General features: G+C 41.9%; 49 protein-coding genes (2 of these 49 running past the window's edge). 21 read left to right on the top strand and 28 right to left on the bottom strand.

What is annotated here, in order from left to right; translation table 11 throughout:
• Positions 1–95, bottom strand: the 5' portion of a protein-coding gene (locus ACN222_RS18760; RefSeq protein WP_010997890.1) for an amidohydrolase. Its footprint begins 1306 nt before the window's first position; 95 of the gene's 1401 nt are visible here — the first part of the coding sequence; it begins with the start codon at positions 93–95; its stop codon lies off the left edge, out of view.
• A gap of 83 nt (positions 96–178) precedes the next feature.
• On the opposite strand from ACN222_RS18760, the gene ACN222_RS18755 reads away from it, so the two are divergent.
• From ACN222_RS18755 to ACN222_RS18730, 6 genes are all read left to right on the top strand, one after another.
• Positions 179–973 (top strand): cysteine hydrolase family protein, encoded by a 795-nt coding sequence (locus tag ACN222_RS18755; RefSeq protein ID WP_010997889.1) that lies wholly within the window; start codon positions 179–181, stop codon positions 971–973.
• A complete protein-coding gene (locus tag ACN222_RS18750) occupies positions 974–1429 on the top strand; it encodes a cupin domain-containing protein (RefSeq protein WP_010997888.1) in 456 nt (151 codons plus the stop codon).
• A 188-nt stretch (positions 1430–1617) separates the two neighbouring features.
• Positions 1618–3006 carry a cytochrome P450 gene (locus tag ACN222_RS18745; RefSeq protein WP_010997887.1) on the top strand — a complete coding sequence of 463 codons (1389 nt, stop codon included), beginning with the start codon at positions 1618–1620 and terminating at the stop codon, positions 3004–3006.
• Positions 3007–3526: 520 nt separating this feature from the next.
• Positions 3527–4285, top strand: a complete 759-nt coding sequence (locus ACN222_RS18740; RefSeq protein ID WP_010997886.1) for a DUF2993 domain-containing protein — start codon at positions 3527–3529, stop codon at positions 4283–4285.
• A 108-nt stretch (positions 4286–4393) separates the two neighbouring features.
• Positions 4394–6091: a beta-carotene ketolase CrtO gene (crtO, locus tag ACN222_RS18735; RefSeq protein WP_010997885.1), complete on the top strand. Its 1698-nt coding sequence runs from the start codon at positions 4394–4396 to the stop codon at positions 6089–6091.
• Between the two features lie 123 nt (positions 6092–6214).
• Positions 6215–6577, top strand: coding sequence for an ArsR/SmtB family transcription factor (locus tag ACN222_RS18730; RefSeq protein ID WP_010997884.1), 363 nt, complete (start codon positions 6215–6217; stop codon positions 6575–6577).
• Between the two features lie 75 nt (positions 6578–6652).
• Here the strand turns inward: ACN222_RS18730 and psbA (ACN222_RS18725) are convergent, their stop codons facing one another.
• Positions 6653–7735, bottom strand: a complete 1083-nt coding sequence (psbA, locus tag ACN222_RS18725) for a photosystem II q(b) protein (protein WP_010997883.1) — start codon at positions 7733–7735, stop codon at positions 6653–6655.
• 197 nt (positions 7736–7932) lie between these two features.
• On the opposite strand from psbA (ACN222_RS18725), the gene ACN222_RS18720 reads away from it, so the two are divergent.
• A complete protein-coding gene (locus tag ACN222_RS18720; protein ID WP_010997882.1) occupies positions 7933–9066 on the top strand; it encodes an NAD(P)H-dependent flavin oxidoreductase in 1134 nt (377 codons plus the stop codon).
• A 116-nt stretch (positions 9067–9182) separates the two neighbouring features.
• A complete protein-coding gene (gene hetL / locus ACN222_RS18715; protein WP_010997881.1) occupies positions 9183–9896 on the top strand; it encodes a heterocyst differentiation pentapeptide repeat protein HetL in 714 nt (237 codons plus the stop codon).
• Between the two features lie 133 nt (positions 9897–10029).
• Here hetL and obgE read toward each other — a convergent pair whose 3' ends face one another.
• The 3 genes from obgE to ACN222_RS18700 all read right to left on the bottom strand — a co-directional run bounded on the left by obgE (position 10030) and on the right by ACN222_RS18700 (position 12731).
• Positions 10030–11058, bottom strand: coding sequence for a GTPase ObgE (gene obgE / locus ACN222_RS18710; protein WP_010997880.1), 1029 nt, complete (start codon positions 11056–11058; stop codon positions 10030–10032).
• A gap of 313 nt (positions 11059–11371) precedes the next feature.
• On the bottom strand, positions 11372–12046 hold the full coding sequence (locus tag ACN222_RS18705) for a Mo-dependent nitrogenase C-terminal domain-containing protein (RefSeq protein ID WP_010997879.1): 675 nt from the start codon (positions 12044–12046) through the stop codon (positions 11372–11374).
• 100 nt (positions 12047–12146) lie between these two features.
• Positions 12147–12731 (bottom strand): Uma2 family endonuclease, encoded by a 585-nt coding sequence (locus ACN222_RS18700; protein WP_010997878.1) that lies wholly within the window; start codon positions 12729–12731, stop codon positions 12147–12149.
• Positions 12732–12947: 216 nt separating this feature from the next.
• Here ACN222_RS18700 and ACN222_RS18695 point away from each other — a divergent pair, with 216 nt between their 5' ends.
• The 3 genes from ACN222_RS18695 to ACN222_RS18685 all read left to right on the top strand — a co-directional run bounded on the left by ACN222_RS18695 (position 12948) and on the right by ACN222_RS18685 (position 16690).
• Entirely contained in the window at positions 12948–14276 is a 1329-nt protein-coding gene (locus ACN222_RS18695) for a hypothetical protein (protein ID WP_010997877.1), read from the top strand.
• A 52-nt stretch (positions 14277–14328) separates the two neighbouring features.
• Positions 14329–15411, top strand: a complete 1083-nt coding sequence (locus ACN222_RS18690; protein ID WP_010997876.1) for a class I fructose-bisphosphate aldolase — start codon at positions 14329–14331, stop codon at positions 15409–15411.
• Positions 15412–15727: 316 nt separating this feature from the next.
• Positions 15728–16690, top strand: a complete 963-nt coding sequence (locus ACN222_RS18685; RefSeq protein ID WP_010994426.1) for an IS110 family transposase — start codon at positions 15728–15730, stop codon at positions 16688–16690.
• Between the two features lie 89 nt (positions 16691–16779).
• Here the strand turns inward: ACN222_RS18685 and ACN222_RS18680 are convergent, their stop codons facing one another.
• Positions 16780–17007, bottom strand: a complete 228-nt coding sequence (locus ACN222_RS18680) for a hypothetical protein (RefSeq protein ID WP_193371830.1) — start codon at positions 17005–17007, stop codon at positions 16780–16782.
• A gap of 314 nt (positions 17008–17321) precedes the next feature.
• Between ACN222_RS18680 and ACN222_RS18675 the strand changes: the two genes are divergently transcribed.
• Entirely contained in the window at positions 17322–17639 is a 318-nt protein-coding gene (locus ACN222_RS18675) for a hypothetical protein (RefSeq protein WP_010997875.1), read from the top strand.
• Between the two features lie 87 nt (positions 17640–17726).
• On the opposite strand, the gene ACN222_RS18670 is transcribed toward ACN222_RS18675, so the two are convergent.
• The 4 genes from ACN222_RS18670 to ACN222_RS18655 all read right to left on the bottom strand — a co-directional run bounded on the left by ACN222_RS18670 (position 17727) and on the right by ACN222_RS18655 (position 24283).
• Positions 17727–19442: a serine/threonine-protein kinase gene (locus ACN222_RS18670; RefSeq protein ID WP_126987143.1), complete on the bottom strand. Its 1716-nt coding sequence runs from the start codon at positions 19440–19442 to the stop codon at positions 17727–17729.
• Positions 19443–19731: 289 nt separating this feature from the next.
• The gene (locus ACN222_RS18665; protein WP_010997873.1) at positions 19732–22308 is read right to left on the bottom strand and encodes a polynucleotide kinase-phosphatase; all 2577 of its coding nucleotides are present in this window, start codon (positions 22306–22308) and stop codon (positions 19732–19734) included.
• Positions 22309–22370: 62 nt separating this feature from the next.
• A complete protein-coding gene (locus ACN222_RS18660) occupies positions 22371–23753 on the bottom strand; it encodes a 3' terminal RNA ribose 2'-O-methyltransferase Hen1 (RefSeq protein WP_010997872.1) in 1383 nt (460 codons plus the stop codon).
• Between the two features lie 113 nt (positions 23754–23866).
• A complete protein-coding gene (locus tag ACN222_RS18655) occupies positions 23867–24283 on the bottom strand; it encodes a nuclear transport factor 2 family protein (RefSeq protein ID WP_010997871.1) in 417 nt (138 codons plus the stop codon).
• A gap of 75 nt (positions 24284–24358) precedes the next feature.
• On the opposite strand from ACN222_RS18655, the gene ACN222_RS18650 reads away from it, so the two are divergent.
• Positions 24359–24919, top strand: a complete 561-nt coding sequence (locus ACN222_RS18650; RefSeq protein ID WP_044521910.1) for a TetR/AcrR family transcriptional regulator — start codon at positions 24359–24361, stop codon at positions 24917–24919.
• 164 nt (positions 24920–25083) lie between these two features.
• On the opposite strand, the gene psbA (ACN222_RS18645) is transcribed toward ACN222_RS18650, so the two are convergent.
• Positions 25084–26166 (bottom strand): photosystem II q(b) protein, encoded by a 1083-nt coding sequence (gene psbA / locus ACN222_RS18645; RefSeq protein WP_010997721.1) that lies wholly within the window; start codon positions 26164–26166, stop codon positions 25084–25086.
• 295 nt (positions 26167–26461) lie between these two features.
• On the opposite strand from psbA (ACN222_RS18645), the gene ACN222_RS18640 reads away from it, so the two are divergent.
• Positions 26462–26641 (top strand): chlorophyll a/b-binding protein, encoded by a 180-nt coding sequence (locus tag ACN222_RS18640; protein WP_010997869.1) that lies wholly within the window; start codon positions 26462–26464, stop codon positions 26639–26641.
• 248 nt (positions 26642–26889) lie between these two features.
• Here ACN222_RS18640 and ACN222_RS18635 read toward each other — a convergent pair whose 3' ends face one another.
• The 3 genes from ACN222_RS18635 to ACN222_RS18625 form a co-directional block, all read right to left on the bottom strand.
• Positions 26890–27861, bottom strand: a complete 972-nt coding sequence (locus ACN222_RS18635) for a DUF362 domain-containing protein (RefSeq protein WP_010997868.1) — start codon at positions 27859–27861, stop codon at positions 26890–26892.
• A 140-nt stretch (positions 27862–28001) separates the two neighbouring features.
• Positions 28002–29417: an aspartate ammonia-lyase gene (locus ACN222_RS18630; RefSeq protein WP_010997867.1), complete on the bottom strand. Its 1416-nt coding sequence runs from the start codon at positions 29415–29417 to the stop codon at positions 28002–28004.
• Between the two features lie 71 nt (positions 29418–29488).
• Positions 29489–32224 (bottom strand): cation-translocating P-type ATPase, encoded by a 2736-nt coding sequence (locus ACN222_RS18625; protein WP_010997866.1) that lies wholly within the window; start codon positions 32222–32224, stop codon positions 29489–29491.
• Between the two features lie 191 nt (positions 32225–32415).
• On the opposite strand from ACN222_RS18625, the gene ACN222_RS18620 reads away from it, so the two are divergent.
• A complete protein-coding gene (locus ACN222_RS18620) occupies positions 32416–33627 on the top strand; it encodes a bifunctional cobalt-precorrin-7 (C(5))-methyltransferase/cobalt-precorrin-6B (C(15))-methyltransferase (RefSeq protein WP_010997865.1) in 1212 nt (403 codons plus the stop codon).
• A 240-nt stretch (positions 33628–33867) separates the two neighbouring features.
• Complete coding sequence (locus ACN222_RS18615; RefSeq protein WP_010997864.1) at positions 33868–34062, top strand: heavy-metal-associated domain-containing protein; 195 nt, start codon at positions 33868–33870, stop codon at positions 34060–34062.
• A 106-nt stretch (positions 34063–34168) separates the two neighbouring features.
• Here the strand turns inward: ACN222_RS18615 and ACN222_RS18610 are convergent, their stop codons facing one another.
• Complete coding sequence (locus ACN222_RS18610; protein WP_010997863.1) at positions 34169–34558, bottom strand: hypothetical protein; 390 nt, start codon at positions 34556–34558, stop codon at positions 34169–34171.
• A gap of 284 nt (positions 34559–34842) precedes the next feature.
• On the opposite strand from ACN222_RS18610, the gene ACN222_RS18605 reads away from it, so the two are divergent.
• Positions 34843–35505 (top strand): hypothetical protein, encoded by a 663-nt coding sequence (locus ACN222_RS18605; RefSeq protein WP_010997862.1) that lies wholly within the window; start codon positions 34843–34845, stop codon positions 35503–35505.
• A 40-nt stretch (positions 35506–35545) separates the two neighbouring features.
• On the opposite strand, the gene ACN222_RS18600 is transcribed toward ACN222_RS18605, so the two are convergent.
• Complete coding sequence (locus ACN222_RS18600) at positions 35546–36232, bottom strand: Uma2 family endonuclease (protein WP_044521903.1); 687 nt, start codon at positions 36230–36232, stop codon at positions 35546–35548.
• A 112-nt stretch (positions 36233–36344) separates the two neighbouring features.
• On the opposite strand from ACN222_RS18600, the gene argS reads away from it, so the two are divergent.
• Positions 36345–38111, top strand: a complete 1767-nt coding sequence (gene argS / locus ACN222_RS18595; protein WP_010997860.1) for an arginine--tRNA ligase — start codon at positions 36345–36347, stop codon at positions 38109–38111.
• A 254-nt stretch (positions 38112–38365) separates the two neighbouring features.
• Here the strand turns inward: argS and uvrA are convergent, their stop codons facing one another.
• The 3 genes from uvrA to ACN222_RS18580 all read right to left on the bottom strand — a co-directional run bounded on the left by uvrA (position 38366) and on the right by ACN222_RS18580 (position 42733).
• Positions 38366–41251 (bottom strand): excinuclease ABC subunit UvrA, encoded by a 2886-nt coding sequence (uvrA, locus tag ACN222_RS18590; RefSeq protein WP_010997859.1) that lies wholly within the window; start codon positions 41249–41251, stop codon positions 38366–38368.
• Positions 41252–41483: 232 nt separating this feature from the next.
• Positions 41484–41783, bottom strand: coding sequence for a hypothetical protein (locus ACN222_RS18585; protein WP_010997858.1), 300 nt, complete (start codon positions 41781–41783; stop codon positions 41484–41486).
• 137 nt (positions 41784–41920) lie between these two features.
• Complete coding sequence (locus tag ACN222_RS18580) at positions 41921–42733, bottom strand: HAD family hydrolase (RefSeq protein WP_010997857.1); 813 nt, start codon at positions 42731–42733, stop codon at positions 41921–41923.
• Positions 42734–42838: 105 nt separating this feature from the next.
• On the opposite strand from ACN222_RS18580, the gene ACN222_RS18575 reads away from it, so the two are divergent.
• A complete protein-coding gene (locus tag ACN222_RS18575; protein ID WP_010997856.1) occupies positions 42839–43639 on the top strand; it encodes a hypothetical protein in 801 nt (266 codons plus the stop codon).
• A gap of 114 nt (positions 43640–43753) precedes the next feature.
• Here the strand turns inward: ACN222_RS18575 and ACN222_RS18570 are convergent, their stop codons facing one another.
• The 6 genes from ACN222_RS18570 to ACN222_RS18545 all read right to left on the bottom strand — a co-directional run bounded on the left by ACN222_RS18570 (position 43754) and on the right by ACN222_RS18545 (position 52819).
• The gene (locus ACN222_RS18570) at positions 43754–44488 is read right to left on the bottom strand and encodes a DevA family ABC transporter ATP-binding protein (protein ID WP_010997855.1); all 735 of its coding nucleotides are present in this window, start codon (positions 44486–44488) and stop codon (positions 43754–43756) included.
• Between the two features lie 183 nt (positions 44489–44671).
• Positions 44672–45829, bottom strand: a complete 1158-nt coding sequence (gene devC, locus ACN222_RS18565) for an ABC transporter permease DevC (RefSeq protein WP_010997854.1) — start codon at positions 45827–45829, stop codon at positions 44672–44674.
• A 40-nt stretch (positions 45830–45869) separates the two neighbouring features.
• Positions 45870–47294 carry an HlyD family efflux transporter periplasmic adaptor subunit gene (locus ACN222_RS18560; protein ID WP_010997853.1) on the bottom strand — a complete coding sequence of 475 codons (1425 nt, stop codon included), beginning with the start codon at positions 47292–47294 and terminating at the stop codon, positions 45870–45872.
• A 930-nt stretch (positions 47295–48224) separates the two neighbouring features.
• Positions 48225–48962 carry a phycocyanobilin:ferredoxin oxidoreductase gene (locus tag ACN222_RS18555; RefSeq protein ID WP_010997850.1) on the bottom strand — a complete coding sequence of 246 codons (738 nt, stop codon included), beginning with the start codon at positions 48960–48962 and terminating at the stop codon, positions 48225–48227.
• A 408-nt stretch (positions 48963–49370) separates the two neighbouring features.
• Complete coding sequence (locus ACN222_RS18550) at positions 49371–51110, bottom strand: serine/threonine protein kinase (RefSeq protein WP_190449801.1); 1740 nt, start codon at positions 51108–51110, stop codon at positions 49371–49373.
• 245 nt (positions 51111–51355) lie between these two features.
• Positions 51356–52819 (bottom strand): MFS transporter, encoded by a 1464-nt coding sequence (locus ACN222_RS18545; protein ID WP_010997848.1) that lies wholly within the window; start codon positions 52817–52819, stop codon positions 51356–51358.
• Positions 52820–52884: 65 nt separating this feature from the next.
• On the opposite strand from ACN222_RS18545, the gene ACN222_RS18540 reads away from it, so the two are divergent.
• Positions 52885–53403, top strand: a complete 519-nt coding sequence (locus ACN222_RS18540; RefSeq protein ID WP_010997847.1) for a phosphoribosyltransferase — start codon at positions 52885–52887, stop codon at positions 53401–53403.
• Between the two features lie 76 nt (positions 53404–53479).
• Here the strand turns inward: ACN222_RS18540 and ACN222_RS18535 are convergent, their stop codons facing one another.
• On the bottom strand, positions 53480–54406 hold the full coding sequence (locus ACN222_RS18535; RefSeq protein ID WP_044521901.1) for an AEC family transporter: 927 nt from the start codon (positions 54404–54406) through the stop codon (positions 53480–53482).
• Positions 54407–54507: 101 nt separating this feature from the next.
• Here ACN222_RS18535 and ACN222_RS18530 point away from each other — a divergent pair, with 101 nt between their 5' ends.
• On the top strand, positions 54508–55317 hold the full coding sequence (locus tag ACN222_RS18530) for a M15 family metallopeptidase (protein WP_010997845.1): 810 nt from the start codon (positions 54508–54510) through the stop codon (positions 55315–55317).
• A 54-nt stretch (positions 55318–55371) separates the two neighbouring features.
• Here the strand turns inward: ACN222_RS18530 and ACN222_RS18525 are convergent, their stop codons facing one another.
• Together ACN222_RS18525 and ACN222_RS18520 are read right to left on the bottom strand one after the other, a co-directional pair.
• Complete coding sequence (locus ACN222_RS18525; protein ID WP_231865479.1) at positions 55372–57069, bottom strand: BsuBI/PstI family type II restriction endonuclease; 1698 nt, start codon at positions 57067–57069, stop codon at positions 55372–55374.
• 76 nt (positions 57070–57145) lie between these two features.
• Positions 57146–57671, bottom strand: partial view of an Eco57I restriction-modification methylase domain-containing protein gene (locus ACN222_RS18520; protein ID WP_231865478.1) — the 3' portion only. 65 nt of this gene lie beyond the right edge of the window; 526 of the gene's 591 nt are visible here — the last part of the coding sequence; its start codon lies beyond the right edge, outside the window; it ends in the stop codon at positions 57146–57148.

Here is a 57671-nt window from a genome sequence, read left to right as displayed (position 1 = left end):
GCAATAGCGGCGATTTTATCACCTACAACCTGAACATCGGCAGTGGTGTAACCGTCATCAGTAGCCAGTAGAACATTTTGGATAGTGAAACTCACGGATTTTAACCTTAATTAAGTAATTAAACGCTCAATATGATTTCAAGGTACAAAATAGTAATTATGTTGGGTGATGCAATTTTATGGATCAGTCTTTACGCACATTGGGAGTAGCGCCAAATGCTTGGATGGTGAATCAAGCGATCGCAGATATCACTCGTCCGCAAAAGACCCCACAACCCGTTATCTTATCAACAGAAACCAAAACTCTGCGCCTAGATTTGGCAAAAACAGCCATTCTCGTCATAGATATGCAAAACGACTTCTGTCACCCAGATGGCTGGTTAGCCCATATCGGCGTAGACGTGACACCAGCTACTAAACCCATCGTACCTTTAAATAATTTACTGCCAGAATTGCGTGCTGTTGGTGTGCCTGTAATTTGGTTAAATTGGGGCAATCGTCCCGACTTACTGAACATTAGCGCCAATTTACTTCATGTTTACAATCCTACAGGGGAGGGGGTGGGGTTAGGCGATCGCTTACCCAAAAACGATGCTAAAGTACTGATGGCTGGTAGTTGGGCGGCAGCAGTCGTAGACGGACTCCAGCAATTCCCAGAGGATATTTGTGTAGATAAATATCGCATGAGTGGCTTTTGGGACACACCTTTAGATAGCATTTTAAAAAACCTGGGAATTACAACAATATTGTTTGCTGGTGTTAACGCTGATCAATGCGTACTGACTACCTTATGTGATGCTAACTTTTTAGGATATGACTGCATTTTAGTCAAAGATTGTACTGCTACAACTTCCCCTGATTATTGTTGGTTAGCGACCTTATATAACGTTAAACAATGCTTTGGTTTTGTTAGTGATTCACAAGCAATTTTCACAGCCCTAAATCACCCTGAAGCCACAGGAAGGGATAAATAAATGCAAGCTACTCGTTGCGTAATTCCTGTTATTAAATCACCCAAAGACTACCAAGTATATCGTATTAGCCCTCACGATACAAATCGGTTAGCAATTATTTTTGATTCCACCAACGCTAACACTTCCCTAACCTGCTGCGTAGAAATTTTTGAAGTCGGCGGACAAACACCACCTAATCGTCATCAATGGGCGGTAGAAATGTTTTTTGTCATTAAAGGGGAAGGCATAGCCATGTGTGACGGCAAAAAAGTCCCTATCAAAGCCGGAGATAGTTTATTAGTACCTCCCACAGGCACCCATTTAATCAAAAATACAGGCTCTAGTCGCCTGTACACATTAACAATTATGGTTCCTAACGAAGACTTTGCCGAGCTAATTCGTAGTGGTACACCCTTAGAGTTAGATGCAGAAGATATGGCAGTACTCGGCAGATTAGATGCCTTGATGCCTTGTTAAACCAATTCGCAATAGCCTGCGGCATCTCTACGAGAGGCTTCCGCCAAAACGCAATTCGCTTTTTCCGTGTTGTCACGGGAATTTAGGATTAGTAGGGTGGGCATTGCCCACCAAAACCATGATTACTAATAATTAGAGGTAAGTATTTTTTACTTTGCACACAGCACTTGCTAATTTCTAAAAACTCTATGCACCTACCAAAAGGCCCCCAAACTCCCGTTTTTGTCCAAGTACTGCGCTGGGTTTTTAGCCCCATGTCCTTTCTGGAAGACTGCGCTAAACGTTACGGAGATATTTTCTCGGTAAAGTTAGCCAAAGATGTCCCAGCGATAGTATTTCTCAGCAACCCCAAAGATATACAGCAAATTTTAACCAACGATAACAACCAACTGGACTCACCAGGTGATTGGAATGATTTATTTGAACCTTTATTAGGTAAACGCTCTGTAATTACTCTTTCTGGCGCAGAACACCAACGGCAACGGCAATTATTAATGCCACCCTTTCATGGCGAAAGGATGCGGGGCTACAGTCAGGTGATTACCGATGTCACCGAAAAAGTTATCAGCCAACACCAGATAGGTCAACCCTTTCAAGTCCGGTCTGTGACTCAAGCCATTACCTTAAGGGTAATTATGCAGGCGGTATTTGGTTTATATGAAGGTTCCCGTGCTGAAAAACTACAACATTTGTTGTCTGACCTTTTAGAAAAAAGCAGTTCCCCCTTTAGTGTGGCGTTGCTTTATTTCCCATCCTTACGCCGGGATTTTGGCCCGATTAAGTTTTGGGGTGAACAAGTACAAATACAACAGCAAGCTGACGAACTCATCTACCAAGAAATTCAAGAACGTCGAGAAAATCCCGACCCATCACGCACCGATATTCTGAGCTTACTCATGGATGCTAGGGATGCAGACGGTCAACCAATGACCGATGTGGAATTACGCGATGAATTGATGACACTGTTAGTAGCAGGTCATGAAACCACAGCTACAGCCTTAGCTTGGGCTATGTATTGGATTCATAAACTACCCCCAGTCAAAGCCAGATTACTGGAAGAATTAGATAGTTTAGGAGATAATCCAGACTCCACTACCATCTTCAAATTGCCCTATCTCAATGCTGTTTACTCTGAAACCCTGAGAATTTACCCAGTAGCAATGCTAACTTTCGCCAGGAGAGTCATCGAAACTATGGCATTGGGTGGTTATGAACTCCCACCAGGTACACCAGTTTTAGGTTCAATTTACTTGACCCACCACAGGGAAGACTTATATCCAGAGCCGAAAAAGTTTAAACCAGAAAGATTTTTAGAAAGGCAGTTTTCACCCTATGAGTATCTACCCTTTGGTGGTGGTACGAGACGCTGTCTTGGCCTGGCTTTTGCCCAATGGGAGATGAAATTAGCACTTGCTAAAATCCTTACTAGCTATGAATTAGAATTAGTTAATAATAGTGTGGAAGTTCGACCAAAACGTCGTGGTTTAGTAACAGGCCCACACCGTCCTATCGAGATGGTGATTAAGAGTCAGCGTCAAATCACATCTCGGATTCTAGAAACAACTACTGTAAGTTAAGTTGCACAATCTATCGTGAGGGCTGTTAACTGTTAACAGCCCTTATTAGTAGTTATGCAATTTAGATGTGCATTAGCTTATACCAATTTGAAAAAAGAATGCGCCAGATATACAGCCCCAAATGCTTATCCTGTCTTGATTCTTCATTTTGCAGCTTTAGCTTTCCTTTGCTACACAACGCTCGCGCGAACGGAACTGCTTTCGCCAAAGGCGTTCTCGCAGAGTACCCGTAGGGTATTTTGAATTTTGAGTTGGTATTATCCCAGGCTTCTCCACGAAGTCGGGAATTAATAGTTTTTAAGTGAACCCCTTTCAAAAAACAACTCCGAGAGGAATTATTTCTCAAGAATGATTCAATCTTAATAAATCATTCTTAGGGCTTATTGAATATTAATGATTTGCCTAAAAAATATTTTAGTAGTAACTATTTGTTTTTTTGTATATACCATATTGTAGATCCGATATTGGCTATTTAGAGTTTAAAGTTATTAATGAGAGGAAACTAGGAAAATATAAGTTCATGCCAGATAAGCAGAATTTAGAAGAAAAGTTAATATCTCAGGTAGCTGAAAGAAGTATATCAAATCAGCTAGATACAGCCGAGCAAATTGACATTTATGTCCAGACTGATATTTTAAAAGTAGTTCAGGGACAAGCCGATGGTGTAACAGTTAGTGGTCAAGGCTTAGTAACTAAACAAAATATCCGTGTTCAAGAGATCCAAGTAAAAACAGATAGTATTGCTATCAATCCACTAAGTGCCATTTTTGGAGAAGTTCAACTAGATAAGCCTGTAAATTTAACTGCTCGTGTCATTCTCACAGAAGCCGATATTAACTCTGCCATCGCCTCAGATTTTACTCGTAATTTCATGCAAGATTTTGAGTTAAATGTGGAGGGAGAAATTATTAGTTTTGAAATGCAAGATGTGCAAATATTTTTGCCTAGTGATGGACAGATGGGCTTTCGCGGGAGTTTTTTATTAAAAGAAAAGAATAATAGGCGATCGCTTGGTTTTACTGCTATGCTTCGTCCCCGGACTCATTGCCAACCTATAATATTAGAAAGTTTCCATTGTACAGAAGGAAAAGGGGTTTCTTTAGAATTAATTACCGCATTAGTGCAGAAAGCTAAAGAACTAGTAAGTCTCCCTTATTTTGTCTGGGAAGGCATGAAGATTCGTATTAAAAATATGGAAATTCGCCAAAGTATATTAATACTTTTATTAGAAGTGAATCTCGCTCAATTACCTGAATCAATTATGGAAAAATCTGAGTAAAAATACCAGTAAGATTACCTGTAGTTTATTTACTAATAACTATCAAAGTTGTAATTTCGTTTCACCCTTTGTAATATTATCAAGCCACTCTAATTCAAGATAACAAATATGCAAGAATATGATGTTGTAATGATTGGTGCAGGACATAACGGGCTAGTTTGTGCCGCTTATTTGCTGAAAGCTGGCTATAGTGTCCTGCTACTCGAAAAGCGTTCTGTTCCTGGTGGTGCAGCTACAACAGAGGAGTGTTTGCCAAAAGAAGCACCAGGGTTTAAATTTAATTTGTGTGCCATTGATCACGAATTTATTCACTTGGGGCCAGTTGTTGAGGAATTAGAACTGGGGAAATATGGCTTGGAATATTTAGAGTGTGATCCAGTTGTATTTTGTCCTCATCCTGATGGTAAGTATTTTTTGGCTCATAAATCTTTAGAAAAAACTTGTGCAGAAATCGCTCGGTACAGCGAACGTGATGCTAAAAAATACGCCGAGTTTACCGAATATTGGCAACGGGCAATAGGTGCAATGATTCCTATGTTTAATGCCCCGCCAAAATCAATTATTGATATTGTTGGTAATTACGATATCACGAAATTCAAGGATTTATTTTCAGTCATCGGTTCTCCTAACAAAACGCTGGACTTCATTCGCAATATGTTAACCAGCGCAGAAGATATTCTCAATGAGTGGTTTGATTCGGAATTTCTCAAAGCACCCCTAGCAAGATTAGCATCAGAACTCGGCGCACCACCATCCCAAAAAACGATCGCTATTGGTGCAATCATGATGGCAATGCGTCACAATCCGGGGATGGCTAGACCTCGCGGCGGTACTGGCGCATTAATTAAAGCGTTAGTAAATTTAGTCATAAGTAAAGGCGGTGTGATTCTCACAGACCAACAAGTCGAAAAAGTTTTAATTGATGACGGTAAAGCCGTTGGTGTGCGGGTAAGTGGTGGTACAGAATATCGTGCTAAATATGGTGTGATTTCTAACATCGACGCAAAACGGTTATTTTTGCAAATGACCGATAAAAGTGATGTAGATGCAGCCGACCCAGATTTATGGGAAAGATTGGAACGGCGCATTGTCAACAACAACGAAACCATTCTCAAGATAGATTTGGCCTTAGATGAACCCTTGCGTTTTCCTTTCCACGCCCATAAAGATGAATACTTGGTTGGGTCTATTTTAATTGCTGATTCTGTAGCCCATGTGGAACAAGCACATAGTAAATGTACATTGGGAGAGATTCCTGATTCCGACCCATCGATGTACGTAGTTATGCCTAGCTATCTCGACCCCACATTAGCACCTTCTGGCAAACATACAGTCTGGATTGAGTTTTTCGCCCCTTATCAAATTGCTGGTGCAGAAGGTACCGGTTTCAAAGGTACTGGTTGGACGGACGAATTGAAAAACCAAGTTGCAGACAAGGTAGTTGATAAACTGGCTACCTATGCGCCAAATGTCAAAACAGCCACTATTGCCCGTCGTGTAGAAAGCCCGGCGGAATTGGGAGAAAGACTAGGCGCATACAAAGGTAATTACTACCATATTGATATGACCTTGGATCAAATGGTCTTTTTCCGTCCTTTGCCAGAAATAGCCAACTACAAGACCCCCATCGATAATCTATTTCTCACTGGTGCAGGTACTCATCCCGGTGGTTCGATTTCGGGAATGCCAGGACGCAACTGTGCGCGGGTATTTTTGCAGACTAAGCACCCCATTACTCAGACTCTCAAGGATGCCAGGGATTCGATTAAATCAACGGTTGGGTCGGTTTTTGGGATTAATCAATAGTCTGTGGTCAACGGTTGACAGTTAACGGTTGACGGTTGACTACTGACGACAAACTTTAATCGTATTTAGCTATAATACCAACTAGTTATTAAACGCTTTTTGTGTCGGCAATTAAATCTCACTATGCCAAAAACAAAGCCATCCCAGGCTGATCCGTCTGTTCTTGTGGCGGTTGCTGACTATTTTAAGGTACTATCGGAGTCCAGTCGATTACAGATATTGTCTTGTCTCAAGTCAGGGCCAATGAATGTGATGGAAATTGCAGAGGCGACTGGCTTAGGACAGGCAAATTTGTCTAAGCATTTAAAAGTGTTAACTCAAGCAGGTCTGGTATCTCGTCAGCCTAAGGGTACCAGTGCTTATTACGAGATTACTGATCCAATGATATTTGAACTTTGTGAGTTAGTATGCGATCGCATTAGTCAACGTTTACTACAGCAGGCTAAGAGTCTGAAAGCCCTTCAAGAGAAAACACCAATTTTTTAACAATCACATAGTCATCTAAAAATAAAGCACCCTAAAATTAGGGTGCTATCTACTAAGCAGTATACACAGGAGAAACTAACTAGCGATCGCTGGAGCAGTCAAAGCAATTGGTTGAACTTCACCAGACGCTAAATCTAGCGGGAAGTTGTGAGCATTTCGCTCGTGCATCACTTCAATCCCTAAGTTGGCTCTGTTGAGCAGGTCTGCCCAAGTGTCAATTGTCCGTCCTTGGTGATCCAAAATTGAGTTATTGAAGTTGAACCCATTCAAGTTAAAGGACATGGTGCTGATACCCAAAGCCGCAAACCAGATGCCAATTACTGGCCAAGCTGCTAGAAAGAAATGCAAAGAACGGGAGTTGTTAAAGCTGGCATATTGGAAGATTAACCGCCCAAAGTAACCATGTGCAGCTACGATATTGTAGGTTTCCTCTTCTTGACCAAACTTATAGCCAGTATTGGCTGATTCTACTTCTGAGGTTTCCCGCACTAATGTAGATGTCACCAAGGAACCGTGCATTGCCGAGAATAATGCCCCACCAAAGACTCCAGCCACACCAATCATGTGGAATGGGTGCATGAGAATATTATGTTCCGGTGAAAACACAATCATAAAGTTGAATGTGCCAGAAATACCCAGCATCATCCCATCGGAAAAACTGCCTTGCCCAATGGGATAAATCAACAACACGGCTGTTGCAGCCGCAACGGGAGCAGAAAAAGCTACAGGAATCCACGGACGCATCCCTAAGCGATAACTTAGTTCCCATTGCCGACCCATATAAGCATAGATGGCAATCAGGAAATGCAGGACAATCATTTGGTAAGGGCCGCCATTGTAAAGCCATTCGTCTAAAGAAGCCGCTTCCCATATAGGGTATAGATGCAGGCCAATAGCGGCTGAAGTTGGCACTACAGTAGCAGTAATAATGTTATTACCGTAGAGCAAAGAACCTGATACTGGTTCACGAATGCCATCCACGTCAACTGGTGGCGCGGCAATAAACGCAAGGATAAAGACAATTGCCGCAGTTAAGGCTGTGGGAATCAACAATACTCCAAACCAACCAACATACATTCGATTTTCCGTACTGGTAATCCAGTTACCGAATCTATGCCATAAATTAGCGCTACTACGCTGTTCTAAAAGTGTTGTCATTTGTTGTGATAATTGCGAATGTGATGGTGAAATATCAACCGACAAGGGTGTAACTTGTCTTACAATCATATATAACTTTATAATAATATAGTTGTCAAGCGAAGTAAGTAAAATTTTTCGGCTGAGTACATAAATGTTATCCGCATGACAATTGACACCGAGATGTTAAAATTACTCTAAAGTTATTTAGTTAATGAATGAATAGTTCTGTAAAAACCCGTATCCTCCAGCCTTTACGGATTGGTAAACACATTGCCCGCCATCCCATCATTCAAGGGGCAATGGCCGTGCGGGTATCGGGAGCAAAATTAGCGGGAGCCGTTGCCAATGCTGGGGGTGTGGGCGTGATTGCTTCTTTGGGACTGGGTTTAGATTCGCCCTACTTTGACAAACGCAAAAAACGCAGCTTTTTTACAGCCAATCGCCTAGCTTTAATAGATGAACTAGCAGCAGCCCGCAGTATCAGCCCTGATGGGGTGATTGGAGTAAACATTCTGGTTGCTACCAAAGATTATTCTGTATTAGCCCAAACTGCTGCTGCCCAAGGAGCAGATATCATCATCACTGGTGCAGGATTACCCCTAACTTTACCAGAGTACACCGCCGCATATCCCGATGTGGCACTAGTGCCGAGTGTGGCGAACATGGAAGCGGCTCAGTTGATTTGTGAAACTTGGCAAAGTCGGTATCATCGTTTACCAGATGCGTTGATTGTGGAGAATTGCCAACAGGTAGGGGGACACTTCACCCAGTGTGAGCAAGTTAATATTCCGGGATTTTCTCTGGAATTGGTGATTCGTCAACTGCGGGATTATTGCAAAAACCATTTAGGTGCAAGCATACCATTAATTGTGAGTGGAGGAATCAGCGATTCCCTTCAGGATAGCTCCGCTTCACGCACCGATATTGATCGGATGATAGCAATAGGGGCTGATGGTGTGCAAATTGGTACGCGCTTCGTGACCACGGTAGAATGTGATGCCGACCAGCGTTATAAAGATTATCATCTACAAGCCCAGTCAAAAGATATTGTGACTGTACCCAGTCCAGTAGGCAAACCCTGTCGTGCTTTACATAATCTGTTTACAGAACAGGTAATGAGTAATTCATCAAACTTAGAAAAGCGATGTATTGCTAACTGTTTAGAAACTTGCTTGTGTCGAGATAAAGGAAAAACTTATTGCCTTTTGCAAGCACTTGCTCAAGCAGCCCGTGGCGATGTGGAAAATGGTCTAATTTTTTCGGGCGCAAATGCTGGTTATACCCAAGACATCATATCTGTCCCAGAACTGATGACAGAACTAACTCAAACTCATACCATTGAAGTTTAATCTAGTGATAAATACTAGACAGGGACATCTGCACAAGCTAAGAATCAGAAGAAAAGAAATTTAAAGAGTTGGTATCATACCCTTTAAATTTATTAATTATTTAATTTGAATTATTTATGAATGTGGGTGAAATTCTGAGACATTATGCTGCTGGCAAACGCAACTTTCAGCATATCAATCTGCAAGAAATAGAGTTAACAAATGCAAGCCTCACAGGTGCAGATTTGAGCTACGCCGATTTACGTCAGACGCGACTTGGTAAGAGCAACTTCAGCCACACCTGTTTACGAGAAGCAGATTTGAGCGAAGCCATTCTCTGGGGAATAGATTTGAGTGAAGCAGATTTGTATCGCGCCATCCTCCGCGAAGCAGATTTAACAGGTGCAAAGTTAGTCAAGACTCGTTTGGAAGAAGCGAACTTAATCAAGGCTAGTTTATGCGGTGCTAATTTGAATAGTGCCAATCTCTCTCGGTGTTTACTCTTTCAAGCAGATTTACGTCCCAGTTCCAACCAGCGCACAGATTTGGGCTATGTGCTGTTAACTGGGGCAGATTTAAGCTACGCTGACCTGAGAGCGGCTTCTCTACATCACGCCAATTTAGACGGTGCAAAGCTGTGTCGGGCAAATTTTGGTCGGACAATTCAGTGGGGAAATCTAGCGGCGGATTTGAGTGGGGCTAGCTTGCAAGGTGCAGACTTGAGTTACGCAAATTTGGAAAGTGCCATTTTGCGAAAAGCAAATCTGCAAGGAGCAGACTTAACAGGAGCAATTCTGAAAGATGCTGAACTAAAGGGAGCCATTATGCCTGATGGTTCAATTCATGATTGAGATTTTACAGGATTCCTGGGAAAAGGGGATTTTTTAAACGCAGAGGAAGGCGGTAGACGCTTTTGCGGCAAGCCGCAGGCTGGGTAGCGCGGAGGTACGCAGAGTTTTTTACGAACCACTCGCTATTTTGCTGCTAACTAAAAACTTCTGCTTCTTCCAGAGCATTTACTTGGTCAAGAATTCCCCAAACTTCTTGTAACATTGGTTCTAACCCAGTGCGAGTTACCGCAGAAATTAAGAACACAGGGGCGTGAGAAAGATGATTTAATTGGATGGCTAGTGCTTCTAAGTCTACAGTTTCCCGATCAACTGCATCAATTTTATTCAGCGCTAAAATCTGCATTCGCTCATTTAAACCTCGTCCGTAAGCTTGCAATTCCTGCTCAATTGTGTTGTAGTCTCTGATAACATCATCACTAGTAGCATCAATTAAGTGCAGAAGTACCCGTGTCCTTTCAATGTGACGCAAAAAGTCATGTCCCAACCCTGCACCGTCGGCTGCACCTTCAATTAAGCCAGGGATATCGGCAAAGACTGTACCATCACCTGTAGGTTTCCGCACTACACCCAAGTTGGGGATGAGGGTTGTAAAGGGATAATCAGCAATTTTCGGACGCGCCGCCGATAAAGATGATATTAAAGTTGATTTACCTGCATTAGGTAAACCGATAATTCCTACTTCTGCCAATAATTTCAACTCTAAACGGAGCAGCTTTCTTTCCCCTGGTAATCCTGGGAGCGAGTATTCTGGGGCGCGGTTACGGTTACTCAAGAAGTATTGATTTCCCAAACCACCTTTACCACCTGCTGCAATGATTAGTTCTTGGTTAGGTTGAGTTAAATCACCAAGTAAATCACCCGTTTCTGCATCATAAATAGTGGTTCCACAGGGAACCTGGACGATTAAATCTTTCCCGGAAGCGCCTGTACAGTTATTGGGGCCGCCACGACCGCCATCGTCTGCTTTAAATATATGCTTATATCGGAAGTCTAACAGGGTTTGTAGATTTTCCACCGCAACGAAAATGACTGAACCACCTCGTCCGCCATTCCCACCAGAAGGCCCACCGGCGGGTACATATTTTTCACGCCGGAAAGCGACGATACCATCGCCACCTTTACCAGCTTCTACTTCGATTTGTGCTTGGTCGATAAATTGCATAATTCGTCAATTGTCAGTAGTCAGTTGTCAGTCGTCAATGCTTATTGGTTATTCGTTCGTTGGAATGCTTTCCATTGATCATGATGTCTTCTTCACAACGTAACGCATCAGCAAAAGTTTATGTTTGTTTAGTTGATCTACTTAACAGGTTACGCCTAAGTAGTCACTCTTTGCCAGTGTTGAGTACCGACTTTTAAGTAGAGATTGGGGATTGGGGACTGGGGGTAAAGAAGAATAACTAATGACCAACGACAACTGACAACTGACAACTGTACAGACGCGATTAATCGCGTCTCTGACAACTGACAAATAACTAAATATAAGGCGAAACGTCCTCTTTACATTCATCTGCCAAATAGGAGAGGGCGCGGAAACGTAACCCTACTAGTTGTTCATACAATGGGTTGATTTTACATAAGGGGGGAATGTGAACAATTTTGCGTCCGAATAGGGTGACATCCCGTTCAAAGGGACATTGGGGGGGAATCATTTTACATAAGAAACGGGCGACTCTGGGGTCTTGAATGTCTAAGCCATCTAGCCAGTGGCGCAGGGGGTCAAGTACTTCTAGTGGCGGGGCGTGAGGTGCTACTAGCCCAAGAGAATGTGTTGGTTCTTTGACTATTAAAGTTTGGCGTAGGGCTTCCAGTATGTCCTCTGGTTCTCCTAAGGCTTGACATAATTGGTGCAGTACTTGATCTTCGCTGGGAGAATAGGTACCATCTGCGATCGCTACCATAACAGCTGTACGCAAAAAGTTTTCTGCTACTGGTGTATTCTTACCCAAAACCGTGGCTAATTCTGCTGGTGTGATTACTTCTAGTGAATCCCACTCGATACTAGGGGCTAATTCATTTTGTGTAATGCTGGCAATTGATGCTTTTTCTTGCTCATCAAAGTTACCATCAGCCCAAGCTATTGTCAGCAATCCACGCAACCAAGCGGAAATTTGTTCGCTACTGTAGGGAGAATGAACGACACTTGTCATAAACTCACGCTTCACCAATTCAATACTAAGTTAGCTTTCATGAGGCTAAACTGTTAAAGGGCTAACTTCCCAAGTCTTAAGCTTTGTTTTGCGATCGCCTTTAATTAGCAGCTTGATGTATTTCAACTGTAACATCTTCATAGACGTTAGCGATCGCACAGCGCAAATCTACACTAGCTATATGCAGTTCCTCACCTTGTCCGTAGGGATAAAGCACCCATTGTCCTTCGGAGTTGCGACGAAAACACTCTACACTTTGGCGATTTTGACTCACCAGTACATACTCTTGTAACGATTTTATTTGGCGGTAGTGAGCAAATTTTTCTCCTCTGTCAAAGGCTTCGGTATTGGGGGATAAGACTTCGATAATTAAGCCAGGATAACGGAGAAAGTTATCAAATGCTTTATCTCGCTGGTCGCAAGTGACGGTAACATCAGGATAGTAATATATATCGAGTAACTCAATATGGACTTTGGTAGCTGAAATGTAAGTCTGACATCCGCTTCCACGCAAATGATTTTTCAGCATAGAAGCCAAGTTCAGAGAGATGACTACATGAGTATTACTCGCCCCCACCATTGCGTCAATCGTTTCCTGGCGATATGCAGGCCTGATGGAACTGCTTTCTTCGGCTTTGAGATATTCCTCAGAGGAAATATAGCTAGAACTGGGAGTTGCAACCATTTGTTAGCACCTTGCGTGATGTCTTGTATCTAGTTTATGAAAAGCTCATAATTTAGGACGCTGCTCATCGCCCCGCCAACGGTAACACAACTCGTCACCAATGGCTGATTTTAGTCAACTTTCTAAATATATATTTTTACAAATCTAGCTATTGCTAGATGCTGTCATTCTCTGGAAAAGCTTAATCTACAACTGTTACACTCTAGAAATAGACCTGTGGATGAGATATTAGAGCGATCGCACGAACTTAAACAAGCCTTAGTGGATTTTGTGCTGGATGCGGAGGGTGACATAGCCCAAGCATTAGAAACCTATGCAGCAGAACGGTTACGCCGTGGTAGTGGGGATAATACACAGCAAGACTTAACCATTGATAGTTTTCTGATTGAGGGAAAAGTTGGTGATGAGTCGCCACTAAATTTATTTATTGCTAGTCAGGAAGATTTAACAGAGAGCGATCGTCATCTTCTCAACAGTTGGCATCGTAGTTTTATGGGTTTATTTGCTATTACTCAAATTTTACCTGATGGTTTAGAATTACTCAATTGGTTAACGAATAAATCTTATATTATTAAGCCCAATAATTCCCAAGTATTACAAGCAATTGAACGATTAAAAATAGGCGAGATTTTACTAGCTCGTATCTCTCCTGTTACCGATAATTATTGGACATTTTCTAGCCCATATACATTATTAGGTAAATTGGGTAAACCAAAATTAGCTGTAGCCATTGGTAATTTTAAAGAAAACTATAAGCATCATCTTTATAGTGATGCGCCTGATGTCCTAGAATCTGCTTGGAATTCTGTATATCAATATCATCAGGATTTTCTTGACTTCTTTGGCAGTGATGAAATTACTCTACCTGGATATCAACTGAATAAAAAAATTGCTGAGTTTCAAGAATTAATTACAGAGAAACGTTTGGCATCTTTAGGAATTGACCAGACAAAATCTCTAAGTGAATTAGGCATAGAAGCTGGTGTTCAAGAAGAGGATATTCAAGCCGCAGTTAAAGAAACTGGTGCAGATGCCAAGATAGTTTCCCAGGTATTGAATAATAAAAGTGGTAACACCAAAATGGTGATGCCAAAAGTTGATTTACCTGCGGAACTGAAAAAAGCCGAACAAGTAACAGCTATTTCTCATCCCCGTTGGGGACAAATGTTTTTACCAACATATAGTAAATTCCAATCTTTATTATCAGCAGAAGATTGGCAAAATGTTGATGGGGCTGAGAAACTAGTTCGTTATTATCTGGAAAATAAAAGTATTAATGCGTTTATTTGGGATCGTTTAGCCGAACAGTATCCAAGTTCCTTGGAAAAAGTTTTACAAACTGTGCTACAACGTCCAGATTTTAATATTAGTAATGATTTGAATGCTCTTTTACAAGAGTTTAATAAACCTTTAGAGCCAGATTTGCCGGATATTGCTAGTGTGCCGATACATCTGCATGAATTATTTCAGGAAGCGGTTGCAGAAGTCCACAAATCTAAGCCAAAAGGTAAGATACCGAAAAAGGTAGATAAGGGTTTTAAATAGACAAATGCTATCTTAAAAACAAAATCATTTGCTCAGATTTGAGGAAACCCTTATGACTACCACACTCTTAGAATCTAATTCTATCGAGTCATTGCTAGGGCATGAAGCAGAAGACTTGCTGACTTACAAAGCTAAAGTATCTCAAGACTTATTACATCTACCAGGGGCTGATTTTATTGATCGAGTTTGGTTAAATAGCGATCGCAATCCTCAAGTCTTGCGAAATCTTCAACAACTCTATTCTACAGGTCGTTTGGCATATACCGGCTATCTTTCTATTCTGCCAGTAGACCAAGGTATTGAACACTCAGCCGGAGCATCTTTTGCACCTAATCCTATTTACTTTGACCCAGAAAATATCATCCGTTTAGCAATCGCTGGTGGTTGTAATGCTGTCGCCACAACTTTAGGTGTATTAGGTAGTGTTTCGCGTAAATATGCCCACAAAATTCCTTTCATTGCTAAACTTAACCATAATGAATTGTTAACCTTTCCCAATCAATTTGACCAAGTATTATTTGCTGATGTAGAACAGGCTTGGAATTTGGGAGCAGTGGCTGTTGGTGCGACAATTTATTTTGGTTCTGAACAGTCCACCAGACAAATTCAAGAAATCAGCCGTGCATTTAAACGCGCCCATGAACTAGGAATGGTCACAATTCTGTGGTGTTATTTGCGGAACAACGCATTTAAACAAGACAAAGATTATCACCTGGCGGCTGACCTCACCGGACAAGCAAATCATCTAGGTGTAACAATTGAAGCCGATATTATTAAACAAAAGTTGCCTGAAAATAACAATGGCTACGGTGCAGTAGCCAAAGCCACAGGTCAGAGTTACGGTAAAACTCACGAAAAAGTCTATACAGATTTAACCACAGACCACCCCATTGATTTAACTAGATACCAAGTACTCAATTGCTATTGCGGACGCGCAGGGTTGATTAATTCTGGGGGTGCATCTGGCAAAAACGACTTTGCCGAAGCAGTCCGCACCGCAGTTATTAATAAACGAGCTGGTGGTACAGGATTAATTTCTGGGAGAAAAGCTTTCCAGCGTCCTTTTGAGGAAGGGGTGAAGCTGTTTCACGCTATTCAGGACGTTTATTTGTCGCCAAATGTGACCATCGCCTAAGTTAGGGACTTCCAGATAAAAAATATCCAAAATGTAGGGTGCGTCAGTAAGAATAATTTCTTGGTACGGCTAAGTTTTCTCACACTGACGCACCCTTGTATATTAAAAGAAGTGGTAGACCGTCGCACCCTAGGTCATTAAAGACCGCTTTGTAGCATGGGTCACCACAACAATCTCTTTGACAGAACTCGAACAGTCGCCGGGGTCAAAGCTTTAAACTACTGACATTTAAAGTATACAGTCCGCATCGGGCAAGGATGAGTGAAATCAAGGGGATGAATTAAAAACTTCTTGACAAAATAGTTGAGATTCAAAAATGGAAAACATCTCTGTGTGGGTAGGCATTGACGTGAGCAAAGCGACCCTCGATGTTTATATCCGTCCCATCGGTAAAGCATTGAAGTTTGCTAATACAGAACTAGAAATATTTAATTTAGTTGAACAATTAAAATTTTATGATTTGAACCTCATCGTACTAGAAGCAACCGGAGGATTAGAAACAGAACTGGTCATTCAACTACAGGCAGCAATGCTACCAGTAGCATTAATCAATCCACGTCAAGGACGAAATTTTGCCAAAGCCACTGGTAAACTCGCCAAAACAGATGCTATCGATGCACAAATATTGGCACACTTTGGGGAAGCAATGAAACCTCAAGTGTTAAACATTGAGTCACAAGCATCTCGTCAATTAGGAGAATTAATTAGTCGTCGAAGACAATTAGTTGAGATGCAAACTGCTGAAAAAAATCGACGCTCACGCGCCCGTGGTAAAGCATTGGCAGATATTGAAGCACACATTGAATATCTTGACGAACGTCTCAAACAACTCAATCAAGAAATTGAGCAATTAACTCAAAACAATCAACAATGGATTGAAAAAGTTAATTTACTCAAAACTACTCCTGGTATTGGCCAAGTTATTTCGACAACTCTGGTTTCTGATTTGCCAGAACTCGGTCAACTCACTGCCAAACAAATTTCTCGCTTAGTTGGTGTTGCACCTATCAATCATGATAGTGGTCAACACAAAGGTAAGCGCATGATTAATGGCGGTCGCGCTCATGTTCGTGCCACTCTTTATATGGGTGCTGTTGTTGCTATGCGTCATAATCCGGTTATCAAGGCCTTTTATGAGCGTCTTGTCGAACGTGGTAAATCGAAAAAATTAGCTCTCACTGCTTGCGTTCATAAAATGTTAGTCATTTTAAATGCAATGGTTCGGGATAATTTACCTTGGCGTGTTACTGACAACTTACAACCCATTCCCAACGCTTAATCACAATTGACCGTTTTTATACTTGGAAATACTCTCCCTGATGATCCTATTGCCGCATTTGGGTCAATTTTTGATGCTCTTTTTTATCTTCACGGGAAATCCAGCAACTGGGGAAGATTCTGCGGCGAAGCGGAGTGGCTGGTGCGGGCTGCTACCATCTTAGCCAAGAGCCACAAGTCTTTTTGCCCGTACCAGCCACCGCAGAATCTAGCGCAGCGTTCCCCAGTTGCGTCAATGTTCAGAGTCCCGGTTTTTGTTAACGATCGCTTGACTTTCAAGACAGTCGCTACTAGCGTGTCAAGCCTTAAATGTTGCAATACAAAATACCGAAAAAATTGTAGCAACCCAATACCGATATCCTGTTGGGTTACCCTACGGGAACGCCAAGGGCGAAAGCCTTGCTCAACCTAACCTACGTTTAATACACTACTTTAGTCTAGACACGCCACTACTAACCGTCAATTTGGAATAATCTATTTTTTGTGTTCCATGAGTTGTTAAGTGTGAGTGCTGAGTACTAATTCAGCACTACTTTTTATATATATCCAACCAACCTAGAGGAAGACGTTGGCTCTAGCAAGAATACTTAATATTCAAGCAGCAGTTGAAGAGTTACGAGGAAGTTTCTCTAATGTTGGAACCTAAAGATGTTTTAAAGCAATTGTTTTGTAAGATTGGGCTATTTATCTTAGCAGGTTTAATATGGGTAATCAGCTTACCAATAATTTCTGTGGAAGCGGCTGGTTATTATGGGGAAAAAAACCACAAAGTCGAAGTTTCGAGACCTTACTATACTAATAAACAACGTAGAATAGACCGCCCTCAAAATTCCCAGCCTTATTATGCTAATAAAGACAGGAAAAAGGAAAAAGCTAGCATCCGCACTCCAGATGACGAATATACTACCAGCCATAAACAAATTAGAAGGAACAGAGGGGATTTTGAGTAAGTAGAAGTTTATTCAGTTTAGTCAAGAGGCGTGATGGTTCGCGTCTCTATAAATTGACCTGTTTTGAATTGGAGCAAAGCGACTTGACTAGCGAATATTTACTTCTGGTAATTGAATTTCAGATTGTAAATTGCCAACCTGAATAACTGAATTATGAGCAATCAAAGACTTAGCCTTTTGGATTTGTGGGCGTAACTTTTGTGTATACTCATTGAGTTTAGCTTGAGCTTGGGCATAAACAGGAGTACCTTGAGGAATTTTGCGGAGGTAGTTGACCGCATGATCAAAGTTACCAGCTAATGCTTGTTTACGAGCTTGGTGTAAAAAATAAGCGGCTCTAATTTGTTTTTTCTGGTTGTATTCAGCTAGTTTTTTTTGTACTAAAGCACCAGCAGAACTTTCTTGAGGAATTTGACGCAAATATTCTAATGCTGAAGAAAAATCTTTAGCTCTAGCTTTATCATAAGCTTTGGCTAATAAATCTTGTGTTTGGGCTTCGATATTGACATTGGCTTTCTGTACTACATCCTTAACTTTAGATTGCCAATATGAAATATTAGGAACTTCGCTTGCAGCAACAAAAACATCTGACCATCTATTCTCAAGTAATGCTTGTTCAGCTAAGGAATATTGTTTTGCTGCTGTTTGCCATTGCTGTTGCCATTCGTCTATAGTGGCTTGAGCATCTGGATATACATTACTATGAGAAGGTATGAGTTTAGCTAGAGCGATCGCTTGTTGTAAGTCGCCGTCTTGATATTCTTGTGTCGCTTTATATAAAAGTTCTGTTTCTGTGTTAGCTGGAGAATTACTCAGCAATGAATAAGTTCCCAGTCCCATTAATAAGGTATTAACCGCTAGTCCTACTTTCATTCCTGTGATTAGCGGCGACGCTTCAGAATTAGGTTCCTGCCTATATTCTATCTGTTGTGTTTGCAAAAGTTGTGGCAAGGATGTTTCCCATTTCATCTGTTGGAGTACACGCAACACCTCAGCCGCAGACTGAAAGCGTTCTTGGAAATTGTAGCGAATCATTTGGCTGAGAATCGCCGCTAGATAGTCACTCACAGGCGTATCAGCAAAACGCCAAATGATTTCATTACTATCAGGATCTATTTTTAATTGCAGTGGTTCTAGCCCAGTTAAAGCCTGGATAGCAATCATGCCTAAAGCATAGATATCACTGTTGATTTGAGTTTTACCAATAAATTGCTCTGGTGGTATGTATCCCAAGGAAGTAGCCGGAACCTGATAGATAGATACTTGTTCATCTATGCCAAAATTCACTGACTGGATAGAACCAAAGTCAATTAAAACTAATTTGCCATTAACAGCACGTCTGATTAAATTTTCTGGTTTAACATCGCAATGAATCACACCTTGCGAATGCACAAACTGTAAAATACTTAACGCATCTTCTAGAAATGTAATAACTTCATCTTCGCGCCACACAGAACCCCAATTTTGAGCAATTGGCAATTCTGCCGTTAAAGCGTGTCCGCCGATATACTCTTGTACTAAGTAGAAACGCTCATTTTCTTCAAAACAAGCAATGAAATTGGGAATCTGGGGGTGTTGTCCCAAGTGCTTGAGGGTTTCAGTTTCTGTCAGAAAACGTAATCTGATTGTATCTAGGTGACTAGAGTGGAAACTGTTAACCTTAAGTTGTTTAACAACACATTTAGGTTGATGTGGGTAATTGATATCTACAGCAATATATGTTTGTCCAAATACCCCTGAACCCAGGTTTTGAACAATTTGGTAGCGTGCTTGCAGTACTTTACCGATCATGTGGTGGTTCATGAGCTGGTTACTGAGTTAGTCCTTATATAAGTATTCTCTTGATTGCGTGCTGTTTCCGGAAAGACAAATTACTCTAAGCTCGACTTTATCCAAAATTAAGAACTTGGTTTTCTTTATCTGGTAAAATACCTAGCTTTTTGGCAAATACTTTTTTCACATTTATAGGTTCCCGATGCAGTTGAAAAAGTAAGACTATTGTCTTACAAAGATTTTAGCGATCGCGATCTCATTGCAAAAAAAATGAATTAAAGTCAAGTTTAAGCCCTGCTGGCTGTCTTTATCATAGGCGCTACAGTCGTGGATCTACGGGTTCACTTTCTAGAGCCAAAATTCCAAATACGCATTCATGTACATGACGTAAAGGAGCATGGGCAACAAATCGCTCTAATGCTTCCACACCCAGGGCGAACTCTCGCATGGCCAAAGAACGTTTCAGAGATAACCCTCGTTGGCGTAGACGTTGCAAGTTCTCTAGGGCTGAATATTCAGGGCCATAGATAATTCGCAGATATTCTTGTCCACGACATTTCACCGCAGGCTGCACAATACCCCGACTACCCTTGACCAGAAATTGCATAGATTTGACAACCATACCCTCACCCCCAACTTGGGTGAGTTTTTCCCACCAATGCACCCCTTCAGCTTGGCTGCTAGGGTCGGTTAAATCTATTACTTTGTAAGCCGTTGACAGGAGTAAATCCGGGTCTGATTGGCAGATTTGGGTAATTTGTTCTATGTGCCAACGATGGTCTTTGTCGATATGCACAGCTTCCTCTGTAGCGAGGATATGAAAGGGGGCTAGTTTTAAGTCTCCAATATCGGTGACATTCCAGCAGTAGCGACGGTAAGCAGTGATGTACTGATTTGCCATCTCTGCTCGTTGTTGGTAGCGAGTGAGTTGGGTAGTAATATTGAGGCCGCGCTCGCTTGCTTGTTGCAGTAATTCTACGGCATCATTGCAAGCTAGGCGTGATGCCACACCCACTGGTGCATATTGCCCTTTTATTAATCCTTGTGCTTTTGCTGACCAAGGCATGAGTTCACAGTCTAAGCACACCCAGTCTGTATTAAATCTTTCCCAAAATCTACTTGCAGTCAGAGCAGCATTTACCCGTGCCAAAAGTTGCGTTTCTAATGTTGGCTCATCAAAAAATCTCCTACCTGTGCGGGTATAACAAATACCAATACCTTCATCCACTACACCAAACCGTTTCTCGGCTGTTGCTAAATCCCGACAAACAACCACAATGGCGCGTGAACCCATATGCTTTTCTTCACATATAACCTCCGTAATTCCTTGCTTTTGGTAGTAGACGAAGGCTTGGGATGGGTGTTCCAGGTATCCAGGGGCTGAAGAGGTTTCTACTGGGGACATGGTAGGAGGGAGGTAAATCAGCCATTTGGGATTAGCAGCAAAACGGCTCATAATTTCTAAAGCAGCGATCGCATTTTCTTCTCTAATGGTGATATTTGGTTGTAGCTTGGTATTGATGATGCGCTTACCTAATACATCCTCAATGTTGAGAACATCATCAAATTCCTGTTGGGATGTCCGCGTAATACTATTCTCAACTAAAGGTTTCACGGGTTCACAGTAAACCCGCGCCGCCGGAACACTCACCAATTCCTTTTCGGGATAACGTAGGGCGGTAAGTTTGCCACCAAACACACAACCTGTATCAATATCAATAGTATTATTCAGCCATTCCGCCTCAGGTATGGGTGTATGTCCATAAACTACCAGCGCCTCACCCCGATAATCTCCAGCCCAGTTATAACGGACTGGTAAACCAAACTCGTCAATTTCACCCGTACTTTCACCGTACAGGGCAAACTCCCGCACCGCACCAGAACCCCGTCCCTGCATTTCCTGTTTCATCCCTGCGTGTGCTACTACCAAGCGTCCGTCATCAAGTAAGTAGTGGCTGACAAGGGAATCTAAAAAGTCTGTGAGTTCCTTAGTGAATAGTGTGCGGATTGCTTCTGGTAACGCTGCAATTTCATCAAGGCTTTGCTGTAACCCATGATTTACCTTGACATTTTTACCTCGTAATTTCCGCAAGAGCTTGTTTTCATGATTACCAGGAACACAAATGGCTGTATCTGCTGTCACCATGTTGCGTACTAGCTTGACTGTATCTAAAATACGTGTCCCTCTGTCTACCAAATCACCAAGAAAGACCGCTTTGCGTCCTTGGGGGTGGTAGTAGATGGGAGCGTTCCAGATTGTATCTTCAATTCCTGTGCTTTTTTCATAGCCTAATTGCTGGAGTAAAGTTTCCAGCTCATCACAACAACCGTGAATATCGCCGATGATGTCAAAGGGGCCGTGTTCGTGTTTTTTGTTATTCCATAAGGGTTGAAGTTCAATTGCGACGTTGGCGATTTCCTCTGGTGATTTGAGGGTGTAGACGTAGCGGAAACCCTCTTTTTCTAAACTACGCAAAGAACGCCGTAACATTTGGGTATGACGACGGACTACATGGGAGCCGAATTGTCTGTCACTTCTTTGTTGGTTACGTTCATGACATAATTCTTCTGGTAGGTCAAAAACTATGGCCACTGTAAAGCAATGATACTGCTTGGCCATTTGCAGTAAAGTCTTGCGGTCTTCTGGCTGGACGTTAGTTGCATCTATTACTGTTAATTTGCCTGCGGCTAGGCGTTTAGTCGTTATATAGTGCAGAACATCAAAAGCATCTCTGGAAGCAGACTGGCTATTTTCATCATTGGAAACTAACCCACGACAAAAATCAGAAGATATTACTTCAAACGGTTGAAAGTGCTTACGTGCGAATGTTGATTTACCTGCACCAGAAGCACCAATCAAGACAACTAAAGATAATTCAGGAATAGTAATTTTCATAGTTATTAGTCATTGGTCAACAGTCAACAGTTCTTTTCTCCCCCTGCTCCCCAGTCCCTTACTTATTGACAAAAACGTGCCATTTGTGTCGGTGAACCAAATTCTGGGTCTTCTTCTCCTATAGCTTGAAACTGCACGTTATAAGCAAAGCGTTCTGTGATTTTATTTGCCCAATCTTGGAATTGCGATCGCGTCCATTCAAAGCGATGATCTTTATGTCGCAGTTTCCCCGCCGGGAGATTGGCAAATTTGACGTTATATTCAATATTTGGTGTGGTTACTATCACTGTTTTTGGTTGAGCAAATTCAAATAAAACTCGCTCAAAGGCACCCAATCGAGATAAATCAAGATGCTCAATTACCTCTACCACAGTCGCCGCATCATAACCATAAAAGCGTTTATCTTGATAAGTCAATGCGCCTTGAATTAATTGCAAACGTTCCCACTGGTTGCGGGGAAGGTGCAAGCGGTCTAATCTTTCTTGGGCAATTTCTAGCGACCTGTAGGAAACATCTACACCTGTAATTTGCTCAAAAAAGCTATCTTTCAAGAGCATTTTCAATAAATTACCTTGTCCACATCCCAAATCAATTACACGCCTAGCATTACTTTGTTTTAAAGCAGCAACCACCGCATTCATACGCTGTTGGTTCAAGCTAATTGGCTTTTCTACCGCCGCTTCTTCCTCTGCGTGGGTTTCTTCCGTACCATCAGGGTCGAGATTATCTTCTTCTGCTAACTGTGCTAAAGCAGTGCGAGTTAAACGGTGTTGTCGTTTGAGATAACGTCGCGTGATTTGTTCTCTGGCTGGATGTTGCGATAACCAACCCTCACCATGACGCAGTAATTTTTCGATTTCTTCTTCGTTTACCCAATAGTGTTTCTCATCATCTAGTACGGGAATCAGGACGTAGAGATGGCTTAACAAATCACTCAAGGGTATAGTGTGCTGGAGTTCAACGGTAAAATATCGACTATTACCCCAATCTGGAAAGTTCTCATCTAAAACGTGACCTTGGGCGCTGACAGTGTAACCCAAAGGTTCAAATAATTCTCGAAGAAAACTTTCACCACCACGACAGGGTAAAACCGATAGTTTCGCCACCAAAGGTAGAGGCGTTTGGGCTAATTCTGGTCGGTCTTTGCTGCGTCCACCTAAAGCTGTACTAAATACCTGTGCGATCGCTACACTCATAAAAGATGATGCCACATAAGGGCGATCGCTCACATATTGTTCCAAAGTCGCACCTCTCCCCCGCACCAACTTCACCGGGTCAACATCCAACAACAGCGCCACTGTGCATTTTTGTTCACTCGCTTCTGGATAAAAAATGTGCGCCTTTCCAAATGACAGGGAAAACGAGTGACAACGGTCTGGGTGTTTATGTAGTAAGTAGCCTAACTCTGTTGCTGGGGAGTGGGTGGTGGTGATGGTGAGCAGCATTCACTTATTTAAGTGTTAGTGATTAGCTAATAAATACTGCTCCACAGTAAGCGATTACTGAAAATTCGTAAACAGTTATGCTCACTAACAGCACATCGCCCAAACATCGTTAGTTACAACTGTGGTAACATTCCAATCTGCTGTAATAAAGTAGCAAGGTTGTAATAATCCTTATTAGTTTTGATTTTTCCGTTTTCTAGATTTATAAATGTCACGCCCCGCACCTCAATCATTTGATGGGAAGCTGGTACATTATGAAATGCTTCCTTATGAGTCCCTTGCATGACCCACTCTAATGCGCCATTGGCTTCTGACGCAAAACAAGACTGTACATTTATCTTTAAATCAGGTAATGCTGTGCGAGTAGCGCTGAAAAAGTCTCTGAGTTGTTCCTTACCTTTACTCACCATACTAAACGCCACATCTTCGTAGTAGCAATCCTCAGCAAAAAGCGAGAGAAACGATTCTACATTTCCTGAAGACCATAAATTTGCCCATTGCAAAAGTAGCTCTGTATTTGCGTTACTCACTTATTTATCTTCTCCATACCGTAGCGTATGGAAATAGATTAATAGCTCAACAAATAAATGTCAATACGCTGCCGTATGGAAAAAAAACAAGAACACATCAAACTGGAACGACAGGACTGGATTAATGCTGGTTTAAAAGTTTTGGCGGAGGGAGGAATTGAAGCCGTCAGAGTAGAACCACTTGCCAAGTTAATCAAGGTGACAAAAGGTAGCTTTTACTGGCACTTCAAGAACCGAGATGATTTATTGGAAGCAATTTTACAGGAATGGGTGAAAGGTGAAACCAATAATTTAATTGAGCGAGTCGAAACGATAGGTGGGGACGCAACGACTAAATTGCTACATTTATTTGAATTCGCAATTCAAATTGACGGTCGATTAGAAAATGCAATTCGCGCATGGGCTACAAAAGCTGCAAATGTTGCCGAGATTATGCTGCAAGTAGATCAAAGTCGGCTAAATTACACACAAAATTTATTCTTGCAAGTTGGCTTTACACCTTTAGAGGCGAAAGTCCGCGCCCAAATGGCTTATTACTCACTCGTTGGAGAATTTACGGTGGGAACAAGACCAAATCAGACTGAACGTCTAGCAGAAGTAAGATTTGAACACGCTATCCTCACTAGGCAAGATTAATCATGGCATATTAGAGCGATCGCCTGCTTGTAATTATAGGAGTTCGTACTATTTACGGCTTATCTATGCTGTGTGTGTAATTTAACCTATGTTGGACATGAATCCAAAGCAAAAAAGCGCCCCCTTTGCAGGAGACGCTTTTTTATTGAATTAAGAATTCAGAATTAACCGTTGATAGCAGGAGCGCTGATAGCAACAGGAGCAACTTCACCAGCAGCCAAATCTAGAGGGAAGTTGTGAGCGTTACGCTCGTGCATTACTTCCATACCCAAGTTAGCGCGGTTGATGATGTCAGCCCAGGTATTGATTACACGACCTTGTGAGTCGATGATGGATTGGTTGAAGTTGAAACCGTTCAAGTTGAACGCCATTGTGCTTACACCTAAAGCGGTAAACCAAATACCGATTACAGGCCATGCAGCTAGGAAGAAGTGCAATTGACGGCTGTTATTGAAGGATGCGTATTGGAAAATTAAGCGACCGAAGTAACCGTGTGCAGCAACGATGTTGTAGGTTTCTTCTTCTTGTCCGAATTTGTAACCGTAGTTTTGTGATTCGTTTTCGGTTGTTTCACGAACTAAGGAAGAGGTTACCAAGGAACCGTGCATTGCAGAGAACAAGGAACCACCGAATACACCAGCTACACCCAACATATGGAAGGGGTGCATCAAGATGTTGTGTTCTGCTTGGAACACGATCATGAAGTTGAATGTGCCGGAGATACCCAAGGGCATACCATCTGAGAAGGAACCTTGTCCGATTGGGTAGATCAAGAATACTGCGGTTGCTGCTGCTACTGGTGCAGAGAATGCTAGGCAGATCCAAGGACGCATTCCTAAGCGGTAGGATAGTTCCCATTCACGTCCTAAGTAGCAGAATACGCCAGTTAGGAAGTGGAAAATTACCAATTGGTAAGGGCCACCGTTGTACAACCACTCGTCTAGGGATGCTGCTTCCCAAATTGGGTAGAAGTGCAAGCCGATGGCGTTGGAGGATGGAACAACTGCACCGGAGATGATGTTGTTTCCGTAGATTAGGGAACCTGCTACTGGTTCACGGATGCCGTCGATGTCTACTGGGGGTGCAGCGATGAAGGCGATGATGAAGCAGGTGGTTGCAGCTAGCAAGGTGGGGATCATTAGTACGCCGAACCAACCGATGTATAGACGGTTGTTGGTGCTGGTAATCCACTCGCAGAACTGTTCCCATACGTTGGCGCTTTTGCGCTGTTGTAAGGTTGCGGTCATGTTTTTATGATTACGTTGGTTTTATGAATCAGGCAGTTGTTTTTTGCCTGTAACAATACTTTACACTGCTTTACAAAAATTGGGTAATTAATTAATATTACTAAAATATATATACTTGATTAGTTTTTATTATCTAAGGAAGTAAGTTACTAGCGATCGCTAATCAAAAACTTTGGTTTTCAGTACGGTAACCTAGTACTCCTATTTACGATAAATCTTCCATTCCCTTCAACATCTGTTACATTACGTTACAGACAGTGAAAGCTGTACAACGCAATACATTGGAGTTTTGTTTATGTCTGGTTTTAAGAATCCTAAGTCTACTGTTACCGAAAGTCCTAATGCTGTGCGTTTTGGTTTCACTAGTGAGAGTGAAAGTTGGAATGGTCGCTTTGCAATGATTGGTTTTCTATCTATCGTGTTGATTGAAGCTTTTTCAGGCCAAGGCTTTCTCCATTTTTGGGGCATTTTGTAAGTTGATATAAGCAAGCTCTGTTCCAAGCCTAGTAGGGTGCGTCAGTGTGAATAATTTCTAAGTATATTTAGGTTCTATCGCACTGACGCACCTTATTGGACTGAACAGCCTAAAAATGATTAACTTAAGCTTTTGAGCAAATACAACTGCAAATCCTGCTACAGCAATATCTTGATGAGCAGAATAGGCTAGAGATTACCCTCCGATTGCTTAACCAGACCGCCCTAATCTAGTGGCGGTTTTTTTGGTTACTGTCTACCGTAGGCGCTCATGGGTTCTTTGATAAAGCGGATATAGAAGTGTTTAAAAGTGGACTTAATCACACGGGGCATAGCAAAATCAATGGGCATCAACTTATCAGGAAGTTGCCAATCGTCAATTTTTAATAAATCAGGATGTAAGTTGGGAAACTGAATATCAGCAAGTTCTGGGCAAACCCCTAATCTTTGGGATGCGGCAACGGTAGGTACTTGATGGGGTGGGACGTTGAGAATTTCTACCATTGCCCTATCTAGGGCAAATATATCTGATGCGGCTGCCAATATACCCAAGGCACGAGGTTCGCCGCCACTGGGGCCATTGCCTTCGTGACCGATAATGCCGTCTAAAATAGTTAAATCTGGGTTAATTGCCCTGGCGGTTTCTACCAGCATTTCTCCAAATCGGTCAGCATCCTTCCCAACTTCCATGTGCCACCATGCTTTCATTTTGCCAGGAACGCAACCAAAGAGGTTTTTTACGCCCAAAGTTAAAGTTAATTGGGTATGGGATTTGACTTTTGGTAAGTTAATCACCACATCTGCTTCTATGACTTCTTTACTCAGTAGCAAGTGATTAAAGTTTTCACTAACAGTTTCGTAACGTTTGCCGTGAAAATCGATGATTGGCAGATTGAGTTCTTGAATAAGTGGCTGATAACCGTTGGCTATGGCTACACCTTTAGCACTACCAAATGCTGGACTATCTCCCAAAAATGGCTTTCCACCTGCGGCGATTACCATTTGGGCAACGGCATAAACTAGTTCGGCACGGGTGGTACATTCTTTAGTGGGACGCGCTCCCGTGAGTAAATTAGGTTTCAGTAAAACCCGTTGTCCTGGTTTAACAAAAGCTGCCATCCCCCCAAAAGGTTCTAGCAAGGTAACAAGAGATTTCTTTAATGCTTCCCGTTCGTAGGAAGTAGCCCGGATCAGGCTGACAGATGGTTTTTGGTTCTGCATAGATGATTTGGTAAGTATGGCTATTGACTGTTGACTGTTGACTGTTGACTGTTGACAGTCCTTTTTAGTAGTTATGTAATTTATACACGTATTAGCTTAAAGACAAATCAATCCCCAGTCCCCAGTCCCCAGTCCCTTAATTACTCTGTTTGGAGTGGCAATATACTACTCATTTCTTCTAGATTTAACACGGTGGCTAACTCTGCTTCGCTCATCAGTCCTTTTTCTAACACAATCTGCCTTAGAGATTTTCCTGTGTTTAAGGATTCTTTGGCGACATCTGCGGCATTTAAATAACCAATGTGAGTGTTGAGGGCGGTAACTAAAGCTAAACTGCCTTCGGCGTAGGCTAAACAGCGTTCTTTGTTGGCGGTAATTCCTTGAATGCAGCGTTCTGTAAGGGCGGCGATGGTTGACCCCAGAATTTCGATGCTGTGGATCAAATCATAGGCAATCAACGGCATCATCACGTTTAATTCTAATTGTCCGGCTTGGGCTGCAAGAGCGATCGCCTGATCGTAACCCATCACCTGGAAACACACCATCGATGTCATCTCTGCCATAACGGGGTTATATTTGCCTGGCATGATTGAGGAACCGGGTTGGACTGGGGGTAGTTGAATTTCTTTTAAACCAGTTTTTGGCCCGGAGTCCATCAGCCTCAAGTCGTGGGAAATTTTCGCTAAGTCTTGGGCTAGGTTGCGTATCGCCCCGGAAACGTTCACAAATGGGGACATACTCTGCATGGCAGCCATGAGATGGGGGGCGGGTTGGAGTGGTAAGTTTAGTAATTCTGCCAGTACTTCCACCACACGGGCGCGGTATTGAGGATGGGTGTTTAAGCCTGTTCCCGCCGCACTACCACCTAAACCGAGTACCATCAAGTCTCCAGAGGCAGTGTAAATGCGGTTTTGATGTTCTGAGAGGATATGCGCCCAAGCGGCGAAATTATCACCCAAGCGGACGGGAACGGCATCCTGTAAATGGGTTCTGCCAGATTTGACAATATCTTGAAATTCTACAGCTTTGTGTTCTAAGGCGGCGATCGCTTTTTCTAATGCTGGCTGTAATGTTTTGGTCAGTGCCAATAAGCCACCGATGCGAATTGCTGTGGGAATAACATCGTTGGTAGACTGCCCGTAGTTCACATGATCATTAGGGCTAACTCGTTGGTAATTGCCCTTTTCTGCACCCAAAATTTCCAAAGCCCGATTTGCTAGGACTTCGTTAATGTTCATGTGGTGGGATGTGCCTGCACCAGCTTGATAGACATCAACGACGAACTGATCTCTTAACTTCCCTGCCAGAATTTCATCGGTTGCTTGCACAATCGCTTGGCTAATATCTTGGGGAATACAACCTAGTTCTCCATTGACAATTGCTGTAGCTTTTTTAATTAAAAGACCAGCATCTACGTAAGTAGGTAAGGGCTTAAGACCACTAATGGGGAAATTTTCAACGGCTCGGAGAGTTTGAATACCGTAATAAACATCACTAGCAATTTGGCGATCGCCCATCGAATCGCGTTCAATACGAAAATCTGTATTTGTAGTCATCTTATTGTGGGGATAATCTCAAAATACAGATCATGCCATGCAAGTAGACTAAAAAGCTATTGGGAAACAATTCAGTCAAGGGGGTCGAACTTATTGACTATAAGTGCTACGGGAATCATTGGTAAACCTACAAGTAGGCAAGTTAACCATTGAGTTAAATTCAATGGTGCAGTAGCAAATAACTGATTCATCAAGCTCCATTGACTGAAAATTATCTGCAAAATGATTGTAGTTACAATGCCGATAGCTATGGCTGATATATCGCTAAGTTTCTGCCTAACTCCTCGCAGGAAATTAATGGCAGCAATTCCTAACTGACTAATACTTAAAAGATAAAAAAATCTTCCAGATACTAACGCCTGAATTGCCATTGTTCTGGCTAAATCAATATTGCCTGTAGATTGTTTAATCCATTCAAATACACCAAATATTAATATCCAGTTAAAGATAGAAATTGCGAAGATGCGCTTGACTAAACTTTTGGAGAGTAATGGCTCACGAGGGCTACGGGGTGGTAACTGCATAACCCGTTGAGAACTTGGTTCAAAAGCCAAGGGTACAGTCATAGCAATGGAATTAACCATATTTAACCAGAGGACTTGTAAAGATAAAATTGGTAATTCTCTGGCAAGTAAAACACTAATTAAAATCGTCATGGATTCGCCGCCATTCACAGGTAAAATGAAGGCGATCGCTTTTAATAAGTTGCGGTAAACAGTCCGTCCTTCCTCCACTGCCGCTTCTATGGAAGCAAAGTTATCATCAGTCAAAATCATGTCGGCGGCTTCTTTGGCTACTTCTGTACCCGCACCCCCCATTGCAATGCCAATATCTGCTTGTCTCAAGGCTGGTGCATCATTGACACCATCCCCCGTCATCGCTACAACCTCGCCTTTTGATTGCAAGGCTTCTACAAGGCGGAGTTTCTGTTCTGGGGCAACACGGGCAAATACAGCCCCATCTTCTATGGCAGTAGCCAGTTGTGTTTGTGACATTTGGGCTAGTTGCGCGCCAGTAAAGGCGAGAACTTCCCCATTTTGATTAAAGCCCATCCTTTGAGCGATCGCTTGTGCTGTGGCAGCGTGGTCGCCTGTGATCATTTTGACTTGAATCCCCGCATTTTGACAAGCAGCTACGGCGGCGATCGCTTCTGCTCGTGGGGGATCGATCATTCCTTGTAGTCCCAAGAAAACCAAATCATTGTCGATATCTGCATGATCCAGGGAATCTTGACTAACCGATACAGTTTTCCGTGCAAACGCCAACACCCGCAAACCCTGATGAGCCATTGTCTCAACTTCTTGATGTAAAGTCTGGGCATCCACAGAAACAAGATTACCTCCAGTTAACATCTGCTGACAACGTTGCACAATAGCCTCAACGGAACCCTTTACATAGATAGTCCTGACTCTTGCAGAATTTTCTCCACTTCCCCCTTCATGCAAAGTTGCCATGTATTGAAACTCAGACTCAAAGGGGATGACATCTAGCCTGGGCATTTCTGATTCTAAGTTATTGCTAGTCAGCCCCACTTTATTCGCCACAACTATCAACGCTCCTTCAGTAGGATCACCGATAACTTGCCATTCTCCTTCCTTCTGCTCTAAGTGGGAATCATTACATAACAATCCGGCTTGCAGACATTCTGCCAATACGGGAGAACTACGCCAATCTACTGGCTGTTCATCGCGTAAGATTTCACCTTCGGGAATATAACCTGTCCCTGTAACTGTATAGTATTGACCGTCAGTATAAATCACCTGTACAGTCATCTGGTTTTCTGTGAGTGTACCCGTTTTATCCGAGCAGATGACTGTAGCGCCACCGAGGGTTTCCACGGCTGGTAATTTCCTCACAATCGCGTGTCGCTTCGCCATCCGTGAAACACCTATTGCCAATGTTACCGTCACTACGGCAGGTAATCCTTCAGGAATGGCACTGACAGCAAAAGCCACCGCCGCTTCAAACATACTTGCCCAGGAATTACCGTATCCCAGTCCAACGGCAAACGTCAGGGCAGCGATGCCCAAAATTATGTATAGTAATGTGCGGCTAAATTTATCAAATTTCCGTGTTAGGGGAGTCTTAAGGCTTGTACCCTGCTCCATCAGTTGGGATATCCGCCCGGTTTCCGTAGCTTCCCCAATGGCTACAACAATCCCCTTACCAGTGCCAAAGGTCACAAAACTGCCAGCATAAGCCATGTTGCTGCGTTCTGCTAAAACTGCATTCGCGTCCACAGGTTCGGTATTTTTCTCAATAGCAACCGACTCACCAGTGAGGGCAGATTCATTCACTTGGAGATTGCGGGACTGAATCAAACGCAAATCGGCGGGTACTTTATCACCAGAGGTCAGTAGTACTAAATCGCCAGGGACTAATTCTTGTGAAGGAACTTGTACCTTTTGACCGTTGCGTAGGATAGTTGCATTAGTTTGGACTGAAGAAGCTAAAGCTGCGATCGCACTTTCAGCTTTTGATTCTTGCACAAAACCAATAATGGCATTAATTAAGGTGACACCCCAAATCACCCAAGCATTTACCCACTGCCCAATTAAGGCTTTGATTGCACCTGCAATCAGCAAAATGTACAGCAACGGCTGATTGAATTGTAGAAGAAATCTGACTATCGGGCTAGTTCCCTTTTTACCCTTGAGTTCATTCGCACCAAAGCTTTCCTGCCGTTTTGCTATCTGATTTGATGTCAAACCTGTATCTAGATTTGCATCTAAATATTGAGCCACTTTTGATGCAGATAAATTGTGCCATTGATGTGATTGGATAATTTCTTCAACTTTTGCTGTCATTTTGTTGCCTCAATATTTCCCATAGGCAGGCTAAACGTAGAGCATTAGCTGTCTGGTGTTGAGCTAATTCTTAAAATTATAAAGAATAAATGTGATGGAAAAGTGATAGTAAATTAAGAAGGGTCAAGGGTTTTGCTTTCAAATTAAAATTTTTTATGACAAGTGCTAACAGATTCAATTTTGGGTAGCTTATGACGCAGAAATGGCTATCTATTATCGGTATTGGTGAAGATGGATTATTGGGGTTAAGTGCGATCGCTATTTCTCTACTCAATCAAGCGGAAATCGTTGTAGGAGGCGATCGCCATTTAGCAATGTTACCTCCAAACGACCCACGGGAAAAAATCCTCTGGACTTCTCCTATTACTACCGCAGTGGCAGAAATTATCCAGCGTCGGGGTAAATCTGTATGTGTGTTAGCCAGTGGTGATCCCATGTATTACGGTATTGGTGTCACCTTGGCGCGACAAATTTCCATATCCGAAATGACAATTATCCCCGCACCTTCATCTTTTAGCCTGGCCTGCGCCCGATTAGGATGGTCTTTAACGGAGGTAGAAACCTTGAGTTTATGCGGTCGTCCCTCGGCTTTGCTGCAATCTTACATATATCCTGGTGCGCGGTTATTAATTTTGAGTGAGGGGAAAAATACACCGAGTATTGTTGCTGAAACCCTCACACAGCGAGGTTTTGGGAATAGCCAACTCACAGTTTTGGAACGGATGGGCGGTATTCATGAAAGGATATTAACAGGGATAGCTGCAACTTGGCAGGAAACAGAACTGGCAGATTTAAATGCGATCGCTGTACACTGTATCGTCGATACTGGTGTTGTCGCCTTACCCAGATTACCAGGATTACCAGATAGCGTTTATCACCACGACGGACAACTTACCAAACGGGAAGTTAGAGCAGTTACCCTATCAACTTTAGCACCCACACCAGGACAGTTACTTTGGGATGTGGGGGCGGGTTGTGGTTCCATATCAATAGAATGGATGCGGACTAATCCCAGATGTCAGGCGATCGCCATTGAACAAAACTCATCTAGACTACAATACATTGCAGATAATGCGGCTGCTTTAGGTACTCCCAACCTGAAAATTGTTGCAGGAAAAGCACCTCACATCCTCCAAGACTTACCCACACCCGATGCCATTTTTATCGGTGGTGGAGTTACAGCCACAGGATTGTTTGATATTTGTTGGCAAGCACTACGCCCAGGCGGTAGGTTAATTGCTAATGTAGTCACCATAGAAGGTGAGCAGACTTTATTTCAATGGTACGAAAAAGTGGGTGGCAGTTTCACCCGTATTGCCATTCAACGAGCCGAACCAATTGGTAAATTTTTGGGTTGGCGAGCAATGGCTACTGTCACACAATGGGTAGCGGTGAAAGATTGAAGAAGACAAGGACTAAGGCAACTTTAGACCGGGTGTAAGGGTTTAGGGGTGTAAGGATGTAAGGGAAGAATTTAGTTTTACTCTTTCCCCTGAACCCCTAAACCCCTATTGTCATTTAGCAGAAAACTTGTAACTTCCGCTAGACTCTCCACCTAACTAGAGAGATTAGGATAGTTCCAGGCAATTGCCTCAGTTGTCAAGCTGAGTCCTGATAGTTTCGTTTATTCACACCGTAAATCTATGACAATCCAACTCACAGTTCCCAACATGGCTTGTTCTGCTTGTGCAAACAACATTACCAATGCAGTAAAAACAGTTGATGTTGATGCGATCGTTCAGGCTGATCCACAGACTAAGCTGGTGAACGTAGAAACGCAAGCCTCAGAAACTTCCATCAAAGATGCTTTAGCTGCTGCTGGCTATCCGGCTGCATAAATTTCTGGAAGCACGGGATACCTGAATGTATAGAAAAGTCGGGTATCCCGTATTCTTTCAACTCAACAGCATTACACTACCGGATATTCTTAATTACGAATTACTCTTAAAATCTAATACCCAATTGCCCATTAATCCCACGGACAGAATTATAGCCAGCACCCACAAAAACATTATCAGTCGCACCTACCTGCACACCACCAGAAAAAGCTACACCTTTATCCTCTGAATAATATCCCAACCCCACATAGGGAGAAATTACTGGCAAGCTGATAAACTTCAACACATCTACGCCAGTAGCGCCATCAGTTCCCACGCCTAACTCCACCCCCAAATTTAAGGCTCTAGCACCTACAGCATAAGTTACATCACCATCTTTACCACCTACAGAAATCCAAGGCTGTGGTATCAATTGTGCAGAGGCTTGGGTTGGGGTTAATAAAGCTAAAAATCCTAATGATGTAATGAGTGTTTTTACTATAGTTACTTTCTTCACGCTTTTCTCCTACACTACCTAAAAAATGCTGAGTTCACTGTAACTGAGTTATAACCTTGAGTAATTCTGGCGAAAGAAATCTATTTCGTTCTGAAAAATCTAAATCTAGGGTTAAATTGACTTACTACACAGGAATCACTCTAGAGATATCCCTGACGGTTAACTGAATAAAAATGTTGCAAATGTTGGAGATATTGCACTCAAATCAAAGTAGATATTCAGAGAATATTTCTCCCGCTTGCAGAGAGGAACAATATTGATAGTTTATACACTGGAAAAACGAAATGAGAAAGCCACAGACTGTTAAGGCCTTAGAAGAATTAGGTAGAGTGCGACTCTCCAAAAACTTTTTTATGAGGGATTTTCTTTATTCTGAAATTTCCCAAATGGAAGGTATACCCAACATACCAGATCATCCTGATGTGGCAATATCGGCCGGTAAAAACCTTTGTGAACAAGTGCTAGAGCCAATTCAAGATGCTTTGGGCAGAATCAGCATTCGCTCGGCGTTTCGTTCATCTGCTGTCAATGCTAAAGGCGCAGAGAACAAAAATCAATATAACTGTGCCAAGAATGAATCTAACTACGCCGGACATATCTGGGACATTCGAGATAGTGACGGCTATATGGGTGCAACAGCTTGTATTATCGTCAACTCTTTTATTAATTACTATGAGAAAACTGCTGATTGGACAGCTTTAGCGTGGTGGATTCATGACCATATTGATAACTATAAAAGTATGGAATTTTTTTATAATTATGCTGCTTTTAATATTAGTTGGTCTGAAAACCCAGAGCGGAAAAAATCTGGGATTTTTAGTCATGTGCCAAATCCTCACACTGGTCAAAAAGGATATTTGACAAGGAAGGGTACAGATAACTATGAGGGTTCACATAAACAATTTTATGAAAATCTTGTCGCAGAATTGAGAAAATTAAATCATTAAAATAACAACAGCGAAATAGTTAAAATCACAATCCAATTTTCTAAATTTCATCGGGATTAATACCCAACTCCCGCAATCTTTGCGCCAGCCGTTCAGCGCGTTGTTTTTCTTGCGCTACTAATTCCTCTGGTGTAGCTAATCTTCGTCCTGCTTCGTCATACCAATACAACCATTCCCGCGTTCTTCCCAAGTAAGTACCGCGTTCTCGTCCCAGTGATAAACCAACTTCTGGCATCCACACCAGGGAACCTGGTTGTAAAATATATTCACCATTTTCTAAACGATAAACTTCTAATGGTTCTCGTTTACGCCGATATCTACGACTGGATACATAAATTGCATAATATAAAATACCCAATTTCGCGTAATCGGTTTTTTTCTTTTCGTATTCGCCACCGTAAGTTTTAGAAACAACTTCTAAGGCGAAAATGGGAACAATACCATCTTCTTCCCACAAGACATAACTTAAGCGTCCCTCTTCACCTATAAAACGTTCTACACCCAAGCTAAGAAACCCATCAGGTACTAATGGCGGGTTGCTGGGTGCATAATAAATGCCCATATCAACACCAAAAAACCAATCGGTGCGTTGACTCCAGGCTAAAGCCAAAATCGCATCTAGTAAATTGGGAATCAGATTTTGTAGTTCGTTATCTACTGGCGTATCGTCGGAGTCGGGAAGTTCTGCCGAGGATGGAAGACAGTCTAAGGGGTTGTACTGTACCATGACAGTCCTCAGTGAGATTAGCTGACTATATTTTAAGGTTAAAATAATCAAGCCCTTGAGAATATCCAACACTCAACAGCCGCATTCCGCCTGTGACAGATAACATTTATATATGAACGCTACACAAGAACAACTAAAGATAAAACTTGAGCAGGCTTTGGTTGCTGCTTTTGGCGATGAGTACGCCGGAGTAGACCCGATTTTGGTTTCTGCTAGCAATCCTAAGTTTGGTGATTATCAAGCCAACGTTGCTTTATCGTTGAGTAAAAAGTTAGGACAGCAACCGCGAGCGATCGCCTCTGCTATTGTAGAAAAACTAGATGTATCAGAAATTTGCGAAAAACCAGAAATTGCTGGGCCTGGTTTTATTAACCTGAAGTTGAAAACCGCCTACCTAGAAGCGCAACTAAACACTATTCAAGCAGATACCAGACTAGGCGTTCCTACCGCCAAACACCCACAACGGGAAATCGTCGATTTTTCTAGTCCGAATATCGCCAAAGAGATGCACGTTGGACACTTGCGTTCTACCATCATCGGTGATTCCATCGCCCGGATTCTTGAATTTCGCGGACATGATGTATTGCGGTTAAATCATGTGGGTGATTGGGGTACCCAATTTGGGATGTTAATTACTTACCTGCGGGAAGTTTCCCCAGAAGCCTTAACTACTGCTAATGCTTTAGATATCGGTGATTTGGTGAGTTTTTATCGTCAAGCCAAGCAACGGTTTGATGCTGATGAAGCCTTCCAAGAGACAGCGCGCCAAGAAGTTGTTAGATTACAAGCCGGCGCAGCAGATACCCTCCATGCTTGGAAGTTGTTGTGTGAACAATCACGCCAAGAGTTTCAGGTAATTTATGATTTGTTAGATGTCAAATTAACTGAACGAGGCGAATCTTTTTATAACCCCTTACTACCAACTGTTGTAGAAAATTTAGAGAAATCTGGTTTATTGGTAGAAAACCAAGGTGCAAAATGCGTTTTCTTAGATGGCTTTACTAATAGAGAAGGTGAACCTCTACCCTTGATTGTGCAGAAATCTGATGGTGGTTATAACTACGCTACAACAGATTTAGCTGCGTTACGTTACCGGATTCAAAAAGATGAAGCCAAACGCATTATTTATATCACCGATGCGGGACAAGCCAACCACTTTGCCCAATTCTTTCAAGTAGCACGTAAAGCCGGATGGATTCCTGATGATGTGGAATTGGTTCACGTCCCCTTTGGTTTGGTGTTGGGTGAAGATGGGAAAAAATTTAAAACTCGTTCCGGTGATACTGTGCGGCTACGAGATTTATTAGATGAAGCAATTTCTCGCGCCCATGCAGATGTAGAAGTAAGATTAAAAGCAGAAGAACGAGAAGAAACCGCAGAATTTATCGATAAAGTTGCGGAAGTAGTTGGTATTAGTGCAGTAAAATACGCTGACTTAAGTCAAAATCGCACCAGTAACTACATTTTCAGCTACGACAAAATGCTGGATTTGAAAGGCAATACAGCACCATATATGTTGTATGCTTATGCTCGGATTCAAGGGATTAGCCGTAAGGGAGAGATTAACTTTGCAGATTTGGGAGATAATGCCAAAGTCATCCTGCAACATGAAACAGAATTTGCTCTAGCTAAATACCTACTGCAACTAGGTGAAGTGATTAGTACTGTAGAAGAAGACTTATCACCTAACCGTTTATGTGAGTATTTGTATGAATTGAGTAAACGCTTTAATGCGTTTTATGACCGCAATCAAGGGGTGCAGGTTTTAAGTGCAGAGGAACCATTGCGGACATCCCGTTTAGTTCTGTGTGATTTGACAGCTAGAACTTTAAAACTCGGCTTATCATTGTTGGGTATTCAGGTGCTTGAACGGATGTAATTAAAGGCTATTGATAAAGTAAATCTAGAAGCGAGAAGAAAAGAGTTAGCGTAAGTATAAGTTACATCATACACGGTCTATTTACATAGAGCGAAGCAGTCATATATGCTGTTATGACTAGGATTATGCTACGTCGTCTTATTGTCTAAAGATTTACTTTATAAATATAGCTGTCGCCAGTAGTGTTAGGACGTTAATAGATGATACAACCTAGACACAACAAGACTTTTCACCCAGTCCCCAGCTATAGTAGCTTAATTTACCACCGCAGGATACTGTTCTAACACCTGCTGTAAATATTGCCCGGTATAAGACCTAGTATTTTTAGCAATTTCCTCCGGTGTCCCAACAGCAATCACTTCTCCCCCCTTATCACCACCTTCTGGCCCCAAATCAATCACCCAATCAGCACAACGAATCACATCTAAGTTGTGTTCAATAACTAAAATTGAGTTACCTTTATCTACCAATCTTTGCAACACATCTAATAATTTGTGGACATCGTAAAAAGATAACCCCGTAGTAGGTTCGTCGATTAAATAAAGTGTCTTACCTGTAGCACGGCGAGATAATTCTGTGGCTAATTTTACCCTTTGCGCTTCGCCACCAGATAAGGTAGTTGCGGGCTGTCCTAGTTGAACATAGCCTAAGCCAACATCCACTAAAGTTTGCAACCTTGTAGCAGCCTTGGGGATGTTTTGGAAAAAATCTAAACTCTCCTCAACAGTCATGTTGAGAACGTCAGAAATAGATTTATCTTTATATTTCACTTGCAACGTTTCGCGATTGTATCTTGCTCCTTTGCAAATTTCACACTGTACATAAACATCAGGGAGAAAGTTCATCTCTATGACATTTACACCCTGTCCACTACAGGCTTCACAACGTCCACCTTTAACGTTGAAAGAAAATTGTCCGGGTTTGTAACCTCTGGCTTTGGCTTCTACTGTTTGTGAAAATACGTCTCGAATTACGTCAAAAACTCCTGTGTAAGTTGCGGGGTTAGAACGTGGTGTGCGTCCGATGGGTGATTGGTCGATGACGATGGCTTTATCGACTGCACTCAACCCCTGAATTTTCTCTAATTCTTTAGGTAAAGGAACTTTTTTAGTTAGATGATGTTGTAGTGATGGGTAAAGTAATTCGTTAATTAAAGTCGATTTACCAGAACCAGATACTCCGGTGACAGCAACTAATTTACCCAAGGGAATTTCTACGTCAATATTTCTTAAATTATTGCGATAGGCATTTTTAATGCTTAAACTCCGACCGTTACCTTCGCGGCGTTCTCCTGGTGTATTAATGACTTTACGTCCCGATAAATATGCACCAGTAAGAGACTCTTCTGCTGTTAATAAAGCTTGCAAATCGCCTTGAGAAATAATATTACCGCCGTGGATACCCGCACCTGGCCCAATATCAACTAGGTAGTCGGCAGCACGGATTGTTTCTTCATCGTGTTCAACTACAATTAGGGTATTACCTAAATCCCTTAATTTAGTTAAAGTTTTGAGTAATCTTGCGTTATCTCTTTGGTGTAAACCAATACTTGGTTCATCTAAAACGTAGAGAACACCTGTTAAGCCAGAACCAATTTGTGTGGCAAGGCGAATGCGTTGGGCTTCACCACCAGAGAGGGTCATGGCTGCACGGTCTAGGGTAAGATAGTCTAAGCCGACATCTAACAAGAATTGCAATCTAGCTTTCACTTCTCGCAACACTAAATCGGCAATTTGCATCTGCCGATCGCTTAATTTTAATTGCTCTGTTCTCTCTCGGCAATCCCGAATTGAAACACCAGTTAAATCTAAGATATTATATTGTCCCAACTTCACCGCCAAAGCTTCTGGTTTTAACCGTTTGCCGTGACAAACTTCACATGGTTGGTCAATTAAATACTGCTCTAATTTCTGCTTAATTAATTCGGAACCGCCTTCATATTGGCGTTGTAAAATTGGCAATACACCTTTAAAACTTGGTGTCTTAGGATTATCTTTAGCTTCCTGTTTCTCCCCATACAAAATAATTTGCTGTTGTTCTGGGGTCAGCTTATGCCAATTTATTTGCAACTCAAAATTATGAGTTTGTCCTAGACTATATAGTAATTCCAGGTAATAGGAATTTTCTTTTTCTGACCAAGGAGCGATCGCCGCATATACTGGAGCTTCAGGGTCAGGTACGACTAATTCTGGGGAAAATCTTCTGAGGGTTCCCAAACCGTGACAGTTGGGACAAGCACCGTAGGGAGAGTTGAATGAGAACAAGCGCGGTGATAACTCCTCCATAACTGCGCCATGTTCAGGACAGGCAAAGTTTTCTGAAAATACTAATTCTTCGTCTTTCTCTTCTGGTGTGTCGGTAGAAGGACTGACAAGAATAATAGCAATACCACCAGCTTGTTTGAGACACGTAGACAGAGAATCTACCAAACGTTCTTGAATACCGTCTTTTTTTACCAGTCGGTCAATGACAACTTCAATGGTATGAGTAATATTTTTATCTAACTCAATCGAATCAGACAGTTCACGGACTTCCCCATCAACGCGTATCCGGACAAAGCCTTGGGAAGCCAAACTAGATAATAATTTGCGGTGAGTTCCTTTCTTACCCCTGACAACAGGCGCGAGAATTTGGAAGCGCGTGCGGTCTGGTAGTTCCATAATTCTATCAACCATCTCATCAATGGTTTGGGGTGCAATACAGCGATCGCAGATGGGACAATGGGGTTCACCAGCTCGACCAAACAACAGTCGCAAATAGTCGTAAATTTCTGTCACCGTCCCCACAGTAGAACGGGGGTTGTGAGATGTAGATTTTTGGTCAATGGAAATCGCCGGGCTTAAGCCTTCGATGGCTTCCACATCCGGTTTATCTAATTGTCCTAAAAATTGTCTGGCGTAAGCACTGAGGGATTCCACATAGCGCCGTTGACCTTCCGCGAAGATGGTATCAAACGCCAAGGAAGACTTACCCGAACCTGATACACCAGTAAACACGATCAGGCGATCGCGTGGCAATTCCAAGTCAATATTCTTCAGATTATGCTGTCGCGCACCCCGAATCCTAATGGTATTCTGGCTATTGTCATTGGCGTAGGGAAGATGTCCATTCAGGGATGCGGCTAGCTTTTTATCTGACATATCGACAGGGTGATAGAGTGAGGCAGCGTGAAACAGTTTTTAATAATACTATTTTTACTATGGTTATAGTAGAACAATAGTACTGCTTTAAGTAGAGATTTCCCAATATTTATCGAACACGCGTAAAACACCACTCACAAGGGGATGGTGTTTTACGCGCGTTCAAGAAACTGTGATCGCTGATTAATTGAGGCGCAATAGAATCAAAGATGCGCCACTGAATACACCTTCTCTACTGACAAGCTCTTCTACCATTACCCTTAGTCACTGAGAAAGCATCAAACTCTCCTCCATCAAATTCCCCCGTTATGGTTACTTGATCACCCACAGATATTTGTGAGGTGGTATTATCTCCACAGATATCATATGTATCAACTGTAATGGAACGACCATTGCTGTTTAGCCTAAATCCATCTTCCCAAACTTGTCGTACACTTCCAGTAATGGAAGAACTTTGATTTCGAGCCATAGCAGGAGCATCTGCCAAAACCAGAAAACTGAGAAACAATAAACTGGTAACAGTTAATTTCATAACTTAACTCGCAATTTGCGTGAAGATTTAACAAACATTTAATAAACTCAATATATCAAACTCAACTAAAGAGGCAGTTAACGAGTTTCTATCGTTGGAATCAGTAGACATCTATCGTGATTGAATTTTGGATTGATTCATTCGGCAACGCCCAAAATATAACTGCATAACTCACAAAATCCTTCCCCCTCAGCCGTAGTAGTGACATAACTAGGTTGATGTTGTAATTGGTGTGCATATTTCAACACATTTGCCACACCGACAGAAAGGGGAAAATAACGCTGATTAAATAAACTTTCATCGTTAGGGCTATCGCCAACGGTTACAACCTGAGTCGGGGAATAATCGGGAAAATATTTTTGTAACACCTGTAAGAGAGCGATCGCTTTTTCTTGTCCTTGTGGTTTGATATGACACTGGACGTTGCTGTAAGTAAATCCCCAACCCATATCTTGACAGAGATTACCAATAAGTTGTAGTTCCGCTAAAGTCAAGCCAGCTACATCAAATGTCCAATCGGTAATGCGAAAGCGATTATCCCCTGATTCTTGAATTTGGGGAAATTTCTGTTTTAATTTTTGAAAAACCAGAGCTAAGTTCTGCCTATGTCCAGTTAAATCGGCAATGGGTGTTAATAGTAATGGATGCTCACTGTCAGCAGGATAGAACAAACCCCCATTTTCCCCTATCGCCCCTGCAATTGGCATCAAGCTACTAATTCCACTTACCCAACCGGCTGAACGTCCGGTGACAATTAATATTGGTAACCCCGCAGCCTTTAAATTTTCTAGGGTTTGCAACAAAGCCGCAGAAAATCTTCCTTGCTGAGTCAGAGTACCATCCATATCTGTGGCAATGAGGCGAATATTGCTCAACTCAGTCACAGCATTTTGGGAAAGTCTTTGCAGATTTGTAGAATGTCCAGTACCAACATGGGAATTTATGTACATATGCGGTTTGAGAGAAGCTGTAAAAAATACCCATAATACAGCAATGTACAAGCATAAATTTGGGCATCCTAACACTAAGTAGTCAAACTTTTCTGTTTACTCACTATGCTAACTCCAATACTCATTGCCCAATCCCCACCGCCAAAAACAAAAAAAGTAATCCAGCAAAAACCAGCAGCCGAGTCTCAAATCTCACCTGTTTTGCTGGCTACCTCTGGGGGATTACTTTTAGCGGTGATTGCTTTAGTGGTTTATGGTCGGCTCCAGATGAAGCAAATGGAGAAAAAACTGAAGTTTGAAAAATTTCGTGCTAGAGAGCTAGAGAAAAAATTTAAACTCGCTCTCGAAACAATTCGCAAAATGGAAACGAATCCCGACTTGGTGAACTCGCGGGACTTTAACCTCGATTATCTGCGGATGCGGATGTCAGAAGAGGTATTCCATTTTGCCATTCTCAATCAAGTGAAAATTAGAATTAAAGATAAAATATCTCAAGCTTTGCGTCCCAATCAATCGCAACAGGGGACTGTGGGTATTGCCAACACTACTGGACGACAAGTTGATGAAATCTTTGATGTCGAGTATGAAACTGGTACTCCCCCAAACACAGCTAAACGAGTACTATTTCGCATCCAAATTCGCTTAATGAAGTTACCAACACAAGCAACTTCTACGACTATTAGCCAAATTATTGACTGTATTGAAACTTATCTCAGTCCAATGGATGATGAAGATACATGGCAACCAACTATTCAGGGTCGGATTGCTCATATGCACTGGGATCAAAAGGCTAAACCAACGCCCTTGTTAGTGTTAGAGCAATCGAATGATGGTGTAAATGTAACTTTCCGTACCAGTCGTCAAGCAAATGCTTCCACACCTCAGAAGCAGTCTGGCGTTAAATAAAGTCAAAATTCATCATTGATACTCAATTTAAAAAATGAATATAACAGATACCTTGGTAGAGGCGTACAGATGTACGTCCCTACAGTCATTTATCCCCATGAGAATAGTCAAAACTTAAGGGGTTTCGTTCCAAGCGCCGGAATCATAACTAACAATCGCTGTTTGGGAATCACGAGCTAATATACCATCTTCCATTTCGACGATGCGATCAGCGATGTCGAGAATGCGGTTATCGTGGGTAACTAACAAAATGGAAGTACCTTGGTCTTTAGCGAGACGCTGCATGATTTCCACAACATCACGTCCCGATTGTTTATCTAAGGCGGCGGTTGGTTCGTCTGCTAGTACCAAGGGCGGATTATTCACTAGGGCGCGGGCGATCGCTACTCTTTGTTTTTGTCCTCCAGAAAGATTTTCTGGGTAGTAATCCACACGATTTTCTAGACCTACGGCTGTCAGCATGGCCTCTGCTTTGGCGATCGCTTCTTCTTGGGAAATATGCTCGTTCAATTCCACCGCCATCTGCACATTTTGTCTTGCAGTTAAAAAACCCAGCAAATTGTGAGCCTGAAATATATAACCAATACTGCGGCGAATCTGCACCAGTTTATTCTGGCTAGCACCTGACAACTCAACACCTAAAAATTGCAGATTTCCCTCCTGTACCGACCGCAAACCACCAATCAAGCTTAGTAATGTAGTTTTACCCGAACCTGATGGCCCGGTCATAATTACAATTTCCCCAGGATAAATTTCTAGGTTTATATCAAATAAAATCTGCCTTTTGAGAGCGCCTTTACCATAGTAATGATTGAGGCTTTTAATGGCAATTACAGCTTCTTGTCTCATGATATTTAGGTTTGCTAGGAGTGAATAGTTCCGAGACGGAACTGTAGTGCCGGAAACAATTTATAATTCAAAATAGCCTACGGCAAGGCTGCGCCAACAAAATTCAAACCTGAAAATTTTATTCCTAATATTATAAAATTTGGTATGAAATTATCATTCATGGTTAATCTTTAATTTATTTTTTTAGAAAATATCGGCTGGGTCAGCAGAACGTAGTTTGCGTACAGCGATTGAGCCGGAAACAAAACACATAATCATTGTGAGAATCAGCACTGTGATAGCGCGATCATAGCTCATGAATACAGGCAACAATGTAGCTTGTCTAGCAGTTTTATACAGAATTATCGCAAAAATCCATCCAGGTAAATAACCCAAGCAAGCTAATAGTAATGCTTCTTGTAAAATCACACCTAATAGATATTTTTGGGTATATCCTATTGCTTTCAAAGTAGCGTATTCAGATAAATGATCAGCAACTTCTGTATAGAGAATTTGATAAACAATTACTGTACCAACAATAAAACCCATGATTGTTCCCAAGGTAAAAATAAAGCCAATAGCTGTACTACTTGCCCAATAATTACGCTCAAAATCAATAAACTCTTGTTTAGTTAGTACGTTGATATCATCAGGTAAATAACTTCGTAATTCCTGAACAGCAGTATTTGGATTTACCCCTGGTTTTAATCTAATTAAACCAATATCAATTAAGCCTTGACGACGGAGAGGAAATAGCCGCAAAAAGTTAACATCGCTAGTAACTAAATTACCATCTGCACCAAAAGATGCACCCAAGGTAAAAAGACCAACAACATTTATTCGTCTACGGCGCACTTCTGCCGAAATACTCTGACCTTGCTCGAAATTCTTGGCGATCGGCCCATATTCTGGTCTAGAAGAACGGTCGAATAAAACAGTATCAGGTAGTTTGAGCTTATCTAAATTCTCCTGGACTCCTGCTAAATTAAATATATTAGTTTCTGGATTAATGCCAAAAACCAAAATACTACGAGTTAAACCAGTATAGGGATTCTTCCAAATTGAATAATCTAAATAGATAGGATGCACGGATTGGACTGATGGTAGTTCTAAAGACTTATACAAGCGCCGTTGTGAAAAGGGTTTCATTGCTAGTACGGCGTTGGATTGTTTATTAAGTAAAACAATATCACCTTGCAAACTAGTATGTAAGCGAACGTTACTATAGTAAAGAGCATCGCGGAAACCGATTTGCATAAACATCAGAATATCAGCAAAGGCAATTCCCGCAAGAGCAACGGCTAGGCGAGTTTTTTCTCGCGTTAATTGTAACCAAGATAGAGGGATTCTTTTACGATTCATTCCCGTAATTATTTGGATTTTTTCATCAACAGAAAATTGATTATTTATTAATGTCAACCACTACCTTGGCGTAGGTTAAACCAGAAACTTTTTGACTATCTTCCGGTGATAAGGCAATTTTGACTTCAACAACTCTGGCATCAACATCAGCTGCTGGATCTGTATTTAAGACATCCTTTTTGCCAATTTTTCTGCCAATCTCGGTCACTGTTCCTCTGATTTCACCGCTAAAGGCTCCGTTATCGCTGTTGGCTGTGACAGTTTGGCCTATTCGTACCCGACCAATACTATCTTCAGGAACTTCAGCAATAATCATCATTTGCTCGGTTTCTCCCATTTCGGCTATACCGTCGGCGGTGATGGCTTCTCCTGACTTGCTATAAATTTTTAAGATTTCTCCCGCCGAGGGTGCTTGAATGTAGCTTAATTTTAATTCGGCCTCGGCTCTTCTGACGTTGGCGATCGCATTACTAACTTGAGCTTGAGCCATCTGCACATCAGTAGGACTAACTTCCACCAATCTTTTCAGTCTGGCTTTTTCTTCGTCAATTTGTCTTTGTAATGTAGTTATGGTTTTATCGCGGGTTACTCTCGCTTCGATTAGTTGCTGTTGCAAACTGGCTAGAGTTTTCATCTGATTAGCTCTAGCTTCAGCAACTTGCTGTCTGAGAGTGGCTAGAGCCTGTCTCAAAGCGGCTTGACTTTCAATTACCTGTTGATTAGCAGTAGTCGCAGTCAGTCGCCTTCTGTCTCGCTCCTGCTGGGAAATAGCACCTTCTCTGTAGAGAAAATCATAGCGTCCCGCATCTACTTGAGCATTACGCTGCTCGGCTCTAATGCGGTTCAATGTGGCTCTTAAAGAGTCTTGTTGGCCTACAAGTTCTGCTTCTAAACGATTAACTAGTGCTTGTTGCGCCACCTTTTCCCCACTTAATTGGGATGCAATACGCGTAATGCTTGCTTGTTGCGCCCCCATTTCACCAACTAACTGCGCCTGTAAGCGGGCAATCACAGCTGTTTGCGCTTGGATATCCCTGGGAGAACCAACCCGGACTTGAGCCAAGTTAGCGCGAGATTCCAGTAATTTGGCTTTCGCTTCTTCCACTGCTGCTAGTTGGGTATCGTGGTTATCCAAAATTGCTATAACTTGACCCTTCCTAACCCGTTCTCCCTCTTTCACAAAGAGTTGTTTAACTCGTGAGGCTGATTGCATTCCTCCGACGGGAGCCGAAAGTTTAATCACTTCCCCTTGCGGTTCTAAACGTCCCACAGCACTAACACTAGTAATGACTGGCTTAACAGGTACGGATGGGCCTAGCCTTTTTAATTGCTCAAATTTAGCTGTAGCTAGTAACCCCGCAGCCACGGCTACTGGTAGGGCTACAGCAAGACCCCACCAAATCTTAGGTTGTTCTAGATCAAGTGGCTGCTCTCTTGACCTACGCTCTTCCGTCACCCTTGACATGGTTTTTTGTCCGTTTATCTGAATTTTGCCGATGAAAGTAATACCAATTCAAAATTCAAAATTCAAAAAGCTAGATTTTTTGATGGCTGCTAAATTTGAATATGTTATTGAATTTTGGGAAATTGGTATAACAAGAAGTCAGGAGGTAGAAGCAAATAAAAGTTTTTTTGTTAAACTTTTTAGTCTTTACCAATTAAATGTTTTTCTACCACAATGTACTCGTTTCTGAAGAAAAACAACATCGGCTTGACGTTGAGTATTAACTAAATTTGAATACCTGATAAATATTGATCTCAGTAGCGTTTTTAAATAGCGATGGCATTCCGCCCACCATAGGCGATACCAATTCACGAAAATCTTGAAACATATCCAAACCTAGAAACCCTTGCCAAATCCAGATTTCTTAATTTTGAATTGGTATAACTCCTGAATTAGTCAGCCTGAGTATGCAGATAGATTTCATTATGGCAAATCTTTTAAAGATTTTCTGCAACTTAGATGACTTTATTTGTTTTTTTGAAGAGGTTCTATCAAAGGTTTTACAAAAACTGATTTATGCAGTTAAATTTTGTGCGATAACATAACATTTCCCCAAGTCTAATTCGTAATTTATAACTAGTAATTTCTAATAGTCCGTGGCTAGGGTTGTACCTACGTATTTTATTATCTAAAATTGGTTATTTACTCCATCAAATGCTAGTTTTATAAATTCTACATTCATCTGTTTCAGGTAAAGGTAACAGACTGTACAAATGAGGGGCGAGGGATTGAAGGAGTAATGGGCGATCGCTGACCAGAAGAAGCAGGGGGAAAGGGAGTAGGGGGCAGTGTAGTTTTTTACCAAGCAGTGAGTCATGACTCTCAGGCTAACAAGAGAATCCTCATTTCACTAACCCCTACACCACTACACCCAATCTCCACAAACGACCGTTATTCTGGGAGATCAAATAACACTGTGGTCATGTAATTTTCTGCCCAATCCACACCAAAAGCTTTTTCTAGCACCCGGCGAGTTTTATCGTTTTGTTGCTGTTTGCTACAGTAATTGTGTTGTCCAGCTAAAATTTGCTGTTTTTGTTCTGCTGAAACGGGACTAGCAGCGATCGCACCTTGACAATGAACTTGCAAAAACTCCCGCACCCGTCCCAAAAACATCGCCTCTTCTTCTGGTGAACTCGGACGCACAAAAATGCAAAAATCGGAGAAGATATTTCCCCATTCTGGCAATTCTCTTGGTTGAGAGAAATTTAGTGTATTGAGACTTGTCAGCGCCGAATTATAGGATTCGGGTAGGGTGCGGTCTAAGTGTACAGGAGAAAGGTCGGCGATCGCTGCACTAATTTGACCTCTACCCCCAACCAAGTCACAGCCAAACATCGGTAGGTCATACTCTGGACGCGGAAACATCACACAGTGCAGGATGTCTAGCATATTTCCTACCTTGGCTAATTCCAAGTGCATCTTCCGAAACTGGGGTGTTTGATAGCAACGGTTTTCAATCGTCAGTTTCTCACCCTCTAGTCTCCCTTCCACATACCCCAACTCAGCAGGCAAATGGTAAGGCGACAAATCCAGGTGCTGATGCCAAACTTCTTCAATACAGTCAGCTAGTTGGCGAATGAGGGGATGTTGTTGCTCACGTAGCGAGGGAATGGAAGTAAGTGACATATTCTATTCGGGAATGCAATCTAGATGTCAGTCTACTGCCAGGAGCGTTACTTCTGTTCTAGATTGCAACATAAGTTAGGGGATTGGGGATTGGGGAGAAATAGTTAGTATTAGGTGTTGTTGGGGATGACAATTAAAGATTTAGCAGAATACCTTACCTTACTTATGTGTTTGTCTAGGTAAATCAACGAGAATGAAGTGGTGATGAAGAACCTATGAAAATACGATTAATAGGAGTAATTACAGTAGTCAAACAGATGTTAAGGCTATAGAATCGAAGCGTAAAGTGAATATACAGAACCAATTATAGTCTATCACCTATAGTAGCCCCCTGACTAGATATAAATAACCAGTCAGGGGGTCTTAATTTTGATCAATGGTCAGTTGTCAGTTGTCATTAGTTTTCCCCTACCGCCAACCCAAAAACCGCAATCCTGGCACAATTAGGTAGTAGCTTATGCCTAACCAAAAGCTCATCAAAATGCCGACAGAGCTAAAAAAGATGATAGGCAAGGATAATTCTGACCAGAGGTGACGACTAGAAAATTGTAAAACAGTGGTGGGAAAACCTAAAACTATCAAAATTGCCACAAATATCGCTGTTCCAAATGAGCCAATCATGGCATAAACTATGTGATGGCTACGGAAACCCATACTTAGAGCTAATAAAAATACAGATATGGCGGTTGCTCCTACCAAACCTTCACCGCTATCTGCGGTCGATGTAATGATTTGCCACAATAACCAGCCAAAGGCGTAGCTGATTATTCCCATGAATGAGGCAACTAAAAAGCGCCGTCGTTGGGCAAAACACCCGGATGCTGTCAGTCCCCAGGCTGTACCTAAACCTGCGGCGGCAAATACGATAATTTCTGCACCGAATCCTGATTCAGGGTTAGTTATTAATTCGGGTAATTGACCGGCGATAAATTCGACTAAGCGATCGCCTAAGTTTGTGCGATATGCCAAAATAAATCCAGCGATCGTGCCTACACTCGCACCAAGACCAGTTAGCAGCATTGCCCAAATAGTGGCAAAACAAGCTGTAATGATCTGCACTATTGTCTTTGCAATCCACCGCAAGATTTTACCTAAGGTTTGTCCCAAGTTGCTGAAAACTTGCTCAGTAGATTGATTTAATAGTGTTAGTTGATTAGCAACCTGTGTTAAGAACTGCTGGAAACTGTTCTGTCCTGAAGCTGGCTGGTTAATTTTTGCTAACCGTTTTTGAATTATAGCCGCACTAGTGGGACGCGATCGCACATCCTCTTGCACCATCTCATCTAGTAAATCTGCCAACTCAGGTCTGATAGTAACTCTATTACGCCATTGCAAAACCCCTGTCTGAGGATCTTCTAACTCTGGGGGATACTTACCTGTGAGTAATTCAATCATCGTTCGACCGAGAGCATAAAAATCAACACTCGGCCCGATATGCCCACCGGTAACTTGTTCTGGTGGACTGTAACCAGAAGAAAATAACCTTGTAGAACTTGATTCTTGGCGCTGTCTTCCAGTATTAAATTGTTTTGCCCCACCGAAATCAATTAAAACTAATTGTTCCCAGCCTGTTCCCCCTGGGGGTGTAGGTACACTAGGGGAAGGAGTGCGTAACATCAAATTGGAAGGCTTGATATCACGATGTATAATTTGATGCTTATGTAATTCTTGTAAGATTTTTATTGCTTGGGTTAACCAGTTTAATACCAAATTTTCTGGACATCCTTGGGGATACTTATTTAACATTTCCTCCAAAGTCGGCCCGTTAATTTTTTCCATCACCAGACAAGGTAGTTGGCGCGGCTTGGGATTGGATAAATTAACTTGAAAATGACCATCAGCCTCAACTTTAGGGACACCAGGATGGCGTAACCGAACTAAAACTTCTGCCTCTTGAGTAAATAATTCCAGCGCCTTGGGAGAATCTTCTATCAATACCTTTAGAACTTTTTCCGTTTGGGTCTTCTCATCCCAGACTGTATAAATTTGTGCAAAACCCCCCGCACCCAAAGTCTGTAGTGGCACATAACGATCTAACAGCTGTAGCACTGTGCCACAGCTGTTACAAAATTTGTTACCCCAGGGCTGGGGGTAGGGACGTTGACAGTCAGGATTTATGCAGTGAACCCCAGAAAAACGGTATACCAAGGCTTTTAATCTCTAATTCATTTTCGACACTCAAGAAGTTTTCACAATGGCTGATTTGCTGGTTTTGAGGATATTTAGTCAGTCCCTACGTACTATTTTTATTATGCTCAATAGATGTTCAAAAGGTTGTATTGATCAAAAAAATCATCTGGAATGGGTAATGGGAATGAAATAACTACTTATATACCCCTATACCCTTCTCCAAACCCTTGATCTTTCGTTTTCATGCGTAAGTCCTATACTTATCACTCTGGATTTGTTTCTCTCTGCTTTTGACGTTCTTGGAGTTTTAGCAGAATTTCCGCGTGCATTTCACGGGTAATGGGGTAGAAATAGGTTAAGACTAAGCCAAAAATTAAACAGATGGTGGGTAAAGGCCCAACGGCAATGCGGATAGCGAAAAGAGCCGATTCTGGTTGTATTGGTAGAGTAGTTTGTCCAGCGACAGCTTCTTTGAAACCAGATGCTTGCAAGGCATTACCTACCAGAAATAAGCCGAAAGCCAAACCAAATTTCTGCAATAAAACCATAAAGCCGTAAAAAATACCTTCTCGGCGTTGTCCAGTTTGCAGTTCGTCTAATTCAATCACATCGGGAATCATTGACCAGGGGACTAAGTAAGCTGTGGATACACCCACACCCGCCATGATAGCCATGACATACATCAAACCTATTTGACCAGGTTGTAAGAAAAAGAGTCCAGCAGCTGCAATTATCCATGAACTCATTCCCAAGAAATAAACGAGTTTCTTACCAATTTTTTTACTTAAAGCCGTCCAGACAAATAACATCAATAAAGCAGTCCCTTGTACTGCAATCATCGTTGTGGGTACATCTGATTCAGGCAGAGACATACAATTGATGACAAAGTAGGGAATAATGCTGGCTGTTATTTGTACTCCTAACCAAGAAAACAAATATATGCCAATTACAAATAGAAAGGGGCGATTGCTGAAAACAATTTTTAATTGTTCAAAGAAAGGGATAGAGTCAGATTCCTCAACTTGAATACGTTTTGCTTCAAATGCCAATACCCGCTCGCGCACGCCAAAGACGCACCAATATAATGATATAACCGAGATGACGGTGCAAATTGCTGCTAAAACTATATACTGTTGCTGGCGATCGCTAATCAACGACAAAACAACTTTAGATAAAATTAAAGATAAAATGCTGCCACCAATAGAAAAGGCAAAGCGAAAACTATTCAGGCTAGTGCGTTCGTCATAATCTTGGGTAAGTTCTGGAGTCAGGGCTGTATAAGGCAGGTTTACAACTGTATAAAACACCTGGGAAATCAACCCAATCACTACGTAATACCAAAACAAAGCCCAAACATTACTACCCTGGTCGCTACTAAATCGCGGTACAATCCACTGTAAGAAAAAGAAAATTCCAAAAGGAATTGCCCCATAAAGCATCCAAGGCAAACGACGACCCCACCGCCGAGACTTTGTTTTATCCGTCAATACCCCCACGAAAGGATCGTTAACAGCGTCCCAGATTTTCCCAATCATTAAAACACTACCCGCCAAACCAGCCGGAATACCAGCAACGTTGGTAAAGAAAATTAATAGAAAGAATATAGAAATATTGGCGGTAATTGCTGGGCCTAAATCACCAGCACCGTAAGCCAGCTTGGTTTTCAAATCTAATTTTTGACTATTCTTAGGCTTTTGGGCATAACCATCAGCAGCAGAGTCGTTCATAATACCTTGCGCTCATATTAAAATATTGCGATCGCCTTTAGTATCACCTAAAACCTACTTACCTTATGCCAGACCTTTACGTTTCTTGGTCAGAGTATCACTATAAAATTGAGCAACTGGCTGCTCATATTTATCAATCTGGCTGGAAGTTCAATCAAATTGTCTGTTTAGCCAGGGGTGGACTACGAGTGGGAGACATAATTTCCCGTATCTATGACAAACCCTTAGCAATTTTAGCCACATCTTCCTACAGTGGCGCAGGTAAGCAAGAAAGAGGTTATTTAAATGTTTCTCGTCATCTAACAATGACCACTGAAAGTTTAGGTTCACGTATTCTCCTAGTCGATGACTTAGTAGACTCTGGAATCACACTCAAAGAAACCATACCGTGGCTAAAACAATATAGTGATTCCCCAATTGAGGAAATCCGCACGGCTGTAGTTTGGTATAAAGCTTGTTCAGAGATTAAACCCAATTACTACGTCGATTATTTGCCAGATAATCCTTGGATTCATCAGCCCTTTGAACATTATGAGCATACCAATCCCGCAGATTTGGCGGCTAAGTTAGGTCAGTATTGTTGATGGGGAAGGTGAGCAGGGTATGGGGGGAGAAGATATCTGTTGATTGTTGACAACTAACAATTAACAACTGACTAATTCAAAACAACCATAGCCACATGGGGAGTGTTAAGAGTAGTAACACAGATCCTATAGCTATTGTTGTGACTGCGAGGTTGTGGTCTAAATTGAAGGTTTCGGCGATGACTAGACAGGCAAAGGCTGGGGGCATGGCCGTTTGCAGGATAATAACTTTGGCAGCTGGCCCGGTTAATCCAAAAAACGGTAAGGTGCAGCTTAAAATGAGGGGAACTATGAGCATTTTGATTCCTAAGCTGATGCCTACCTGTGGTAGGTTATCTAAGGAATTTAGTTTGCTTAAGCGCATTCCAATTAATACTAGAGATAAAGCCACCATACTCCAGGCAAATTTATCTAAGCCATATTCCCAAATCTCAGGAATTGCTATTTGGCGAAATAGTAAGCCAAATCCGAAACTCCATAGAGCCGGATTAACGAAAATCGCTCTTATGACTTGCGTAAGTTGGCTGTGATTTTGTAAGTTAGTGCCGAAATGAGCGCCTAATGCTACGCCCAACGCATAAGCACCAGGAAAAGACCCCAGCAAATCGTAAAATAATGCCCAAGCAAAGTATTCTTTGCCTACCATTGCCAAGGTAATGGGAAAGCCTAAGTAACCTGTATTACCTATCATGGCTGCTAGCAACAAGCTTCCCTGGGTGGGTTTTTCAGGTTTTGTATTACCGAAGTATGTCTGTCCTTTGATTCCTAGCCAAGCAAAGAACGCGCCTAGTAGAATAGCCAAGTATGCGATCGCAGGAGCAATCCAGATTTGTCCAGATAAGTCAGTTTGTCGGAGAAAAGATACTATACTTATCGGTACTCCCACACAGAAAAGAAACTGACCCAGACGGGTAGGAACTGTACTAGGTAGCTTGCGTCCCAGAATAAAACCTACTAAGACTAAGCTGACAAGTTTGACGTATAGTTCTAGGAGATTTATCAATGTTGCGCCTAAGAATTATAGATGTAAAATGCTACCCAACAAGCTTATTCTTATCAAGTCTACAATTTTTATGAGAGTTCCACAAAACCAGGAGTTGACCTGTGAATAAAGCTGGGTTTTCTGGAGAGCCACGCGATCCATTTGATGAACTTAGTGATGATATCCCAGTAGCCTTACGCGACACTCCTGGTATCACACCTAAACAACGCTTACAACGCCTGATTTTCGTGACGGGTGGAGTAGGTGCGTTTGTGATACTGGCGATTGTTAGTGGGTTTGTTTTTTTTATCACCACGCCTAAAAAAACTACTGAGTCCCAGCCTTCACCAGCTATTGCTGATGCTACACCAATGCCTACAGCCAGCAACCCGGCTGATCTGCAAGCTATACTAGGTCATTTGGCTTACCCAGAGGCTCCAGAGTCAGAATTAGTGCCAATCAGTAGGGATGGACGCATCCGAATGCGTAGAAATGCGGCTCAACGGTTCCAAGAAATGGCACAGGCGGCGCGGACTGCGGGTGTCATCTTAATGCCTATTTCCGGCTTTCGTTCTGTAAAAGAGCAAGAGCAATTATTTTTTGCTATTGGCGCTCAACGTAATCAAACCCCAGCCCAAAGAGCAGCCCTCAGCGCTCCCCCTGGTCATAGTGAACACCACACAGGTTACGCGGTGGATATTGGGGATGGCGCAGCACCGACAACTAATTTGCAAGCTATTTTTGAAAATACCAGAGCTTTTAAATGGCTAGAGGCGAATGCAGCTCGCTTTGGTTTTGAGATGTCTTTCCCCATGGATAATTCTCAAGGAGTGAGTTATGAACCTTGGCACTGGCGTTTTGTAGGCGATCGCGATAGCCTAGAAACGTTTTATAAAGCGAGAAATTTAAAACCTGTTAAAACACCACAATAATATAGGGTAAAAGTCCGAGAACAGAATCAATCTAGGGGCTTCTAACATTATTGCTCAAAACCTATTTTCTCGGTCTTCATAGGGTCCCAGAAATCTTTCTCCATTGAAATGAATCATGTGATCAGGTTGAGCTGCTACCCAAACTTCTGTCTCCCAAGAGATTTCAGCAAGATAGCGAGTCATTTCCTTGCGACTGGGGAAAGCAGTAACGAAAACTAACCCCTGACGGCTAGATTGAAAGAGCCGCTTTAATTCGTTGCGACGTTTTAGATTGACCGGACCATGACTAGTCACCGCTTCTATCAAGACAAGCCACTCTTGCCGTTCGTAGTAAACCACAATGTCTGGCATCTTACCGTGAGGATCTAACTCGATCCCAATTTCTCGAAACTTCTGAGTCTCATTAACAATAAACTTATTTCCAGCATCACCTACAAACAGAACTAAACCTTCAGGTGTAAATCTGGGACAAAAGTTTTCCAGAATTTCTTTAATCAATATATTTTGTCCACCTGATGATAGTTGAATTGCTTGACCGTTAGGCAAACTTACGGGAATCATCGGGATATTTCGATTTCTGTCCTGCAATAAGTTTTTAACTGAAATAACATAATTACGACGAGTCTCTTCCCACTGCTCGGAACCGTATGATTTAAGCAGTGTCACAAATTGTTGATGAAGTTGATAACACCATTTGGGACTGTTAATCGGTCGATCTGGTTGATCTGGATTCTCAACAACTATCCCCATCTGCACAAACTGGTGCATCGTCTGCCGTCTGACTGTTTCGCGTGTATTCGGTGCGTATTGTTTACCATAGTGATCACGAAACCAATCCATCATTTCTGTAATTCTGCGTCTTGGTGATGTAGCTTGAGTCCAAGGAATTTCCGGACGAATATCTGCCAATGCAAGTAAGAAAAGTGCTGAACGCTCGTTCTGTTGCTCTTTGGGAGCAGAAATATCTTTAAGAATTGCCAACGCCTCCTCAATTCGTTTAGCAGCCAGAACTGCCTTTATTGCCTCGCTCATAATCGATAGAGTTTTATGTACAACCGTATCAAGTTGAGCCTGATCAAGGCAAGAATCACCAATTTGACTACCTAGCTTGATTAAATCATCTTTGCAAGGATACTTAATTCTACGCAAATCCGTTGCATTTACTTGTGTATGTCCACTGAATAGGCGGAAGTAACTATCCAATAAAGTTGAACTGAGAAATGCTGCTAAACCTCGTGCCAGGTCGGGATTCATTCCCTCACCTTGAGAATGGTAGTAGTTGAGGTGATTTTCTATGCCCAACACTGGTGCATCTACAGGAGAACATACAGCAGCAACAACCCGCCGTTTTTCTTCTTTAGCAGAAAATCGCTTCGTCAAAACATACCAACCTGATGGAATTAGCCATTTGTCTGTTTCTTGATTTTGTACAATGGCGATGGACTTACGCGGCTTTTTTGGCGGAAATAAAACTTTCCCTGTTTTTATTGCTTCTGGGTAAAGTAATGGAACAGTTTCCTCATTCACATAATTTCTCAAAGCTGATTTGAGGCGAAAATCTACAACTGGCCCCGTTGACACTGCTAACCCAAGTTCATCTAAGGTAGATGAGAATTGATCCATTTGCACTCGCAATGAATCTTCTAGAGAGTTTGTAATAATATGAATATAACTGTCTGAATCATTCTCATTCACAACTTCGTTGTAGGGAATATTTCTTAATTCTAAAATCCCATCTGATTGGGCTTCCAAATTATTAGTAATCTCTACGTAACTACGATCTTCTGTAGTTTTAATAGCATGAAAAATAATATTCTCTTGTAAAATTTCATATTCCGGAAAAGCTTCTGAACGACTTGTGAAAATTTGGATTTTTTTCCAGCTTCATCTGTTCTAAAAAAGATTTACGGAAATGTCTAAAATAACTCCCATTACAGAAACTTCTGGGAGTAATTGCAACTATCTCTCCATCCTCAACTAGTCGTAAAATAGTCAGCCAAACAAATGCACTATATAGATTTACAGTCTCAATTCCCATTTGAGAAATTATTTTCTTTTCAATTGATTTGTTATTTATCTTCTTGTATAGCGGATTGATAATTGCATGGGTAAAATTGATGGCAGATGTTGATAATAGGGGTAAATTTATTTCACTATTAGCATCAATGAAGTTTTTTTCATACAAACAATAATTAGCGGCAATTCCTTTATTTTCTAAAGCGGTGCAACAATCTATAAGGCATTGCTTTAGAGGTAATATAAATATGGGTTCAACTTCATATACTGTAATAAAGCAACTCTTAACCTCATGAGAATTTGCCAACAGTCGCTCCACAAAGGCAGCAGTTAATGAT

The organism is Anabaena sp. FACHB-595, from assembly GCF_048568275.1.
Taxonomy (GTDB): domain Bacteria; phylum Cyanobacteriota; class Cyanobacteriia; order Cyanobacteriales; family Nostocaceae; genus Trichormus.
Note: the sequence above shows the minus strand (reverse complement) of the source record. Positions and strands in the feature narration are given on the sequence as shown.

Excerpts from the sequence above, each read along its gene's own strand:
- ACN222_RS18575 (WP_010997856.1), top strand. The coding sequence starts at position 42,839 with ATGCTAACTCCAATACTCATTGCCCAATCCCCACCGCCAAAAACAAAA.
- crtO (WP_010997885.1), top strand. The coding sequence starts at position 4,394 with ATGCAAGAATATGATGTTGTAATGATTGGTGCAGGACATAACGGGCTA.
- ACN222_RS18740 (WP_010997886.1), top strand. The coding sequence starts at position 3,527 with ATGCCAGATAAGCAGAATTTAGAAGAAAAGTTAATATCTCAGGTAGCT.
- psbA (WP_010997721.1), bottom strand. The coding sequence starts at position 26,166 with ATGACCGCAACCTTACAACAGCGCAAAAGCGCCAACGTATGGGAACAG.
- ACN222_RS18615 (WP_010997864.1), top strand. The coding sequence starts at position 33,868 with ATGACAATCCAACTCACAGTTCCCAACATGGCTTGTTCTGCTTGTGCA.
- ACN222_RS18570 (WP_010997855.1), bottom strand. The coding sequence starts at position 44,488 with ATGAGACAAGAAGCTGTAATTGCCATTAAAAGCCTCAATCATTACTAT.
- ACN222_RS18750 (WP_010997888.1), top strand. The coding sequence starts at position 974 with ATGCAAGCTACTCGTTGCGTAATTCCTGTTATTAAATCACCCAAAGAC.
- ACN222_RS18720 (WP_010997882.1), top strand. The coding sequence starts at position 7,933 with ATGAATAGTTCTGTAAAAACCCGTATCCTCCAGCCTTTACGGATTGGT.
- ACN222_RS18700 (WP_010997878.1), bottom strand. The coding sequence starts at position 12,731 with ATGGTTGCAACTCCCAGTTCTAGCTATATTTCCTCTGAGGAATATCTC.
- ACN222_RS18580 (WP_010997857.1), bottom strand. The coding sequence starts at position 42,733 with ATGTACATAAATTCCCATGTTGGTACTGGACATTCTACAAATCTGCAA.
- ACN222_RS18635 (WP_010997868.1), bottom strand. The coding sequence starts at position 27,861 with ATGCAGAACCAAAAACCATCTGTCAGCCTGATCCGGGCTACTTCCTAC.
- ACN222_RS18665 (WP_010997873.1), bottom strand. The coding sequence starts at position 22,308 with ATGAAAATTACTATTCCTGAATTATCTTTAGTTGTCTTGATTGGTGCT.
- ACN222_RS18555 (WP_010997850.1), bottom strand. The coding sequence starts at position 48,962 with ATGTCACTTACTTCCATTCCCTCGCTACGTGAGCAACAACATCCCCTC.
- ACN222_RS18625 (WP_010997866.1), bottom strand. The coding sequence starts at position 32,224 with ATGACAGCAAAAGTTGAAGAAATTATCCAATCACATCAATGGCACAAT.
- ACN222_RS18705 (WP_010997879.1), bottom strand. The coding sequence starts at position 12,046 with ATGACAAGTGTCGTTCATTCTCCCTACAGTAGCGAACAAATTTCCGCT.
- ACN222_RS18545 (WP_010997848.1), bottom strand. The coding sequence starts at position 52,819 with ATGAACGACTCTGCTGCTGATGGTTATGCCCAAAAGCCTAAGAATAGT.
- devC (WP_010997854.1), bottom strand. The coding sequence starts at position 45,829 with ATGAATCGTAAAAGAATCCCTCTATCTTGGTTACAATTAACGCGAGAA.
- ACN222_RS18730 (WP_010997884.1), top strand. The coding sequence starts at position 6,215 with ATGCCAAAAACAAAGCCATCCCAGGCTGATCCGTCTGTTCTTGTGGCG.
- ACN222_RS18620 (WP_010997865.1), top strand. The coding sequence starts at position 32,416 with ATGACGCAGAAATGGCTATCTATTATCGGTATTGGTGAAGATGGATTA.
- ACN222_RS18540 (WP_010997847.1), top strand. The coding sequence starts at position 52,885 with ATGCCAGACCTTTACGTTTCTTGGTCAGAGTATCACTATAAAATTGAG.
- argS (WP_010997860.1), top strand. The coding sequence starts at position 36,345 with ATGAACGCTACACAAGAACAACTAAAGATAAAACTTGAGCAGGCTTTG.
- hetL (WP_010997881.1), top strand. The coding sequence starts at position 9,183 with ATGAATGTGGGTGAAATTCTGAGACATTATGCTGCTGGCAAACGCAAC.
- ACN222_RS18600 (WP_044521903.1), bottom strand. The coding sequence starts at position 36,232 with ATGGTACAGTACAACCCCTTAGACTGTCTTCCATCCTCGGCAGAACTT.
- ACN222_RS18690 (WP_010997876.1), top strand. The coding sequence starts at position 14,329 with ATGACTACCACACTCTTAGAATCTAATTCTATCGAGTCATTGCTAGGG.
- ACN222_RS18685 (WP_010994426.1), top strand. The coding sequence starts at position 15,728 with ATGGAAAACATCTCTGTGTGGGTAGGCATTGACGTGAGCAAAGCGACC.
- ACN222_RS18640 (WP_010997869.1), top strand. The coding sequence starts at position 26,462 with ATGTCTGGTTTTAAGAATCCTAAGTCTACTGTTACCGAAAGTCCTAAT.
- psbA (WP_010997883.1), bottom strand. The coding sequence starts at position 7,735 with ATGACAACACTTTTAGAACAGCGTAGTAGCGCTAATTTATGGCATAGA.
- uvrA (WP_010997859.1), bottom strand. The coding sequence starts at position 41,251 with ATGTCAGATAAAAAGCTAGCCGCATCCCTGAATGGACATCTTCCCTAC.
- ACN222_RS18605 (WP_010997862.1), top strand. The coding sequence starts at position 34,843 with ATGAGAAAGCCACAGACTGTTAAGGCCTTAGAAGAATTAGGTAGAGTG.
- ACN222_RS18560 (WP_010997853.1), bottom strand. The coding sequence starts at position 47,294 with ATGTCAAGGGTGACGGAAGAGCGTAGGTCAAGAGAGCAGCCACTTGAT.
- obgE (WP_010997880.1), bottom strand. The coding sequence starts at position 11,058 with ATGCAATTTATCGACCAAGCACAAATCGAAGTAGAAGCTGGTAAAGGT.
- ACN222_RS18630 (WP_010997867.1), bottom strand. The coding sequence starts at position 29,417 with ATGACTACAAATACAGATTTTCGTATTGAACGCGATTCGATGGGCGAT.
- ACN222_RS18670 (WP_126987143.1), bottom strand. The coding sequence starts at position 19,442 with ATGAACCACCACATGATCGGTAAAGTACTGCAAGCACGCTACCAAATT.
- ACN222_RS18745 (WP_010997887.1), top strand. The coding sequence starts at position 1,618 with ATGCACCTACCAAAAGGCCCCCAAACTCCCGTTTTTGTCCAAGTACTG.
- ACN222_RS18755 (WP_010997889.1), top strand. The coding sequence starts at position 179 with ATGGATCAGTCTTTACGCACATTGGGAGTAGCGCCAAATGCTTGGATG.
- ACN222_RS18650 (WP_044521910.1), top strand. The coding sequence starts at position 24,359 with ATGGAAAAAAAACAAGAACACATCAAACTGGAACGACAGGACTGGATT.
- ACN222_RS18585 (WP_010997858.1), bottom strand. The coding sequence starts at position 41,783 with ATGAAATTAACTGTTACCAGTTTATTGTTTCTCAGTTTTCTGGTTTTG.
- ACN222_RS18675 (WP_010997875.1), top strand. The coding sequence starts at position 17,322 with ATGTTGGAACCTAAAGATGTTTTAAAGCAATTGTTTTGTAAGATTGGG.
- ACN222_RS18660 (WP_010997872.1), bottom strand. The coding sequence starts at position 23,753 with ATGCTGCTCACCATCACCACCACCCACTCCCCAGCAACAGAGTTAGGC.